The organism is Rothia koreensis (assembly GCF_004136575.1).
GTDB classification, from domain to species: domain Bacteria; phylum Actinomycetota; class Actinomycetes; order Actinomycetales; family Micrococcaceae; genus Rothia; species Rothia koreensis.
Genome location: NZ_NOIQ01000016.1, coordinates 1 through 54,466 on the forward strand (window position 1 = coordinate 1; position 54,466 = coordinate 54,466).

44 protein-coding genes, 3 tRNA genes, 1 pseudogene and 1 riboswitch are annotated in these 54,466 nt (G+C 65.2%); of the genes and pseudogenes, 19 read left to right on the top strand and 29 right to left on the bottom strand.

Annotated elements, in window-relative coordinates; genetic code table 11:
- Window positions 1–28: 28 nt before the first annotated feature.
- Both EWU68_RS10115 and EWU68_RS10120 read right to left on the bottom strand, forming a co-directional pair.
- A pseudogene (locus EWU68_RS10115) lies at window positions 29–610 on the bottom strand (ABC transporter ATP-binding protein); the annotation flags it as partial.
- A 173-nt stretch (window positions 611–783) separates the two neighbouring features.
- Complete coding sequence (locus EWU68_RS10120) at window positions 784–1,935, bottom strand: ABC transporter permease (protein ID WP_129316012.1); 1,152 nt, start codon at window positions 1,933–1,935, stop codon at window positions 784–786.
- 138 nt (window positions 1,936–2,073) lie between these two features.
- Here EWU68_RS10120 and EWU68_RS10125 point away from each other — a divergent pair, with 138 nt between their 5' ends.
- Both EWU68_RS10125 and EWU68_RS10130 read left to right on the top strand, forming a co-directional pair.
- The gene (locus EWU68_RS10125; RefSeq protein ID WP_202976713.1) at window positions 2,074–3,474 is read left to right on the top strand and encodes a sensor histidine kinase; all 1,401 of its coding nucleotides are present in this window, start codon (window positions 2,074–2,076) and stop codon (window positions 3,472–3,474) included.
- Window positions 3,471–4,106, top strand: a complete 636-nt coding sequence (locus EWU68_RS10130) for a response regulator (RefSeq protein ID WP_129316013.1) — start codon at window positions 3,471–3,473, stop codon at window positions 4,104–4,106. Before EWU68_RS10125 ends, EWU68_RS10130 begins: the two co-directional genes overlap by 4 nt.
- Window positions 4,107–4,143: 37 nt before the next feature.
- On the opposite strand, the gene EWU68_RS10135 is transcribed toward EWU68_RS10130, so the two are convergent.
- A complete protein-coding gene (locus EWU68_RS10135; protein ID WP_129316014.1) occupies window positions 4,144–4,380 on the bottom strand; it encodes a hypothetical protein in 237 nt (78 codons plus the stop codon).
- Window positions 4,381–4,504: 124 nt separating this feature from the next.
- Between EWU68_RS10135 and EWU68_RS10140 the strand changes: the two genes are divergently transcribed.
- Entirely contained in the window at window positions 4,505–4,960 is a 456-nt protein-coding gene (locus tag EWU68_RS10140) for a MarR family winged helix-turn-helix transcriptional regulator (RefSeq protein WP_129316015.1), read from the top strand.
- Between the two features lie 149 nt (window positions 4,961–5,109).
- Here EWU68_RS10140 and EWU68_RS10145 read toward each other — a convergent pair whose 3' ends face one another.
- Together EWU68_RS10145 and EWU68_RS10150 are read right to left on the bottom strand one after the other, a co-directional pair.
- Window positions 5,110–6,099: a TPM domain-containing protein gene (locus EWU68_RS10145; RefSeq protein ID WP_129316016.1), complete on the bottom strand. Its 990-nt coding sequence runs from the start codon at window positions 6,097–6,099 to the stop codon at window positions 5,110–5,112.
- 96 nt (window positions 6,100–6,195) lie between these two features.
- Window positions 6,196–6,711, bottom strand: coding sequence for a dehydrogenase (locus EWU68_RS10150; protein WP_129316017.1), 516 nt, complete (start codon window positions 6,709–6,711; stop codon window positions 6,196–6,198).
- Between the two features lie 321 nt (window positions 6,712–7,032).
- Between EWU68_RS10150 and EWU68_RS10155 the strand changes: the two genes are divergently transcribed.
- From EWU68_RS10155 to EWU68_RS10170, 4 genes are read left to right on the top strand one after another with little or no spacing between them, the layout of a single operon-like run.
- The gene (locus EWU68_RS10155) at window positions 7,033–8,166 is read left to right on the top strand and encodes a trans-sulfuration enzyme family protein (protein ID WP_129316018.1); all 1,134 of its coding nucleotides are present in this window, start codon (window positions 7,033–7,035) and stop codon (window positions 8,164–8,166) included.
- A 16-nt stretch (window positions 8,167–8,182) separates the two neighbouring features.
- On the top strand, window positions 8,183–9,013 hold the full coding sequence (locus EWU68_RS10160) for a transporter substrate-binding domain-containing protein (RefSeq protein ID WP_129316019.1): 831 nt from the start codon (window positions 8,183–8,185) through the stop codon (window positions 9,011–9,013).
- Window positions 9,014–9,026: 13 nt separating this feature from the next.
- Window positions 9,027–9,701, top strand: a complete 675-nt coding sequence (locus tag EWU68_RS10165) for an amino acid ABC transporter permease (RefSeq protein WP_129316020.1) — start codon at window positions 9,027–9,029, stop codon at window positions 9,699–9,701.
- Window positions 9,694–10,431: an amino acid ABC transporter ATP-binding protein gene (locus EWU68_RS10170; protein WP_129316021.1), complete on the top strand. Its 738-nt coding sequence runs from the start codon at window positions 9,694–9,696 to the stop codon at window positions 10,429–10,431. The genes EWU68_RS10165 and EWU68_RS10170 overlap by 8 nt, the downstream gene beginning before the upstream one ends.
- A gap of 64 nt (window positions 10,432–10,495) precedes the next feature.
- On the opposite strand, the gene EWU68_RS10175 is transcribed toward EWU68_RS10170, so the two are convergent.
- The 3 genes from EWU68_RS10175 to EWU68_RS10185 form a co-directional block, all read right to left on the bottom strand.
- Window positions 10,496–10,702, bottom strand: coding sequence for a YbdD/YjiX family protein (locus EWU68_RS10175; RefSeq protein WP_129316022.1), 207 nt, complete (start codon window positions 10,700–10,702; stop codon window positions 10,496–10,498).
- A 22-nt stretch (window positions 10,703–10,724) separates the two neighbouring features.
- Window positions 10,725–13,010: a carbon starvation CstA family protein gene (locus EWU68_RS10180; protein ID WP_129316023.1), complete on the bottom strand. Its 2,286-nt coding sequence runs from the start codon at window positions 13,008–13,010 to the stop codon at window positions 10,725–10,727.
- Between the two features lie 85 nt (window positions 13,011–13,095).
- Window positions 13,096–14,160: an NAD(P)H-quinone oxidoreductase gene (locus tag EWU68_RS10185; RefSeq protein WP_129316054.1), complete on the bottom strand. Its 1,065-nt coding sequence runs from the start codon at window positions 14,158–14,160 to the stop codon at window positions 13,096–13,098.
- Between the two features lie 113 nt (window positions 14,161–14,273).
- Between EWU68_RS10185 and EWU68_RS10190 the strand changes: the two genes are divergently transcribed.
- Window positions 14,274–14,361 (top strand) — tRNA-Ser (locus EWU68_RS10190).
- 884 nt (window positions 14,362–15,245) lie between these two features.
- On the opposite strand, the gene EWU68_RS10195 is transcribed toward EWU68_RS10190, so the two are convergent.
- The 5 genes from EWU68_RS10195 to EWU68_RS10215 form a co-directional block, all read right to left on the bottom strand.
- A complete protein-coding gene (locus EWU68_RS10195) occupies window positions 15,246–16,574 on the bottom strand; it encodes an NAD(P)/FAD-dependent oxidoreductase (protein WP_129316024.1) in 1,329 nt (442 codons plus the stop codon).
- Window positions 16,571–18,079, bottom strand: coding sequence for an APC family permease (locus EWU68_RS10200; protein WP_129316025.1), 1,509 nt, complete (start codon window positions 18,077–18,079; stop codon window positions 16,571–16,573). The genes EWU68_RS10195 and EWU68_RS10200 overlap by 4 nt, the downstream gene beginning before the upstream one ends.
- A 130-nt stretch (window positions 18,080–18,209) precedes the next feature.
- The gene (locus EWU68_RS10205) at window positions 18,210–18,935 is read right to left on the bottom strand and encodes an MgtC/SapB family protein (protein WP_129316026.1); all 726 of its coding nucleotides are present in this window, start codon (window positions 18,933–18,935) and stop codon (window positions 18,210–18,212) included.
- 69 nt (window positions 18,936–19,004) lie between these two features.
- Entirely contained in the window at window positions 19,005–20,708 is a 1,704-nt protein-coding gene (gene ctaD / locus EWU68_RS10210; RefSeq protein ID WP_129316027.1) for an aa3-type cytochrome oxidase subunit I, read from the bottom strand.
- A 338-nt stretch (window positions 20,709–21,046) separates the two neighbouring features.
- Entirely contained in the window at window positions 21,047–23,026 is a 1,980-nt protein-coding gene (locus EWU68_RS10215; protein ID WP_129316028.1) for an FAD/NAD(P)-binding protein, read from the bottom strand.
- Between the two features lie 122 nt (window positions 23,027–23,148).
- Between EWU68_RS10215 and EWU68_RS10220 the strand changes: the two genes are divergently transcribed.
- Window positions 23,149–23,240, top strand: a tRNA-Ser gene (locus EWU68_RS10220).
- A gap of 269 nt (window positions 23,241–23,509) precedes the next feature.
- Here EWU68_RS10220 and EWU68_RS10225 read toward each other — a convergent pair.
- The 5 genes from EWU68_RS10225 to upp all read right to left on the bottom strand — a co-directional run bounded on the left by EWU68_RS10225 (window position 23,510) and on the right by upp (window position 27,030).
- Window positions 23,510–23,899 carry a DMT family transporter gene (locus EWU68_RS10225; RefSeq protein ID WP_129316029.1) on the bottom strand — a complete coding sequence of 130 codons (390 nt, stop codon included), beginning with the start codon at window positions 23,897–23,899 and terminating at the stop codon, window positions 23,510–23,512.
- A gap of 2 nt (window positions 23,900–23,901) precedes the next feature.
- Window positions 23,902–24,216, bottom strand: coding sequence for a DMT family transporter (locus EWU68_RS10230; RefSeq protein ID WP_129316030.1), 315 nt, complete (start codon window positions 24,214–24,216; stop codon window positions 23,902–23,904).
- A 14-nt stretch (window positions 24,217–24,230) separates the two neighbouring features.
- Window positions 24,231–24,296, bottom strand: a riboswitch (guanidine-III (ykkC-III) riboswitch).
- A 10-nt stretch (window positions 24,297–24,306) separates the two neighbouring features.
- Window positions 24,307–24,840 (bottom strand): SixA phosphatase family protein, encoded by a 534-nt coding sequence (locus EWU68_RS10235; protein WP_193554051.1) that lies wholly within the window; start codon window positions 24,838–24,840, stop codon window positions 24,307–24,309.
- Between the two features lie 107 nt (window positions 24,841–24,947).
- Entirely contained in the window at window positions 24,948–25,751 is an 804-nt protein-coding gene (locus EWU68_RS10240; RefSeq protein WP_129316031.1) for a winged helix-turn-helix domain-containing protein, read from the bottom strand.
- 640 nt (window positions 25,752–26,391) lie between these two features.
- Window positions 26,392–27,030 (bottom strand): uracil phosphoribosyltransferase, encoded by a 639-nt coding sequence (gene upp / locus EWU68_RS10245; RefSeq protein ID WP_129316032.1) that lies wholly within the window; start codon window positions 27,028–27,030, stop codon window positions 26,392–26,394.
- A 29-nt stretch (window positions 27,031–27,059) separates the two neighbouring features.
- Between upp and tadA the strand changes: the two genes are divergently transcribed.
- The 6 genes from tadA (at window position 27,060) to EWU68_RS13440 (ending at window position 35,625) form a co-directional block, all read left to right on the top strand.
- Complete coding sequence (gene tadA, locus EWU68_RS10250; RefSeq protein WP_129316033.1) at window positions 27,060–27,566, top strand: tRNA adenosine(34) deaminase TadA; 507 nt, start codon at window positions 27,060–27,062, stop codon at window positions 27,564–27,566.
- Between the two features lie 127 nt (window positions 27,567–27,693).
- Window positions 27,694–28,392 (top strand): P-loop NTPase family protein, encoded by a 699-nt coding sequence (locus EWU68_RS10255; RefSeq protein WP_129316034.1) that lies wholly within the window; start codon window positions 27,694–27,696, stop codon window positions 28,390–28,392.
- Window positions 28,389–30,851, top strand: a complete 2,463-nt coding sequence (locus EWU68_RS10260; RefSeq protein ID WP_129316035.1) for a YhgE/Pip domain-containing protein — start codon at window positions 28,389–28,391, stop codon at window positions 30,849–30,851. The genes EWU68_RS10255 and EWU68_RS10260 overlap by 4 nt, the downstream gene beginning before the upstream one ends.
- Entirely contained in the window at window positions 30,848–31,498 is a 651-nt protein-coding gene (locus EWU68_RS10265; RefSeq protein WP_129316036.1) for a TetR/AcrR family transcriptional regulator, read from the top strand. The genes EWU68_RS10260 and EWU68_RS10265 overlap by 4 nt, the downstream gene beginning before the upstream one ends.
- An 80-nt stretch (window positions 31,499–31,578) precedes the next feature.
- Window positions 31,579–31,666: transfer RNA gene (locus EWU68_RS10270), tRNA-Ser, on the top strand.
- Between the two features lie 932 nt (window positions 31,667–32,598).
- A complete protein-coding gene (locus EWU68_RS13440) occupies window positions 32,599–35,625 on the top strand; it encodes a choice-of-anchor M domain-containing protein (protein ID WP_162421440.1) in 3,027 nt (1,008 codons plus the stop codon).
- A gap of 69 nt (window positions 35,626–35,694) precedes the next feature.
- Here the strand turns inward: EWU68_RS13440 and EWU68_RS10280 are convergent, their stop codons facing one another.
- Genes EWU68_RS10280 through EWU68_RS10300 form a run of 5 tightly spaced genes read right to left on the bottom strand, consistent with a single transcriptional unit; the run spans window position 35,695 to window position 41,095 of the window.
- The gene (locus EWU68_RS10280) at window positions 35,695–36,594 is read right to left on the bottom strand and encodes an anchored repeat-type ABC transporter permease subunit (RefSeq protein WP_129316038.1); all 900 of its coding nucleotides are present in this window, start codon (window positions 36,592–36,594) and stop codon (window positions 35,695–35,697) included.
- The gene (locus tag EWU68_RS10285; RefSeq protein ID WP_129316039.1) at window positions 36,591–37,352 is read right to left on the bottom strand and encodes an anchored repeat-type ABC transporter ATP-binding subunit; all 762 of its coding nucleotides are present in this window, start codon (window positions 37,350–37,352) and stop codon (window positions 36,591–36,593) included. Before EWU68_RS10285 ends, EWU68_RS10280 begins: the two co-directional genes overlap by 4 nt.
- A complete protein-coding gene (locus EWU68_RS10290; protein ID WP_162421442.1) occupies window positions 37,349–38,353 on the bottom strand; it encodes a choice-of-anchor M domain-containing protein in 1,005 nt (334 codons plus the stop codon). Before EWU68_RS10290 ends, EWU68_RS10285 begins: the two co-directional genes overlap by 4 nt.
- Before the next feature lie 52 nt (window positions 38,354–38,405).
- Complete coding sequence (locus EWU68_RS10295) at window positions 38,406–40,013, bottom strand: anchored repeat ABC transporter, substrate-binding protein (protein ID WP_162421444.1); 1,608 nt, start codon at window positions 40,011–40,013, stop codon at window positions 38,406–38,408.
- Complete coding sequence (locus EWU68_RS10300) at window positions 40,010–41,095, bottom strand: TIGR03773 family transporter-associated surface protein (RefSeq protein WP_129316042.1); 1,086 nt, start codon at window positions 41,093–41,095, stop codon at window positions 40,010–40,012. Before EWU68_RS10300 ends, EWU68_RS10295 begins: the two co-directional genes overlap by 4 nt.
- A gap of 158 nt (window positions 41,096–41,253) precedes the next feature.
- On the opposite strand from EWU68_RS10300, the gene EWU68_RS10305 reads away from it, so the two are divergent.
- The 3 genes from EWU68_RS10305 to hrpB all read left to right on the top strand — a co-directional run bounded on the left by EWU68_RS10305 (window position 41,254) and on the right by hrpB (window position 46,380).
- Window positions 41,254–42,693 (top strand): choice-of-anchor M domain-containing protein, encoded by a 1,440-nt coding sequence (locus EWU68_RS10305; RefSeq protein ID WP_129316043.1) that lies wholly within the window; start codon window positions 41,254–41,256, stop codon window positions 42,691–42,693.
- Window positions 42,694–42,786: 93 nt separating this feature from the next.
- Entirely contained in the window at window positions 42,787–43,725 is a 939-nt protein-coding gene (locus EWU68_RS10310) for an ornithine cyclodeaminase family protein (protein ID WP_129316044.1), read from the top strand.
- A gap of 45 nt (window positions 43,726–43,770) precedes the next feature.
- A complete protein-coding gene (gene hrpB / locus EWU68_RS10315) occupies window positions 43,771–46,380 on the top strand; it encodes an ATP-dependent helicase HrpB (RefSeq protein ID WP_129316045.1) in 2,610 nt (869 codons plus the stop codon).
- Here hrpB and EWU68_RS10320 read toward each other — a convergent pair.
- Entirely contained in the window at window positions 46,371–48,542 is a 2,172-nt protein-coding gene (locus EWU68_RS10320) for a RecQ family ATP-dependent DNA helicase (protein ID WP_129316046.1), read from the bottom strand. The two genes, hrpB and EWU68_RS10320, sit on opposite strands and share 10 nt — an antisense overlap.
- A 153-nt stretch (window positions 48,543–48,695) precedes the next feature.
- Between EWU68_RS10320 and EWU68_RS10325 the strand changes: the two genes are divergently transcribed.
- Window positions 48,696–49,424: a VTT domain-containing protein gene (locus tag EWU68_RS10325; RefSeq protein WP_238692426.1), complete on the top strand. Its 729-nt coding sequence runs from the start codon at window positions 48,696–48,698 to the stop codon at window positions 49,422–49,424.
- Here the strand turns inward: EWU68_RS10325 and EWU68_RS10330 are convergent.
- The 5 genes from EWU68_RS10330 to EWU68_RS10350 all read right to left on the bottom strand — a co-directional run bounded on the left by EWU68_RS10330 (window position 49,421) and on the right by EWU68_RS10350 (window position 54,147).
- Window positions 49,421–50,695: a cytochrome P450 gene (locus EWU68_RS10330; protein ID WP_129316047.1), complete on the bottom strand. Its 1,275-nt coding sequence runs from the start codon at window positions 50,693–50,695 to the stop codon at window positions 49,421–49,423. The genes EWU68_RS10325 and EWU68_RS10330 overlap by 4 nt on opposite strands.
- Window positions 50,692–51,795, bottom strand: a complete 1,104-nt coding sequence (locus EWU68_RS10335) for a polyprenyl synthetase family protein (protein ID WP_162421446.1) — start codon at window positions 51,793–51,795, stop codon at window positions 50,692–50,694. The genes EWU68_RS10330 and EWU68_RS10335 overlap by 4 nt, the downstream gene beginning before the upstream one ends.
- Window positions 51,796–51,886: 91 nt before the next feature.
- A complete protein-coding gene (locus EWU68_RS10340) occupies window positions 51,887–53,455 on the bottom strand; it encodes an FAD-dependent oxidoreductase (RefSeq protein WP_129316049.1) in 1,569 nt (522 codons plus the stop codon).
- Window positions 53,436–53,798, bottom strand: a complete 363-nt coding sequence (locus tag EWU68_RS10345; RefSeq protein ID WP_129316050.1) for a lycopene cyclase domain-containing protein — start codon at window positions 53,796–53,798, stop codon at window positions 53,436–53,438. The genes EWU68_RS10340 and EWU68_RS10345 overlap by 20 nt, the downstream gene beginning before the upstream one ends.
- Window positions 53,791–54,147, bottom strand: coding sequence for a lycopene cyclase domain-containing protein (locus EWU68_RS10350; RefSeq protein ID WP_129316051.1), 357 nt, complete (start codon window positions 54,145–54,147; stop codon window positions 53,791–53,793). The genes EWU68_RS10345 and EWU68_RS10350 overlap by 8 nt, the downstream gene beginning before the upstream one ends.
- Between the last annotated feature and the right edge of the window lie 319 nt (window positions 54,148–54,466).

Genomic DNA, 54,466 nt, shown 5'->3' on the forward strand with positions numbered 1-54,466 from the left:
CCCCTATCCCCCCCCTCGCCCCAACCGTTCAGGAGAGTCGGCCGTCCCGCATCGTGGCCGTGGCGTCCACGGAGTCCAGCAGGTCGGTTTCGTGCGTGACCATCACGGTCGCGACGTCGAACTCCCGCGTGACCTCCCGCAAGAGATCGACGATTTCCCGGGAGCGCTCGTGGTCCAGGGCGGAGGTTGGTTCGTCGGCCAGGAGCAGGGCCGGATCTCCCATGAGCGCCCGGGCGATGTTGACGCGCTGCCGCTGACCGCCCGAGAGCTGGTGGGGTCGCCGGTCCCCCACGCCCTCCAGTCCCACACGCTCCAGGAGAGCGTCGGCGGCACGGGCCTTTTCCTTGAGCCGCGCGCCGCGCAGCCCGCGAACGTGCTCCGCGACCAGCAGCTGCTCCCGGGCAGTGAGCGAGGGGATGAGATTCGGCTGTTGGAAGACGACGCCGATCTGCTCCCGCCGCAACCCGGCCCGCGTCTTCTCCGACTGCCCCACGGCCTCGTTCCCGTTGATCCGGACCGAACCGCTGGTCGGTTCGACGAGGGCGCCGGCGACCGCCAGCAGCGACGACTTCCCGGATCCGGATTCCCCGACGAGCGCGGTCATGGTTCCGCGGTCCGCGCGGAAATCCACGGAATCCAGGGCGGTCACCGTCCGCGGCTTGCCCTCGGCGGTGGTGCCGTCCGGGTATTCGAGAACGACGTCGCGTATTTCGAGGGCCGGACCCGTGCCACGGCCTGAGCGGGTTGTTTTCGTTGCGTGTTCTGCGACGTGACCCATCATGATCAGTTGCCTCCTAGAGCAATGAGGGGATCGATTTTTGCGACCTTTCGAACGGCGACCAGCGAGCCGAGCATGCCCAGGACCCAGATTCCCGCCGCGGGAAGCAGGGTCGTTCCCGCGCTGAGCTGGAATGGGACTCCGTTCTGAGCCAACCAGCCGAGTCCGGCGCCGAGCCCGAGACCGAGCGCCGCACCGACCGCGAGCACGATGCCGGCCTGACCGACCGCGTCCTTGATCAGGTATCGTCCGCCGGCACCGAGGGCACGGAGGATCGCGATGTCACGCGTCCGCTGAATGGTCCACACCGTCAGGAACGACACGGTGACCAGGGCAGAGATGCCGTAGAGGAAGGCCTGCATGGTCAGCAACGACGAATGCTCCGACGAATAGGCAGGCAGACCCGAGAAGGAATCCTTGACCTTCGAGACCACGGTCCCGGACGTCTGGGCGGCGTCGTTCCAGGCATTCTTGTCCAGGTCTCCGTTGAGGGCCATAGCGGTTCCGACGACGGCGTCGTCGCCCGTGGAGGGGACGTGCGCGATACTCTGCCAGGCAGCGGTGTCGACCCAAGCCACCGGACTGTGGCTGTAGTACTCGTCGGGGACCACGCCGCTGACCGTGAACTTCTGGCCCGAGATGCTCACCTCGTCGCCGACACCGGCACCCTGGTCGTCGGCGATCGACTGGGACACGACGACGTCGCCCTGCCCGGGATCGGCCGAACCGTCGATGGCCTTGCCGGCAGCGTGTCCCACGAGGCCCGACTCGTCCGGGACGCCGACGACGGCCACGCCCGCGGTGCTGTCCGCGGAGAGCTGCGTCTGGGTGAATCCGACCGGGACGGCGGAATCGACGCCGTCGGTGTGCTTCCACCGGTCAGCCTGGGACTCGGTGATCTGCGAGGCGGAGAAATCAACTTTGGCGTCCTTGCCGGCGTCCCCGGAGCTCCCCGAGTTTCCGGAGCCCCCGGCGGCGGGCGCGCCGAAGGCGAACCGGTCGGGATTGATCGAGGTGAGGGCCGAGGTGTTCTGGGATGCCAGACCACCCGTGAGACCCGTGAGCATGACCAGGAGGAGCGTGATCAGGCCGACCACGGACCCGATCAGGGCGAACCTCCCCCTGGCGTAGAAAACGTCTCTGATACCGACGAACATCGCGGTTCCTTTCCTGTGGATTTCGTTGGTACCAACTCTTCCGGGCCGGCCTCGCGCGCACATCGCAAGGATGGACGAACCTTCGATCAACCATTCGGTTGATGCCCCCTCGACCGGCTCACCGCTAGGCTGAATCCTGTGAGTTCAGCCCAATCCCTCGAGCCTCGAGACGCCCCGAGTCGCGTTCTGCAGACTCTGCGCATCGCCTTGCACGTGATGTTCGCGTTCCTTCTGGGATTCGGCCTGATTCGCTATCTCGTCGGCAGCTCCGACACCCCGAATCCGGCCCCCAAGATCTGCGCGGTGGCCACCGTGCTGCTGATGGGGACGGTGTATCTCATCGGCACCGTGTGGGAGAACCGGTACGCCCGGGCACGGCGATCGGGACGCGTCACCACGGCGTCGACCCCCCGGCGGTTCGCGGGCTGGTGGCTGACCTGCGTGACGCTCGCCTGGATCGCTCTTCTCCTCATTTCGGCAAACTTCGTGTGGGTCGTCTTTCCCCTGATGTTCCTATACCTGCACTTGCTCCGGCTGTGGCATGGGGTGATTGCGGTCGGGATCCTGTGGGCGCTCTCCTCGCTCGTGCCCCTGTGGCAGCTCGCGAGCGCGGATCAGCTGGACCGGTTCTCTCCGGGGTCCTTCCTCGGCCCCCTCCTGGGTGCGGGTCTGGCCATCGTGATTTCGACGGCGTACCGCGCGCTGCACCACGAGGCGCTCCATCACCAGCGTGTCGCGGAGGCACTGCGCATGGCCCAGGCCGAACTCGCCGAGAAGGAGCACCAGGCCGGACGCATGGAGGAGCGGGACAGGCTCGCCCGGGAAATCCACGACACGGTGGCGCAGGGCCTGTCTTCGATCGTCCTCATGTCGCGGGCAGCCTCCGCGAGTCTCACCGGTGGGCGACTCGACGAGGTCGGCTCCCGGATCGGCACGATTCAGGACACCGCTTCCGACAACCTCGAGGAGGCGAGGCGGTTTGTGAGGGACCTGTCCTCTCCCGCGTTGGGGCAGTCCTTGGTCTCTGCGCTGGAATCCGCGTGCGAGCGGACGCAGGGACGGGCGGCGGCCGAAGGCGGAGAGCTGCATTGCACCCTGCGCACGGAGGGCGCCGATCCGTCCGGGCTTCCCGAGACGGTAGCCTCGGCCCTGTTGCGCGCGGCCCAGGAGGGCCTGGCCAACGTGGTCAAGCACGCCCGCGCGGACATTGCCGTGGTCACCCTGGCGGTGTGGGACGCCGACGTCGCCCTGGACGTCTACGACGATGGCCGCGGTTTCGACCCCGCAGCCTCCGCATCCTCCGCGACCTCCGCGTCCCGTGCGGAGGACGACGCCGCAACCGAGGGCGACGTCGCCGGCGGCTACGGCCTCCTGGGTCTGCGCCGTCGGCTCGAAACGCTGGGCGGAAGCCTCTCCGTCGACTCGGCGCCGGGAGAGGGAACCGTGGTGGGCGTGCGGATCCCGCTGACCTCGGCGCCAACCACCTCTGGCCCAACGACCTCGGCCCCAACCACCTCGCCCGAGGGAGGAGAACGATGACATCCCGGATCAAGGTTCTTCTGGTGGACGACCACCCCGTGGTCCGGGCCGGGTTGCGTGCTCTGCTGGACGGGTTCGAGGAAGTCGTGGTCGTGGCAGAGGCGGGCGACGGCGGTTCCGCGCTGCGAATCGCCGAATCCCACGCAGGGACCGAGAACTCGATCGACCTGGTGGTGATGGACATTCAGATGCCGGGCACGGACGGCATCACCGCCACGGCGAAATTCAAGGAGATGCAGGGGCCTCCGGTACTGATTCTGACCACGTACGACACTCAGGCCGATATCGTCGCGGCCGTCCGCGCCGGAGCACTGGGGTATCTCCTCAAGGATGCGCCGCCGGAGACCCTGCGACGCGCCGTCGTCGATACCGCGGCCGGCAAGAGCACCCTGGCCCCGGCGGTCAGCGCGGCCCTCCTCGCCAGCATGCAGAAGCCCGAGCAGAGGCTGTCCGATCGGGAGACCGAGATTCTGCGCCTGTTGGCCACGGGGTTGAGCAACCGAGAACTGTCCAAGAAGCTGTTCATCTCGGAGGCTACGGTCAAGACCCACTTGGTGCACATCTACGACAAGCTCGACGTCGAGAATCGCACCGCCGCAATTTCGAAGGCGCGGCAGAACAAACTGATCTAGACCCTCGCGGTTCTCTGCGGATCGACGCCCTGCGGGGCTATTCTCCCTCGTGGTTGCCGCCGCGCGTCTCGTTGCTCGGCGCACCATCCTGCCCGTCGTTCTCTCGCTGCTCGTGGAGGGCTTTCCTTCGTTCGTATTCCCTCTTGAGACGCTGACGCGGATCGCTCTGCGAGCTGCCCTGGGCCGGGCCGACGAAGATCAGGAGAGTCCTGACGGCCCGGTTCTTGAGACGGAACATGAACGTGAACTCGTCATCGCGCGACGCATCGGTCATCGGAACTCCTCCAATAGTTTGTACACAAATTCATTGTACGCAAACTATATGCTGGGGCGGAACCGCTTAGAATTTATTGCGGCCGGCAAGCAACCGGTCGTCATCAGAACAGGGAGCGCGAGGAATGGATCACGAAGAGTTTCCGTCCGAGGACCCGCTGGCCCTCGAAAGCCAGGTCTGCTTCGCCATTTCATTGGCGTCACGCAGCGTGATCGCGGCGTATCGCCCCGTGCTCGAACCGTTGAATCTGACTCACCCGCAGTATCTGGTCATGCTCGCCCTCTGGCAGCACTCCCCGGCGTCGGTCAAGGATTTGGGCGAGCGCTTGAGCATCGACTCGGGGACCCTGTCACCGCTGCTCAAACGCTTGCAGGCCCAGGGCTACATCACCCGCGAACGCAACGGAACGGACAACCGTTCGCTGGACATCGCGCTGACCCCGAGTGGGCGGAGCCTTCGCCGCGAAGCGGAGAAGATACCGGGCATCATGATGGAGAGACTCGGGATGGACAAGGAAGAGCTCCAGGCGCTGCACGCGTCGATGATGAAGGTCATCGACCACGTGCGACACCAGGAGTAACCCGCCCGGGCGCAACCCACCGGCTCGCCCCAGAACGGGCTCGCCCCCCCAGGACGACGACGCTTGGCCTCCGCGTGACGGCGACGCACCCGCTCGCATCGAGCTCCCCGCCCGCTCTCCACCGTGAACGCGAGCGACAACAGGCGCCCTCAAAAACTGCCCGTGGCTCCTCCGCCGCTGAATCCGGCGCCACCGCCGAAGGATGTCCCGCTCGACGCGCTCCCACTCGAGGGGTGCGTTCCTGAGCCCGAATACAGTGTCGGCGACGCCGCATAGAGCGGCAACCACGCGCCGAAGGTGGGCGCGTACTGGGTGAAGACCTGGGGGTCGTCCTTCGGGTCGAGCTCTTCTCCGTTCCGTCTCGCCTCTTCACGGCGACGCTCACGTTCATCCTCGTCCCCGGGCCGCCGCGGATGATTGAACCTGTACGTCCGGAACGCCTGACGGGTCTCCGGTTCGACCTCCGCCCCGGGATTCTCCCTCAGGTATTCGCTGATTTCGCGGTCGGCCTTCCGGTACATCCTGCGCTTGCGGTACTGATAGAGCAGGACGACGACGAGCAACAGGAACAGGATCGTTCCCAGGGCAAGGTATAACGCGTTCTTCTCCCAGAACCCTTGCTCCTTGCCCGGGGAAGAGATCCCCTGGACGTCGTCGTAGATGGCCCGGGTCGCGTCCGTCAGACCCTGGGCGTAGTGGTCGTCCTCGAGAGCAGGCTCCAGAACGTTTTCGGTGACGGCCGAGGCGTCGTCGTCCGTGAAGGTTTCGCGAGCGCCGTCGGCAACCTCGATCCGTGTGACCCTCTCATCCGTATCGACCGCAATGAGAATGCCGTTGTCCTTGCCCTTGTCCCCGATTCCCCAGCTTTCGGCGGCGTCTCTCGTCCAGTCCTCCCAGTCGCCGTCGACGCCGTCGATCGTCAGGATCGCAACACGGGCGCCGTCAGTATGCGCATTGCGTTCGTCGATCCGTTGGTTCAGAACCCGTTCGTCATCGTCGCTGAGCACGTCAGCCTGGTCGAGGACATTCCCGTGGGCGGGTGGCTCCGGTATCGCGGTCCTGCCCCCGCCGCAGGCGGACAGAAAAACGGTGGCGAGAAGCAGAAAGACGGCGCCGATGAGCGCACGAGACCTTGTCATGGTGGTTCCCTCGAGGTCGATGCGGAATGGGCGACACCAATTTTAGGCGATACCCCGCCCCACCTTGCCGTTGTTCACAGCAACCCGGAGGGATGACTAGGCTGCGGAGATGCCGTCGTCGTTCGACGATGTCTCCATCGGGGCACCCGGCCCCTGGGCGACTCGGAGGATCCTTGCGGCCTCGGCCACCTGTTCCTCGACCGTGACGACGCGCCGTTCGACGGACTCCGTCTTGGAGCAGCCGCCCGCGCACGCGCCGTCGCACCGCATCATGGCGAGCGCTTCCGCGCAGAGGGCGAGGGAATTTCCGGCCTTGGACAGGGCGCGGTGGAGGTCCGCGTAATGGCCGTCGGGCGAGGCGGGCACATCGGTCGACTCGCTCGGTGCAAGACGGTGCGCCCCGGCCGCCACGGCGCGGACCTCGGGGAGGAGATCGGCAAGCCTGTTGGCGGAAGGAATCAGGGATTCGAGCGAGGTCTCATCGTCCACGCGCTCGAGAATCTGATGGAAACGATCGAGGCCACGACGGAAACGATCATGGGCCCGGCGCCAGACGCCCTGCCCCATGTCGGCAGAATCGCGCCTTCCTTGGACAAAGTCCTTGAGTCCCACGATCCCTCCTCTCGCACGCCTCAGTCACCGGGTTAGGTGCACCTCACCAGAATACAGGACCGGCGACTTATTGACACCCTGTCACTTCAGCGTGCGATATCCAATCCCTCACCGCACTTGTCCAGAACATTCACAGACCACATCGCCGGAACGGGCACTGCCGCGGGATCCGTGCAGGTCGAGTGCGGGGGATTCCCAGTGAAACGCAACGCGGCGTCATACAGTCAACCCTCTTCATCCCTCAAGGAATTTTCCAGCACTGCCCGGCCGTTGAGCTGTCAGACCAATGGCTTTCCAGACCTCCGAAAGGTGTGCACGACTATGGCCGGTTTCACGACCCGCACCATTCATGCGCTCGAAGGCATCCACCAGGGTGCCGTGACGCCGCCGATCCACGCGGCGTCGACGTTCCTCCAGCCCACCGAGGGCGGCGAGGGAGAATACGAGTACCAGCGCGGCGGGAACCCCACGCGCGACGATGCCCAGCGCACGCTCGCGACCCTCGAGAACGCAGGGCACAGCTTCTTGTTCGCGACCGGTATGGCCGCGACCGCCGCTGCACTCGGAACCCTCCACGCGGGCGATACCGTCCTCATGTCCTTGCCGGTCTATGGCGGCAACTACCGTTTCGCGACCATCGAATTGCCCAAACGCGGCGTGGAGCACCGCTTCGTCCCGGATCCCAATGCGCTCACCGACGAGGACTTCGACGACTCTGTCGCGATGGTCTTCCTCGAGACGCCCGCGAACCCGACCCTGCGCGTGGCTGACATTCGTCGCGCGGCCGATCTGGCGCACCGGCACGGGGCCCTGCTGGTTGTCGACAACACGTTCCTGACCCCTTACCTGCAGCGCCCGCTCGAACACGGTGCCGACATCACGGTGCAGTCGGCCACCAAGTACCTGGCCGGGCACGGTGACCTGCTGGGCGGCGTCGCCTCGACCGACGACGACGCCCTGGCCGAGGAGCTGTTCAAGGCCCAGCTGATTTCGGGCGGGGTCCTCTCCCCGATCGATTCGTACCGCCTGATCCAGAACGTCAAGACCTTGGCGCTGCGCATGGATCGGCAACAGGACAATGCCCGTCGCGTCATTGATGCCCTGCGCGAGCACCCGGCCGTCTCCCGGATCCATACACCCGGTTCGTTCAGCACCGAAGAATCCGAGATCCAGGAGAAGCAGGCGGACGGCCCCGGCGCTGTTTTCTCGATGGAAATCGCGGAAGGCAAGGACATCCGCGCGTTCCTGGGCGCGCTCCGAGTTTTCGGCTTCGCCGTGAGCCTCGGCGGAATCGAATCCCTGCTGTGCCTCCCCGCGAGCATGACTCAGGGCGCATACTCGGAGGAAGACCTCGTGACGGCGGAGATACCGGACCATCTGGTTCGCGTTGCGGTGGGCATCGAGGACCCGGAGGACCTGGTCTCCGATCTCATCGGCGCACTGGATGCCGCGTGAGGCCGGAAGGAAGACGATGACAGCTCTACCCACTCGTCGCCACGCGCTGGGGCTCGTCGGCCTGGGCGCTTTCGGAGCGCTCGTGGCCGCGTGCTCCTCGGATGAGAAGAGCGACGACGCCGCGACGTCGGGAACCGGCCTCCAGAGCATTCGGGACAAGGGCAAGCTTCGGATCGGCATGGAAGGGACCTTCCGCCCGTACGGCTACCACGACGGCGGCAAGCTCGTCGGCTTCGAGAAGGAGATCGGGGACCTGATCGCCGCCGATCTCGGCGTCGAGCCACAGTACGTCGAGACGCAGTGGGACTCGCTCATCGCGGGCGTCGACGCCGGGCGCTACGACATCATCATCAACAACATCTCGGCGACGAGCGAGCGCAGGAAGAAGTTCGACTTCTCCGTCCCCTACGCCGAGAGCCGAGGCAAGGTCGGCGTCGCGAAGGACTCGAAACTGAAGTCCACCGACGAAATCCGGGGACACACCGCCGGACAGACGGAAACCTCCAATTTTGGTCAGCAAATGGCCGATGAGGGCGCAACCCTGGTACCCGTGACCAGTTTCGACGAAGCCGCCATGCTCGTCTCCTTCGGGCGCGTGGACATGACGGGGAACGATTTCGTGACCTTCCAGGCTTTCTTCGACCAGCGGCCGGACCACAACCTTCGACTCCTGGATGGCGACCTGGGCGAACCGTCCCAGGCCGCCGTCCTGATGGGCAAGGGCCAGACGCAGCTCAAGCAGGCGATCGATGATTCTCTGAACAAGCACATCGACGCCGGCGACCTCAAGAAGATCTACGAGAAGTACGTCCGAACCGACCTGACTCCCCAGTCCTCGACCTCGTGAGCGAAGCGAAATCATGAACGAAACTCTGAATCTCTGGGCACAGTCACTGCCCCAGTTGCTGATGGCGACGATCAAGGTCACCATCCCGCTGAGCATCATCGCCTTCGTCCTGGCCCTCGTCGTCGCCGTCATCGCGACCGCGATGCGCATGGGCCGGATCAGGATCCTGCAATGGATCTCTCGGTTCTACGTCTGGCTGTTCCGTGGAACGCCGATCCTCGTGCAACTGTTCATCATCTTCTACGGTCTGCCCGCTATCGGAATCACGCTCTCGGCATGGACCTCAGCGATCATTGCCTTCACCTTCAATACCGGGGCCTACGCGGCCGAGACGCTCCGAGCCTCGGTCCAGTCCATTCCACGGGGTCAGCTCGAGGCGGCCAAGACCTTGAACCTGACCAGCTGGCAGACCCTGCGCCACGTCGTCGCCCCACAGGCGATGAGGATCGCGCTCCCGCCCCTCGGCAACGACCTGATCGACCTGGTCAAGGGAACGTCGCTGGTCATGGTCATCACGCTGTCCGATGTTTTCCAGGTCGGCCGCCAGATCGCGGCAACGAATTTCCAGCCGCTGACGCTCTACATCGAGGTTGCGGTGATTTACCTCGTGATCTTCACGGTTCTGTCCTTGATCCAGGGCAGGGTCGAGAAGGCCTCGTCGCGCTACATCAGGAGCACCAATGCTTGAGTTGAAGAATGTGTCCAAGTCCTTCGGGGACAACACCGTACTGGACGACGTGGACCTCCAAGTCCGCGAAGGAGAGACGACCGTAATCCTTGGCCCTTCGGGATCGGGCAAATCGACCCTTCTGCGGGTCATGGACCTGCTCGAGGTGCCCGAATCGGGGTCGTTGCGCATCAATGAGGACGGGGTCGAGTTCGGATCGACGTTGTCGGATTCCCGCATCCGGTCGATCCGCAAGCATTCGGCCATGGTGTTCCAGGGCTACAACCTGTTCCCCAACCAGTCGGTGCTGAAGAATGTGTCCCTGCCACCGGTCCTGAACGGGAAACTCTCCGCCGCCGAGGCCGAGTCCCGGGCCAGGGAGCTGCTCGGCAAGGTCGGGTTGGGCGATCGGCTCAACGAGTACCCGGACAACCTCTCGGGCGGTCAGCAACAACGTGTCGCGATTGCCCGGGTGCTGGCCATCGCACCCGACTACCTCCTGTTCGACGAACCGACCTCGGCTCTCGACCCGGAACTGGAGGCGGAGGTCATCAAGGTGCTGGTCGATCTGGCGGAGGAAAAGCGCTCACTCGTGGTGGTCACGCACAACATCCAGTTCGCGAAGAAGGTCGCTGACCGCGTCCTGTTCCTCGACAACGGTTCCATCGGTTTCGACGGCTCCCCCGACGAATTCTTCGCGTCCTCCAACGAGCGGATCCGGCGGTACCTCACGACCTTCGAGGTTGCCTAGCCTCTCGAGGCGCCCGGCTGCCCGGACGCCCCGAGACCGCTCGGGCCGCCACCAACACAACTCCCTAGCAACACCGTGCGCCGGGGTTGGCCTCCTGGTGATCCGTCAAGGAACGCCAATATTCCTTCTCCGACATGGGCGGTTCCGAGCACCCGTGCCGGCGGTGGTAGTCGAGATAGCGCTCGTACTTGTCCGCTCCCAGGACGCCGGACGCGAACCGGACGAGCCCCGAGCGACGAATCCTCCTGACCAGGTGATGTGCTGCGGACATGGTGTTCGCTCCTTTCCGCGGGCTATCGCTCGGATGCCCCGGCCGATGCGGGCTCCTTGGCCCGGGACCGGTAATCCGACCATTCCTTCTCGAGCGCCCGTTCGGCCGGTGTCGCCACGAGCCCTGCCGGGGCGTAGAACGCCGATTCCACGAAGGGGTCTTCGTGGTCCCGGCCTCGTTTGCCGTTGATGGCCCGGATCGTGACGATCAGGGCGGCCACGACGACGATCAGCGTCAGCACCACGAACAGCACGGACAAGGTCCCCTGAACGAACGTGTTGCGGACGACCGCCTCGATCTCGGCGGGAGACTTGGCGGTGCCGAACTTCTCGGCCCCCGAGTCCAAGGCCTTCTTCGCCGCGGAGTAGTTGGCCCAGTAGCCGACCTTCGGGTCGCTCGAGAAGATCTTCATCCAGGAACCGGTCACGGTCACGACGACGTCGAAGGCCAACGGCAGGGCGATGATCCACAGGTATTTGATTCGGCCCTTCTGCGCCGCGATGGCCAGGCAGACGGCAAGACCGACCGCGGCCAGCAACTGGTTCGCGATGCCGAACAACGGGTAGAACGTGTTGATACCGCCCAGCGGGTCCGTGACACCGAGAATCAGGATCGAGCCCCAGCCTGCGACCATGATCGCCGTCGTCAACCAGGCGCCGACCCTCCAATGGGGGTCACGGAACTTCGGGATGAAGTTGCCCAGGGTGTCCGAGAGCATGAAACGCGAGACACGCGTGCCGGCGTCGACCGCGGTCAGAATGAACAGGGCCTCGAACATGATCGCGAAGTGGTACCAGAAGCTCATGAGGTTGAGCGATGGGACCATCGAGTGCATGATGCCGGCCATGCCGACCGCGAGCGTGGGGGCGCCGCCGGTTCGAGAAACGATCGTGTGCTCCCCCACCCCTTGGGCGGTCGCCGAAAGCTGATCCGGGGAAACATCCACACCGGTGAGACCCAACGAATTCACAAAGGCCGCCGCGCCTTCCACGGTTCCGCCGGTCGAGCCGGGGCCCGCGTTCATCGCGAAGTAGATCCCCCGGTCCACGGTGATGGCTGCCACGAGGGCCATGATCGCCACGAAGGACTCCATGCACATGCCGCCGTAGCCGATGAACCGGGTCTGACGTTCTTTCTCGACCATCTTCGGCGTCGTGCCGGATGCGATCAGGGCGTGGAAGCCGGAGAGTGCACCACAGGCGATCGTCACGAACAGGAACGGGAACAGCGACCCCGAGAACACCGGTCCGTCAGACCGGGAGGCGAACTCGCTGAAGGCCGGCACGGAGATCTCCGGACGGACCACGATGATTCCGACAGCGAGCAGAATGATCGTCCCGACCTTCATGAACGTCGAGAGGTAGTCGCGCGGTGCGAGCAACAACCAGACCGGCAGGACCGCTGCGATGAAACCGTAGACAATGACAAACCATGCCAGGCTCACCCGGTCCAGGGTGAACAGCTGGATGCCGAGCTCGGTGTGGCCGACCCAGCCACCGACGATGATTGAGGCGAGCAGCAGCACGAACCCGATCACGGAGACCTCCATGACCTTCCCCGGCCTGATGTAGCGCAGGTAGACGCCCATGAAAAGAGCGATGGGGATGGTCATTCCGACCGAGAACACGCCCCAGGGCGACTCGCCCAGGGCATTCACGACCACGAGCGCCAGGATCGCGGTAATGATGATCATGATGGCCAGAGTGGCCACGATCGCCGCATATCCGCCGACGACGCCGAGTTCCTCCCGGGCCATTTGGCCCAGGGACCGGCCGCCACGACGCATCGAGAAGAACAGCACCAGGTAGTCCTGGACGGCGCCGGCGAGAATCACGCCGGCAATGATCCAAATGGTTCCCGGCAGGTACCCCATCTGCGCTGCAAGGACCGGACCGACCAGGGGGCCGGCGCCCGCGATGGCCGCGAAGTGGTGCCCGTAGAGGACCCGGCGGTCGGTCGGCATGTAGTCCTTGCCGTCCTCGTTGTACTCCGCCGGGGTCGCGCGCCTGTCATTGGGTTTGAGGAGCTTGTTCTCGATGTACTTCGAGTAGAAGCGGTAGCCGATGAAATAGCTGCACACCGCGGCGAAGACGAACCAGATTCCGTTGACCGTCTCGCCCCTGACCAGAGCGACCATGACCCAGCTGAACCCGCCGACGAGGGCGATCAGCACCCACACCACGATCTTCTTCCACGTCCAGGTGGAATGTTCCTTCTCCAGGACGTCCGGGTCCACGTGGTTGGCCGGGTGTTCGTCGGCGGGTTCCGGGGGTCTTTCGACCGACCGGGCAGATGCGGTGCTACCCATCGTGAGCCTCCATTGCCTCGATGTCTGAGTGATGTTTGCGACTCAGATCATCATGGCACATGGCGGCAGTCACGATTTCTTTATTTCAATTCATCACCAATACGGTTTTGCCCAGCTGCTCGCCGGAATCGAAGTACTCGTGGGCGGCCTGGACGTCGTCGAGAGCGAAGCGGCGCTCGACGGCTGGATCGATGAGACCGTCCGCGATCATCCGCCACACCGTGCCGGCCATGTCGCGCAGGATCTCCCCCTTTCGCTCCGAGGTGCGGCCGCGCAACGTGGTCCCGCGAACCGTGGCCCGTTTCGACATGAGGGTCGCCAGGTTCAACTCGCCAGACGGTCCGCCCTGGACGGCGATCACGGTCAGCAGACCGTTGAGGCCGAGCGAGGCCACATTGTCCTCGAGGTACTTTCCGCCGACGACGTCGAGGATCGCCCGCACCCCTTCGCCGTCTGTTTCCTTCTCGATGATGTCCGCGAAATTCTGTTCGCGGTAGTTGATGATCTCGAGGTTTCCCAGTCGGCGGGGCTTGGTCTTCTGGGCGTTGGCTTCCTCCTGTCGGGAGGCCAGGTCGCGCACCCAGTCCGCCTTGGCCTGGCTCCCGACCGTGGTGAACACGTGGTAGCCGAGGGCGCGGCACAGTTGCACGGCATGGGCACCGATGCCGCCGGTTCCCCCGTGGACCAGCACCGACTGCTCGCCGTCCTTCTGCTCCGGACCGTTCGGCTTGAGACCTCCGGGCCCGAACAGGTTGGACCAGACGGTCGCGCCGACCTCCGGCAGGGCCGCGGCGTCGACCAGGTCGATTCCCGCGGGGGCAGGGAGAACCTGTGCCTGGTTGACCACGACCTGGGTCGCGTACCCTCCCCCGGCCAACAGCGCGACGACCTTGTGGCCTTCCTTGAGGAACGACGTTCGGGCGGCTTCCTCTCCGAGCTGGACGACCGTCCCGGACACCTCCAGTCCGTACACGTTCGAGGCGCCCTCTGGCGGCGGGTACTTGCCCTTCCGCTGCACGGTGTCCGCCCTGTTCAGCCCGGCACCGCTCACTTCGATCAACACATCGTCCGGGCCCACCTCTGGTGTCGGCTCCTCGGTGATGCGGAGCGCCTCCGGTCCACCGTGTTCGTTCTCGACAACGGCCTTCATCCTGTACCTGCCTTCCAACGGAGTCGAAACCTTGGACATGCCACAACGGCGATGTAATATTGGCAATCGCGTCGCGGATCGCTCGCCAGTCTAGGCGGGCAACCTGAACGCAGGGAAGCTTGTCCGAGCGGCCTAAGGAGCCGGTCTTGAAAACCGGTGTGCGGCAACCCCGCACCATGGGTTCAAATCCCATAGCTTCCGCAATATGAGAGCCCTCTGGTCATTGCAACAGCAACGACCCGGGGGCTTTCCTTCCCCTCATTCCGATGATCGACGGCGACCCCGTGTCGGGCCTCGATGCGAGGTAATGCCATCAGCGCTCGGACGACGTCCGCACCGGTCTCTCAAGAAGACATCCGGAAGTCAGATATCGTCCTCGGCTTTCCCCGAACCTCGTCCGCCCGGCCACTCGGTGGTGAAGCGCGGAAGAGAATGCCCATTGCCTGGAGGAAGCCGTCATGAGCCTGCTGACCCCCGACCGAATACTTGTCCTGGGCGTCTCTGGAAGTGGCAAGTCCACCGCGACGCGTCAACTTGCCACCGCCATTTCCGCAGAACCTTTCGATTTCGACGATCATGTCCTCTGGGCAGCTGCCAGTGAGGCGGCTTGGACCCATCGGAGCCCGAGAGAACAACGACGTCGGGCTGAATCCATCGTTTCCCACCGACGCTGGGTAATGGCCGGTTTGGGGAACGAATGCAAAGAGATAGTCCTCTCCCGAACGGACCTCATCGTTTATCTCGCCTACTCTCACCGAGTGACGCTGAGCCGTTTGCTCTCCCGTTCGCTCCGACGCGTGCTCTTGAGGGAGCAAGCCTGCAATGGAAATCGCGAGTCATGGCGGCAATTGTTTTCTCGGGACTCGATCATCTGGTGGTGGTGGCAATCCCGGAACAGGCCACGGACGGAGATCCCCCGGTTGGAGGCTGATCCGGCTTCGCCTGACATGATCGTGCTCCGTCGCCCCCAGGACTTGGTCCGATGGGCTGCGATCCTCGCTGAGGCCTCGGCGAAGTAGGGCACGCTTTTGCCGAGTCCTGGCTACGTGTGCAGGCGGCGACGCCCCCCCCTGGTTTGGGTGGGTTCACGAGAGTTCGCGGATCAAACGCCTCGACGTCGACAGCCCCATTTCGATGGCCCCGTCCACGACGACGCCGCGCCAGCCCTTGGCCCAGTCGGCCCCCGCGAAGCGCAGACGCGTCCCCGTCTCGTGGAACCGATGCCAACCGTTCGTGAATTGCCCTTTCTTGAGCGTCGCCCACGCCTGCCCGCTCCAGGTGTCTGCGACCCAGTCGTGCCCGGTGCAGTCGACGACCTCGAGATCCGGCCGCCATTGGTCGACGATCCTCTGACCTGATGCCGGGTCGTCCAGCTCGACCCGGTCGTGCTGGGACCCGAAGCACACGCAGATCGTGTCCCCGTCAGGCAGGAAGTATTCGCTGCGCAGGAGAGCTCCCGTCGAGGGCGTCGGAGCGTACCCGAAAATGTTGTGGTGGCCCTTGATCCTGATCCACATCTTGAATCCGGTCGAGTTCCACTCTTCTTCGATCACGGTCCTCATGCCGGCCGGAAGAGCGGGCTCGAAATCGATATTCCCCAGTGCTCCCACAGGCACGGTCACGATCACGGCATCGCACGAGATGGTCTCCCCGCCCTCCAGAGTTACCGTGGCCCCGGATTCGTCGTGGCGGATCGCGCTGACCGCCGTGTTCATTCGCACCGGGCAGGACAGGTCGTCGGCGATGTTCTGGTAGATGCCTTTCATCCCGTTCGTGAGCTTGAATCGGAGGGTCTGGTCGTCCATGAGGGACTGACGGTGGTCCGAGAGTGCGGCCCATTGCTTGGCCATGAGCGACGACCCCCGATTCGGATCACCGATGTACCCGGCCGACCAGTAGGAGTCGCACAGATCTATCTCTTCCTGGGTGAAGTCCCCGTCCCGAAGGATGTCCAGGACGCTGGTCCGATCTGCGGCGAGGAACCGTTCGCGGACCTCGTCGGGCCCGGCGAAGTCGTCGGACAGAACGTGCAGCGGATCGTGGGGATTGGGGAAGAATTCCCTGGAACCCTCGAAGATCGCGCTCATGGCTCGCGCCATCAGGCCATCGATCTGCTCCTCGGTACCCGTACGAACCTCGCCACCGGTGACCCAGTAGGCCTGGTCTGCGAACGGGCTCGGGTAGATGCCCTGGTCGTACCGCGTAATCTCGCTCCACACGTGCGGTTGCATCCAATGGACCCAGGTCGCGCCCATTTCGAGGGTGTGCCCCATGCGTTCGTCGGTCCAGGCTCGCCCGCCGACGCGGTCGCGTGCCTCCACGACGTCGACGTCGAACCCCACCGTTTGGAGCTCGCGGGCCGCCACCAAACCGGAGAATCCGGCCCCGACGACGACGATATGCGGGTTGCTCATGAGAGTGTCCTTTCCTGCGGTGCGTTGGTGTGAGAAGGATCGGGGTCAGCGGGACGCTTGGGGACGGCATCGATGCCCTTGGTCGCGAGCCCCGCGTCGGGGCGCCGGCGGAGGATGATTTCGCCCCAGACGAGGCCGAAGACACCCGACGCGATGATGATTCCCGGCATGACGAAGACCAGTGCCGAAGGCTGGTCCGAGCCGATCATCAGGTCGAAGTTCACCAGGATGAGCGCCGCCACCGTGCCGAGCCCGACGGCGGCAAGGGCAGGGGCAACCCAGCGCGTGATCACGCCGTGGCCCCTGGGGTGGCGCACGAACCAGACGAGAATCGCGACGGAGGTGACGGCCAGGAGGAATACGAGACCGAAAGCGGCCGCGTTGGTCAGCCAGGTGAAGAGCGTGACGATGGGGAACATCTTTCCTAGTGAAGATCCCGCGCCAACCGCGGCGAAGCCGACCACGACGATCAGCGCCAGAATCGATTGCGTCACGGACCCGGCCACTGGGGCACCGGTGGACCCGGAAAAGGCCAGTTTGTGCGGCAGGACCCCCGACCGGCCGAGCGCGAAGAAGTACCTTGCCGCGGCGTTGTGGAAAGCAATGAGAGCGGCCAAGAGGCTGGTGATGAACAGGAGGTTCGCGCATTCGGACAGCGCGGGCGAGATGCTCGCCAGCCACACGAACAACAGGTCGGGGCCGAGTTCCGATGACTGTTCGTTGATTGCACTGGGACCCACGCCCATGGCAAGAGTCCACGCAGAGAAGGCATAGAACACCGCGATCACGCCGACAGCAATGAAGGTTGCCCGCGAGACGGTGCGGCGCGGGTCCTTGGCCTCTTCCGAGTAGATCGCCCCGGATTCGAACCCCATGAAGGCGGCGACACCGAAGGCCAAAAGGACGCCGATTCCCTGGGTGAAGAAATCACCCGGACGCAGGGCCTCCAGGGAGACACCCTCCGGAGCCGTCCGGAGCCCGAGCACACCCACCACGATCACAATCAGGAATTCCAGGCTGACCAGCACACCCAGCACCTTGGCCGAAAGATCCACGCTGTGCGTGCCCAGCACCCCCACGAGGGCCCAGCCCAGGAGCGCGGCAACCCACCAAGGCACCGACACCCCGGTCCATGCGGTGAGAACGGTTGCCAGCGAGAATCCGAACAAACCGTACAAACCGATCTGCATCATGTTGTAGGCGACGAGGGCCAGGACGGCGGCGCCAATACCCTGCCGTCCGCCCAGGCCCTCGGTGATGTAGGCGTAGAACGCACCGGCGTTCTGAATATGTCCGCTCATGGCGCCGTAACCGATCGCGAAGAGCATCAGAAGGATTCCGAGCACCACGTAGGTCACCGGAACACCGAGCCGGCCGGACACGGCGAAGCTCGTCGGGACGCCGCCGGCCAGAACGGTCAGCGGCGCCGAGGCCGCGATGATCATGAAGACCAGTGAGCCGGTGGAGAGGTGACGGGTACTGAGCCCCGAGGTTTTCTCCGACATGAGAACCTTCCCAGGTGGTGAATGCTGCACCATCCACTGTGCTCCACAGCACACGCAGAAGATTGTGTGAGAGTGCTGGAAGGTTGGCCGTCAGCGCCTCTCGGCGAGAGGGCTCGGCCGGAGGAGAACGCTAGTCCTCGTCATCCTGTTCGTCGTCGGCGTCCTGCGACGTGCGCACGCTGACCACACCGGGCAATTCGGTCAAGGTCGCCACCAGGGACTGCAGGGGCGGACGGCCCCTGAACCGCGCACTGACCATGACCTTGTCCGCTGTCCTCTCGGTGGATTCGATCTGCGCGGTGTATCCCATCGACGTCGTCTCCGAGAGGATGTCCCGCAGGACGCCTTGCCCATCGACGTAGACGACCCGGAGCACTTTGCGGTCCGAGGCGCCCGGAAGGCGGGTGACAATGGGCGTGAGGACGGTCGTCGCGACCAGATAGAGAAGGGTTCCTTCGGCAGCGATCCACGGCATCCCGGCTCCCGCGGCCATGCCCACAGCGGCGGTGACCCAGATCGACGCCGCCGTGGTCAGCCCCCGCACCAGGTTCTTGCGCGTGAAGATCACCCCGGCGCCGAGAAAGCCGATCCCCGAGGCGATCTGGGCCGCGATGCGGGAGGGGTCCAGGTCCACATCGGATCCGAGGACCGTGGCAAATCCGTACCCGGAGACGATGGTGAACAGCCCGGATCCGGTGCCGACCAGCACGATCATCCGGAGACCAGCCTGCTTCTGCCTCACTTGGCGCTCCAGCCCGATGATGCTGGACAGGACGAAAGAGGTCAGGAGCAAACTCGATGTCACGCCGATATTGGCTTCCGTCCCGAAGCCCCAGATCTCCGACAGTGCGGCCATTGCGCCCAAACCCAGTCCTTCCCCCGAGACACGCTCGCCCTCATGCGGTGGCGTGTGCGGGTCGTCGTCCTAGTTGTTGATGGTAGCCGCTCTGCGGGCTGCCGAGGCCACGTCCTGGTTGGTGGACAGCTCCGGATGGTGCAGGTCCAGGGCCGGGCGCTCTGAACGGATTCTGGGCAGGGCCGTGAAATTGTGGCGAGGCGGCGGGCACGACGTCGCCCACTCGAGTCCGCTCCCGAAGCCCCACGGATCGTCGACCTCGACCTTCTTGCCATTGCGGGTGGTGATGTAGACGTTCCAGAAGAACGGCAACATCGACAGCGCCAGGATCATGGCGCCCACGGTCGAGAACTGGTTCATCCAGGTGAATCCGTCCTCCGGCATGTAGTCCGCGTAACGGCGAGGCATACCGTCCACGCCCAGCCAGTGCTGGATCAGGAAGGTGGTGTGGAATCCGATGAACAGCATCCAGAAGTGGATCTTGCCCAGACGCTCGTTGAGCATCTTGCCGGTGAATTTCGGCCACCAGTAATAGAGGCCGCCGAACATGCAGAACACGACCGTGCCGAAGACCGTGTAGTGGAAGTGGGCCACCACGAAGTAGGAGTCGGAGAGCTGAAAATCCAGTGGGGGAACCGCGAGGATGATCCCGGTGACGCCGCCGAACAGGAAGGTCAGCAGGAAGCCGAAGATCCACAACAGGGGCGTTTCGAAGGTGAGGGAACCTTGCCACATGGTGCCGATCCAGTTGAAGAACTTCACACCCGTGGGGACCGCAATCATCATGGACATGAAGGCGAAGAACGGGAGCATGACGGAGCCCGTGACGTACATGTGGTGGGCCCACACGGTGACGGACAGCGCCCCGATCGCGATGGTCGCGTAGACCAGGCCCTTGTACCCGAAGATCGGTTTCCGGGAAAAAGCGGGAATGATTTCGGAGGCGATGCCGAACATGGGCAGGGCCAGAATATAGACCTCGGGGTGTCCGAAGAACCAGAAGAGGTGCTGCCACAGGATCGCACCACCGTTGTCGGCGTCGAAAATGTGGCCGCCGAGCCTCCGGTCCATACCGAGGGCGAACAGCGCGGCCGCGAGCGGCGGGAAGGCCATGATGATCAGGATCGCCGTGACCAGGGCCGTCCAGGTGAATGGGGGAACACGCCACATCGTGAGCCCAGGGGCACGCATGCAAAGGATCGTGGTGATGAAGTTGAGACCGCCCATGATGGTTCCGAAGCCCTGGAGCGCGAGGCCGAATACCCACAGGTCACCACCGACGCTCGGAGAGTACGTGGCGGAACTCAGCGGTGAGTAGGCGAACCACCCGAAGGCCGCCGCGCCTTGTGGGGTGATGAATCCGGCGAGCGCAACCAGCGAGCCGAAGAGGAAGAACCAGAACGCCAGGGCGTTGAGCCGCGGGAAGGCGACGTCGGGGGCACCGATCTGCAGAGGCACGATGACATTGGCCATCCCCACGAACAGCGGTGTGCCGAACATCAGCAGCATGAGTGTGCCGTGCATGGTGAACAGCTGGTTGAACTGTTCCTTGGTCTCCAGGATCTGCATCCCGGGCTCGAACAGCTCCATGCGCATGATCAACGCCATGATTCCCGCCAGCAGGAAGAACGTGAAGGACGTGATGATGTACATGTAGCCGATGGTCTTGTGGTCCGTTGACGTGAGCCAACTGACCACGATCCGGCCCCGGGTGCGCGGGACCTCCCTCGTGGAGGACCGACTGTCGGATGCGCTGTATTCGAGAGTGGACATCACACAACCCTCCTGACGTTCGCGGAACCAATCACCCACGACGCACCATCGGGCCATGCCATGCTGCCGGAATCGGCGTTGATTGCGCTCCTTGGCGAGTCGGTTTTGACTCGCCCCGCGAGCCCTGCTGACTCGAGGAAATGCTGCTGTCGAATTGTGGTGCCCATGAAACGCCTCCTCGAAGGAACACGAGCGGGCTGACTCCGCGCCAGCCGGCGACCGCGGCCTGTCGGTCCGCCGCGGCTCACCCCCATGCTCTCACTCGCCGCACCTGCCCAAAAGGCCTGGTGAGAAACTGTTTTTCGTCCAGGGCCGGCGGGTGTGAGCCGGGGCTTATTTCAACCGAAGACAGCCCCGGCAACCCGGTTCGAGTCCGCGACAGTACTCGATCCGAGGCCGAGGTCGGCGTCGGCCTCGGCCGCGATCGCGGTGCCCCACTGCGCGGAGGACAGCTGCAACCCCAGCACGAAGATCCCGGGTTCGGTTTCCCCGTCCGCCCTGACGACCCGGTACGGCGGCGTCGTGACGTCCAGACCCTTCGCCGGCACCGGGGCCGGGGAATCCGCCAAGTGCATCTGCCACGGCCTGGCCAGTCCGTCTTCGAAAAGACGACCAAGAAGCGGAGAAGTGGTCACGCGAACATCGTTGGCAGGAGCGAGCGCTTCCACGAGCCACGACGAATGCACCGGCTCGTCCCGGACCCAGGGGGACGAAGCGATGAAGCACCCGGCATCCTCATCCGCAGTGAATACCGGATCGGGCCCCAGGAAACGCACGACGCCGGCCCTCACCAGGGCGGCCATCTGTTGGATGCGCAGCACGGGTGGACCGGACGCCAACCCCTCGACCAGGCCGCCGAATTTCCTTTCGAGGCCACGAATCCACGACTCGTCCGAAATGCCTCGATTCGCGACGGCGTATTTGACCAGCGCACGAGCCTGGTTCATGGAGCCGATGGCCATCTTGAGGGGGCTCTCCTCGCCGTCGAAGGAGGCGGCGACGTCGCGGTCCAGGAAGTGCACGACGGCGGCCGCATACTCTTCGTGCGATTGGAAACTCTCCCCGTCGAAGGGTCGCGACAACCGTTCCGGAGTGAACACGAATTTCCGTTCGACCCTGTCGGAAACGAGTCGATCCAGTTCGTTCCACCAGGCGGCGTGCGCGGTATCGGAAAGAATCGCGTCGACTCGGGTCAAGAACTCGTCAGTCTCGCCGGCGATCGCCTCGGGATTGGTCCTCGCGAGAGTCCGGTAATAGTTCCACTGGGCGTCACGACGGATCAGGGGCCAGTAATCGATCTCGAAGTCGATCTCACGCTCTTCGGACCTCGCGGACTGCTGGATTCGATCCACAGCCGCCTTGGTGAAGAACTTGTTGTCCGTGGACCGCGGGTAATAGGAATCCAGAACCGCTTTCGCACGGTACGGGGTGCCGCGTCGGGACCCCGCCCAAACCATCGGTTCACGACCACTCGGGGTGTAGAGCAACCGGTTCGGGTGGTGCTGGTCCCTGTCGAACCGGCCGCCACGCCCTTCGGTCAATTGGGCCAGGACGTCATGAAAATTCAGCCCCATCCCCCTGACCAGCACGTTCTCTCCCTCGGGAAGCGCGGACCAGTGGACGTCGGCCGGGACTGCAGGTGGCCAGTAGTGCAGCCGTCGTCTGGCCGCGAATTCCATGAGGTCTTGCTGGTCATCGCGCAATTTGGCGTCTGTGTGCCCGACGGCGAGAACGATGGAGTGCGCAGAGAGGATCACGCCGTCCCCCAATTCCACCAAGTAGGGGCGACCGGTGTTCTTCTCGCCATGACCGATGCGAACGGCTTCCTGGGCGTGATAGGTCAGTGCCATGGTTTTCGGCAGGTCGGCGCGGAGCCGGGCAAAAACGTCCGAGAGGTATGTGCCGTAGATCTTCCGGGACGGGAATCCTTCTCGGCCCAGGTTTCGGGCTTCTCGCACGTCGTCGTCCGAGAGCCCGATCAACGGGAATGAGGCGTCGTCGGCGACCTGGCGGCGCCACTGCTCGAATGTCAGCCCGCGAACTGCCGGTAACGGCCGAGGGCACGACCCGTCCGCGGCGGCCACGGACAACGTCGCATCGGAGGGCACGACGGTCGGGAAGAAGGAGGGCGTGTTCATGAGAAACAGGCGCGATTGATCACTGCGCCATACGTGCCCCGCCCCCGGAGGGAAAGGGTCGACCAGGTGAACGTCAAGGTTCTTCTCGGGACGGACCGCCGCGTGGGCTGCCAGCCTCTCCACCACAGAGAGCCCGCGCGGTCCGGCGCCGATGATCACGATGCGTTGAGTTCTTGCCATGATCTCCAGGGTACTGCCACGCACGATGCCCCTTTTGACCGGCACCCGCTGTTGTCGGTACGCTGTTAAGGCTGTTCCGTGGTTACTTCGTCTGTGACGTCGACGTATCCCGCGAACATCGTGGAGACGTGCCAGAGCGGCCGAATGGACTTCACTGCTAATGAAGGGTCGGGGTTAAACCCGACCGGGGGTTCAAATCCCCCCGTCTCCGCCAAGGGGAAACCCCCTGGGTCACCGGAACACCGGCGACCCAGGGGGTTTCTTTGTGGTCGAGGTGCTTGGTCACTCTGATTACCGAGCGGGTTGGACACGAGTACGATCCATCAGAACCACCGAGGTGGCAACCTCGTGCAAGCGCGTGGCCGAGGTGGCAACCTCGTGCACAATTCACGGGGTTTTCGTCCCGAATCTGCCACCTCGCGCCGAAAATCGCACAACATTGCCGCCTCGGCCCCGAGCACAGTAGCTCACCGTTGACGATCGTCAGGGAGCGCCACGACTCCGGGATGTTTCGGCAACCTCTGTGGTACTTGGTCGATCCGCGGATTTGGACCGTCCGGACGGAACCAACTTCAGCCCGACCGTTGCCCCGACGATCCCGACGATGCAGAGCACCTTGAGAGCCGACACCGACTCATCGCCGGTCGCCATCCCGTAGATCACGGTGAGTGCCGCTCCGATGCCTGTCCAGATGGCGTAGGCCGTGCCGATGGGAATGCTCTTGAGCGCTGTTCCAAGACCGGCCATGCTCCCGACAATGGCGACAATGAAGACCAGAGTCGGTCCCAGCTCACTGAACCCGTGCGACCGCCCGAGGGCGGTGGCCCAGACGGCCTCCAAGACGGCGCTGGCCAAAAGAATGATCCATGCCATGATCAGCTCGCCACCTTCAGACCGACGAGGGAAACGATGAGCAGCCCGAGCAGGCCGATACGGCCCCAACTGGCTTTTTCCTGGCGCGTGACCAAGCCCCAAATCAGGGTGAGCGTCGCGCCGATGCCGACCCAGACGGCATAAGCGGTACCCACGGGAATCGATGTCATCGCGTAGGACAGGCCGGCCAGACTCACGACCATCGCGACGACGAACAGAACGGCGGGCTTCCACCGGCGCAGGCCATGGGACGCAGAGAGCGCCGCCGCCCACACCATCTCCAGTCCGCCTGAGACAACAAGCACTAGCCATGCCACGACAATCTTCCTCCTTCGAGTCAGTCTTGTCGTGGTGCGGGTACTGCTCCCTCGTCCGCAGGCCCGTTGGAGGCCTCAGTACGGAAGGTATCAACGATCAATGAAGAACCGCAATACCGCGTCCGCACCGTCCAGTGCCGCCCAGGGTTTGTCCGTGCTCAGCACCGCAAGCCCCGCGGGAGGAAAACCGGAAGAAATCCCCATCGTCGCCTCATAGTCCGAGTCCGAGGACGCGAGCGAAAGGACGGCGTCCTGGACCGCCGGATAATGTGCGATGACAAGGAGGGAGTGGACGGTCTCCGGGGTCCGGCCGATCACCGACAGCAACTCACGCGTCGGGGCGTTGTAGAGCCGGTCCTCCAGACTCGCGGTCGGTGCCTTCTCCCCCAGCTCGTCGCAAACCCAGGTGCAGGTCTGACGGGTCCGGAGAGCCGACGAGGAGACGATCATTTCCGGGACCACCCCATGCTCGAGCATCCAGCGACCGACTCGTGGCGCGTCCCTGTGCCCGCTCGGCGTGAGGGGCCTGTCGAAGTCGCTCGTGCCCCAGGGCATGTCGGCCTCCGCGTGACGCATGATCATCAAGGTCTTGGCCTGGGAACGGGGGTCGGTCAGCGCACTCATGGGCCAAGTCTACAAACCAGGCGACTCGGAACGGCGTCGTCCTGGGACACACCAGGGGCCGGGAGGCACCGTGTGGCACTTCCCGGCCCCTGCCGATTGTTCGAAGGCTAGATCGAATACTCGGGGGCCGCCCAGACGACGACCTCCGGGTGCTCGTAGAAGCGGTAGCCCTGTCCGCGCACGGTACGAACGGTATTGGACAAGCGTCCCAACTTGGAACGCAACCGCCGAATGTGGACGTCGATCGTCCGCTCATTCGGCGTTTCGTCCGCGTCGCGCCACAGGGCGTCAAGCAATTCCTCGCGACCGGCGGTGCGATTCGAATTCTCGACCAAGTAGTTCAGCAGCTCGAATTCCTTGTACGTGAGGTTGAGGAAATCACCGTCCAGGAAGACCTCGCGCCTCGACAGATCGATCAGGACGCCGGCGGGCTGGCTGGGCTTCGACTCCGGGGCGGGAGCGTGGCCCGCCGGAACGGCTTCGGCCTGGCTCTTCGGCGCGGTGGGGTCACCCAAGGCGTCACGAACGACGTCGAGGTCGGATCCTTCGGCACCCGCCGGGGCAATCGCGACGGCGGCGTAGGACTCGGCCTGAGGGACCAGGGTCTGAGCGTAGGCCCGGATGTCCTGGACCATGCGGACCAAGGACGTGCCGTTCTGTGCAGCGACGTCTTCGTTGAGACCGACGTACAGGACGAACCCTCGCGCCTCGTTGTCGGCCGCCGTGGGGCGGATCGACGAGCTGGCCTCGGGCTGTGCGATAGGCGTGGAAGGGTTCATGGCACGCAAGGAGCGGTAGTCGGAAGGTTCGCCGACCGCTCCACGGCCGGTCATGCCGCTGGCTCGCATGGCAGCGGCACCGTTGGCACGGTTGCGCTGGGAAATGTGCACGTATCCGGGTGCGCCTGACATTCGATCGCCGTCCTTCTGCAATTCGGGCCTCATACGGCCGGAGCCGCACGGATGATTGATGGCGGCCGCGGAAGGCACCACGACCTGACGGCCGACACTGCCGCACAGATCCTGACGGAACCTTCTGGGAGTGATCAGACCTTTCTTCCATGCTCTACCCGTTACTCGGTTCCTGCAAGTAACAATTGGTTCACGCGTCCGAATCATGAGATAGTTCGTCTCAAATATGCAAGATATCATTCAAATCATGCATATCATGCGTCCGGCCGAGCTCATCGAGCCAGGTTGTATATGCAGGAAATCCGCTCATTGCGGGCAACGGTCACATGAGGCGCTAGAACATCCACGAAACTGGCCGTTTGTCAAGCGGCATCGGGCGCATAATTTTCGATCCCCGGCGGCCTTCCCAGGATTCCCCCAGGACCGCGCCGAATTGTCCGAACAAAACCCGTGAGTACAGAAAGTGAGTCGAGACACTCGGGCCTCGCACAGCCCATCCGCCGTTCGCCATGCGAACGTTTCCGACGAAGACCAAACGGAGCGCGCGACGTCGTGAGCGGACTTCACGACCAGGCAACCGCCACCTCGGGCCGTCCAAAAAATCTATGGAGCGTGGCTTTGGTCACATCCGAGATGTCGTTCAGTCGGCGAGTCCGTACAAGCGGTCGCCGGCGTCGCCGAGGCCGGGGACGATATAGGCCTTCTCATTGAGGCGTTCATCCTGGGCGGCCAGGAACAAATCGACGTTCTTCATCCCTTCGACACCCTCGGAGAGGGCTTTCATGCCCTCGGGCGCCGCAAGAATGCACAGGCAGGTGATGTGGTCGGCGCCGCGCTCGCGCAGAAATTTGATGGACTCGATGAGCGTGCCACCGGTTGCGAGCATCGGGTCCAGAACATAGACCTGGCGACCCGTCAGGTCATCGGGAAGCCGCTCAGCGTAGGTGACGATATCGAGAGTTTCCTCGTGGCGAGCCATTCCCAGGAAGCCGACTTCCGCCGTCGGAATCAGCCGGGTCATGCCTTCCAGCATGCCCAAGCCGGCGCGAAGAATCGGCACCACGAGGGGGCGCGGCCTGGCCATCACCACACCCTCGGTCTCGGTCACCGGAGTCCGGACGGTCTTGGGCTCCACGCGGATATTGCGTGTGGCCTCGTAGGCCAGGAGAGTCACGAGTTCGTCCACGAGCTGCCGGAACTGTGGCGAAGGGGTCTCCCGATCCCTGAGAACGGTGACCTTGTGGCTGACCAAGGGGTGGTCCAGAATCTTGACTCGCATGGGTCCAAACTACAGCAGACAATGGACCCATGACGCACTTTTCGGAGCTCCACAAGGAGTGGATGGGCCTCGCCCTGGCCGAGGCGGAGCAGACGCGCCAGAGCGGCGATGTGCCGATCGGCGCCGTCGTCCTCGATGCGACCGGCCGGGTGGTCGGGCGCGGACGGAATCGGAGGGAAGCCGACGCCGACCCCACGGGCCATGCGGAAGTGCTCGCCATCCGCGAGGCCGCCCGGCACCTCGGGCGTTGGCGCCTGGATGATTGCACGCTCGTCGTGACCCTCGAACCATGCCCCATGTGCGCGGGTGCCATCGTCCTGGCTCGCATCCCACGGTTGGTGATCGGCGCCTGGGACGAGAAGGCCGGCGCCGTCGGATCTGTCTTCGACATCCTCCGGGAGCGCCGCCTCAATCACTGGGTAGAGGTCTTCCCCGAGGTCAGAACGCAAGAATGCGCCCTGCTCCTGCGGGACTTCTTCGCTGCGAAACGCCCGCAATGCGACTCGACGGAAGACAATTCGGGGCCGAGTGCATAGCATCACCCTATAAGTTTGCCGTGAATGACTAGAACTGACCGGTCAGTACAATTAGGCTAGCAGTGTCACGATTCCTCCACCCCGGGATCGCCTCCGCCAATCACTCACCCATCGAGGAGACACGCCTGTGCTCGAAGTCGAGGCAGTCCAAGCCAAGGGGCGTCACGCGCCCCTGATCGAACGCACCTCCTTCACCGTGGAAGTCGGTGAGCTGATCCTTGTCCAGGGCAACAGCCAGTTGCAGCGCTCAGGCTTGTCACTCGCCCTGACCGGGCGGTTGCGTCCCGACAAGGGCACGATTTCCTGGGACGGCAGTGACAAGCGCAAGACCCTGCGCCGGCGGTCCTCTCTGATCGATTCCCCGCGCGTGAACCAGATGGAGGAGCACATGCGGGTTCGGGACTACGCCGCGGAAATGCTGTCCTACATGCCGCACAAGATGCTGAAACGCCCGTCAACCGAGCAATGGCTCCGCGATCACGGACTCGAGGATCTCGACAACCTCTGGGAAGAACAGTTGACCCCCGATCAGCGGATTCGCCTCGTTGTCGCCCTGGCCGGCCAGGAGAAACGGTCGGATCTTCTGGTCTTCGACACCCCCTCGCGTCACGCGAACCACACCGCGACCTGGCTCCCCCGCCTCCATCGACTGGCCAGGAACGAGGAGCATCCGCGCGCCGTCGTCGCCGTCGTCCCTCGAATCAGCACCTCGTGGCACGGGCTGACCGCGCGCATCGGTGAAACCGCCCCCAAGCCCTACGTGCCGTCCGGATTGCCCCTCGACGAACTCTTCACACCTCGCACCGCCCAGGAGGACCTCTCGTGACTTCCCTTCGCCTCGCTCTCACGGAGCTCAAGCGCATGACCGGTGGCGTCTTTCCGAAACTGGTCATGGTCGCCCTCGCCTGCATCCCCCTCCTCTACGGCGGCATCTACCTGTATTCCAACTGGGACCCGTACGGGAAGATCGATCACGTCACCGGTGCCATTGCGATGGAGGACGCCGGGGCCAACAAGCCGGACGGTTCCCCGATCAACACCGGGCAGAGCGTGACGGACAAGCTCCACGACTCCAAGAATTTCGACTGGCACGATGCTTCCTCGCGCGATGAGGCGGTCAAGGAGGTCAAGGACGGCAAGACCGACTTCGCCATCGTGATCCCGAGCGACTTCTCCGAACGGCTCCTCTCGACGTCCGAATTCGCCCCGGACAAGGACGGCACTCCGGGTACCGTCGATCCCCAAAAGGCGGGGCTCGAGATCGTGACCAACGACGCCAACAACTACCTCCTGACGAATATCGTCTCGAAGGCGGGAACCACTATCCGCGATCAGGTGGCCCAAGAGGTGGGAAACGAAACCGCCCAGCAGATGTTGGCCAGCTTCACGGACATTCACGGTCAGCTCTCCAATGCGGCCGACGGTTCGAGGAAGCTCTCTGACGGTGCGGTCAACCTCTCCACGGCGGTCGACCAGCTCAAGCACGGAACCTCCACGCTGGCCGACGGTGCCGTGCAACTCAACAGCGGCTCGCATTCTCTGCTCGACGGGGAGAATCAGCTGGTCGACGGCAATGCACAGGCCATCGACGGCGCCCAGAAACTCGACGGCGGTGCCCAGCAGCTCAACCAGGGCGCCAAGACATTGACCGGAGGAACCTCCCAACTGGCCGACGGCTCGGCGCAGCTCAAGGACGGAACCTCCCAACTGTCCTCGGGCTCCTCGCAGCTGGCCGACGGAACCTCGAAGCTTTCGGGAGGCGCGGCGCAGCTCTCGCAAGGGGCGGCGACCCTGGACCAGAAGGTCAAGGAATCCGGTATCGGCCAGGTCGGCAACGACCTGAACGCCGTGTGCCAGGATCTCTCCGCGGCCAACACGTCCGCGCCTTCCGGCAGGCTCTCGGAGGATGTATCGAACTCCGTGGTCTCGGAAGTCGGTGCCGCCACCTCTGAGCAGGTCCAGCAACTGGTCGATCAGGGCGTCCTGAATCAGGAGCAGGCACAGAAAATCGTCTCCTCGGTCTCCAACGACGAGACAAAGTCACGGATCGCCCAGGCAACCAGTCAGAACCTCGACTCCGTAGAGAACACCGATTCCGGTGCGTCGTTGCAGAAGTTGCGGGATTCCTCGTGCGCCGCCGACGGGTCGTCGTCGGTCGCGGCCAAGATTTCGGAGCTGACCACCGGCATCTCGCAATTGAATGACGGCGCCTCCGGGGTGGCCGACGGTGCCAAGAGCGCCGACGACGCCGCGCAGCAGCTCGCCGGCGGCGCCTCGACCGTCGACCAGAAGACCGGCGAGCTCTCCTCCGGAGCCCAACAGGTCAACGGCGGAGCCCAACAGCTTGCGGAAGGCATCGGCAGCCTCGCAGGGTCCACCGGAAGCCTGGTGGACGGATCGCAGACTCTGTACGACAACCAGGTCAAGGCCCGCGACGGCGCTCAGCAACTCGCCGACGGGACGAGCCAGGCGGTCGACGGATCGAACCAGCTGGATCAGGGGGCCGACCAGCTCAAGGGCGGGTCCGGGGACCTGACCAAGGGCTCGCAGGACCTGCAGAAGGGCCTCGAGGACGGCCGGAACCAGGTGCCGGATCTGGACAAGGACCAACAGTCCTCCTTGGCCTCTGTGATGTCGGATCCGGTCTCCGACAACCACAATTCACTGGCCTCCGCCCGGAACTACGGCGAGGGCATGGGCCCGTTCTTCATAGTCCTGGCACTGTGGATCGGGATACTCATGGCGGGCCAGTTCCTGCGGGCCAACAACGACCGCGCCCTGGCCTCGCACACCTCGAGCTTCAGGATCGCGATCGGCTCGTGGATTCCGTTCCTGGTGGTCGGAATCGCCCAGGCGGTCGTTCTGTTCGCGGTAGTGAAGTTCGCCCTCGGTTTCCAGATGGAGCATCCATGGCTGGTGTTCTGGTTCTTGCTCCTGACGTCCGTCGCCTTCAGCGCCCTGGGGCAAGGACTGATCTCGCTCTTCGGGGCCCCGGGCAAGCTCCTGGTCCTCGTTCTGCTCATCGTCCAATTGGTGACATCGGGTGGCATGATGCCCTACGAGACGCTGCCCCAATCCTTGCGATGGCTGCACCATGCTCTGCCCATGGGCTACGCCATCACCGGAGTGCGTCGTCTCGCCTACGGCATCAATGAGGGCTCCGTGCCCTGGCTGGTTCTGATCCTGGTGGCCAGCCTACTGATCGGGCTACTCTTCGGATTCTTGGGATCGATCAAGGACCGAACCTGGACCCTCAAGAAACTCAGCCCGGAGGTGGAACTGTGACGCCGGCAAAGAACCGTGGCACGACCGGCGAGTCGGGCGGCATCCGTCGTCGACCCGGTCGCACCAATCGGACCCAGCTTCGCCTGTTCGAGTCGGCCATGGTGATCATGAGCGAGAAGGGTCCGACGGCGACGACGGTCGAGGAAGTCGCCGCCAAGGCCGGCGTCTCGAAGGGCACCGTCTACTACAACTTCGGGTCCAAGAAGTCGATGGTGGACGGGCTCCTCCGCTACGGCGTCCAACTGGTCGTGGAAACCATCGAGGATGCAGGCGAGGGCGTCAGAGATCCCCGGGAGCGGATTTCTCGCGGTGTGATCGCTTCGTTGAGATTCCTCGAAGGGCAACCCGGTTTCGCACGCCTCGCCGTGGCGGAAATGTGGAGGCCAGACGGTGGCACGTCGGAAGTCCTGGCCCAGCAGCGCTCCGTGGTCATCGACAAGGTCACCGAGCTGATCGATGACCTCGAGGAGTTCTACGAAACCGCTGAGCACCCGGACAACCGGTCGATCGCCGTCGCAGTGTTCGGAGCGACCTTCATGCTCGCGATGGAACGGGAGATGAATTCGTCGTCCCGCACCACGCAGGACGCCGCCCGTGCAGTACTGAAAATCATCGACGGTTACATCGTCGGCCCCCGCTACACGTGACGAAGCCAATATGATCCGCCCGGTTTTCGACGGCGCCCAAGTTGAGTCGCCCCCTTCGAGCCGGTAAAGTTGCCGAAGTTGGTGACGTGTCCGAGCGGCCGAAGGTGCGACACTCGAAATGTCGTGTACGGTAACCCCGTACCGAGGGTTCAAATCCCTCCGTCACCGCTCAGCGAGAAGCCCTCGCATCCCTGACACTCCGGGGATGCGGGGGCTTTTTCTTTGTCTTGGGGGTGGCGGGAGGGCTTGGGCGGGGGGGTGGCGCGGGCGTCGGCGAGTGCGAAGTCGGCGGGTGCGAAGTCGGCGGGTATGGGCACGTGACTAGGGCTGACGCCGAGGTCGGCTGCGCTGCCCACGCAGCGCCGATGGGCGGGGTGGCGTTTTCGTGCGTGAATCCCCGCGAGGTGGCAATTTCGTGCGAGATTCCCCTCGAGGTGGCAGATCTGTGCACGAATTCGGTGGATTTTGTCCCAAAATTGCCACCTCGGCGCGCGAGACGCACGAGATTGCCACCTCGGCGGTGGGAACGCCCAATAGTGCCACCTCGCGGGCCGCGCGACGTCGGCAGCTCCTCAGTTACGTGGCGGTTACCCAATTTCGTGGCAAATTCCGCCGTTAGGTGGTCGCGAAACCCCCACCTCACGGCGGCAACTTCCTCTCAATCGGGCAACCGCCTCCGAATGGCGTCAGGAGGCTGCACAGGCCGCGACGAATTCGCACGGACGACGACCCAAAAAGCGCGCCAAGGTCTCAATCGTGCATCAGGCCTCACCATCGGCTCCTACTCACGCACAAAATTGCCACCTCGCCGCCCGCGCACGCCCCGGAGCGCTTCGCCCCACCTCGCCTGGCCGAACCGTCCGAGCCTCGCCTCGCCGAACCCTCCGACCTCCACCTCACCCTGGCCGAACCCTCCGGTCCTCGCCCCTCGCCGACCCTCAGACCGACCCTCAGATGCTAATAATTCTCATTACGGTGTATGCTTCTCCTGTCACTCACCTCGCGCACCGTCCCGGAACGCCGGGTTTCTTCCTCATGCCCCGGAGGTTGTACCGAGGCTGGGCAGGCCAAGCGACCGGACGCTGATGAGAAAGGACAGCATGTCCCGGTTGCACGCCAGAGGCCACCGCACTTCTCCGCCGTCGTCGTCCGTGGCGTCGGACGGCACCGAACGACGCCGCCTCACTCGCCCACGCTGGATCCGCACCGTCGCTTCGCTCGCCTGCGCCGCGATGCTCGCCTTCGGTTCAACTCCAGCCATCGCCGGGCCCGATGACGGCCTCCGGGTCGCCACTCGGGCTCACATCGACTCGCCGAAAACGTTCTGGGAGAACGGCGGCTTCTCTCTCAAGAGCGAGGATCACGGTGCGTCGTACCCGCTCGACGACGTCGTCGCCTGGGTGGGCAAGGGTTGGGGAACCAACGACCAGAACCAGTACCAGTTCCAGGTGCCCGACAATCCACGTCTCACTTTCTTGGGCACGCCCGGAGACACCTGGTACATGGCCCCTGCAAACCCGTGGGGCAATCACGACCCGATCTGGTGGGGCTTCGGCGCGGACACCGACATCCCCGTGGACACCTTCCGGGACGGCTCCTTCTTCCTCGACCTGCTGTCTGTGGACGGCCCGGGACGCGTGGAGATGCTCAACTACATGCCCCACGAAGAGGGCGACGCCGAAGATCCGATGGATGTGAGTCGGATTCTCAGTTCCTCCGTCGACGGACGCCGTTCCGGCCGCCTCACCGCCGGCCAGCACACCCACAATCAGACGCTGTTCTCCCGTCCTGGTCGCTACGCACTCACCTACCGAGCGGTGGCCCGCGGGACGGATGGCCGCACCATCGAATCCACACCGACCACGATGAGAATCCAGGTCGGCGGCCAGCGACCCAAGGCGAAACCGCAACCCTCGACCAAGGAACGCTTCGACGCCGCACCGGACGGAGATATCGGGAAAACCTCATACGAGCTGTCGGTCGCGCCACGAGCGTCGAAGGAAATGGACGGGGATGAGAACCTCAGCACCATCTCCTTCGACGCCGGCACGGACACCGAGGGCACGCTCACGCTCTACGACCAGGGGTACTTCCTGACCGACGTCGACGTCCACCACGGAAAAGCCGCGTGGGACGAACTTCTGGGGTCGCAGCGATCCGTCCTGCAAGGAGTATTCACCCCCAACGACGGATCCTCCCCACGCTGGATCAGCCCGACCCTGCCGTATGTTCCGGGCGAATCGGCGAAAGTCACGTCGCCCCAAGGCCACGGGACGTGGCCGACGGCGGAGCCGGACCCCGCGAACACGCCATTGCCCACCGAGCGTTACACGCCGGAGTCGGGCGACTACACTCTCCAGGTCGAACCTGCGGAAGCCTCCGGATTCACCAAGGTGACGACCCGCTTCCGCGACCCGAAGATTCGAGGCCTGGTGACGGGCGGAATCTACAAGACCCCCGAGGCCCGGTACCCCACATCGGTGTTCTCCGACTACATCGAGAACGGCGTCGCCGTCGCCTACTACGAGACCGACTTCCTGGCTCCGACCAGCCAATTCCGCATGTCCGTCTACCCCCACCCGGATATAGACGCTTTCAAGGGGACCGTGACGCTCGAGGAGCCGGTCACGGCCGACCTCAAGGTCACCAGGCCAGGAACGCTGACCATCGACGCCGCGGGCGGCTCCACGGAGAAGCCCGAACCGACGCCCGGACCATCGCCGGAGCCGTCGCCCATTCCTTCCCCAGAGCCGTCGGCCACGCCGACGGAACGACCGACGTCGACGCCAAGTCAGAGCCCATCCCCCACCGAGGATCCCGGACCGACCCCATCGACTCCGACTCCGACATCGCCCTCCGCCAGCCCGGAGCCAACGACGCCGAGCACGGACGGCACCCAGAAGTGCGAGGACCCCGGTCTCGCCCGGCGGCTACCGATCGACAACGGCCACGTGGACATCGTCGGCAAGACTTCCGACGGCGGCCTCAACATCGCACTCAAGGATGAAACCCGGCAGCACAGCACCACGACGGTCGAGAGGGAAATCGACGACGTGAAATTCGTCGTGGGCGAGAATGCACGACACAAGCGTCACGGCGCAGGAATGATGTCCCACGAACTGGACTTCTTGGGACCGGAGAACTCCGTGTTCTACGGGATGCCCCAGACCCAGCAAGAAGGGGTGCTTTGGCCGGGATACAACACCCAGGACGTCGATTTCGGCGCCCTGACCGAGGACGGCGTCCGTCTGTCGATCGAGCCGAAGCGCATGCCCCGCGGGGCCAATTTCGGTCTCTTCACGACCGATTACATTGGTCGCCCCTCGGTGCTGATCGGTTCGACACAGCAGAAACACGCGCTGAGATCGACCTTCGCGACGCATGTCCACGCGAACTGGGCCTTCACCAAGCCGGGAACGTATGCCTTCGACGTCGCCTACTCAGCAACCCTGAAGGACGGAACACCGATTTCTTCGAAGAAGCAATCGCTCATTGTGGTCGTGGGAGAACCCGAGACCGACGATTGCGCCTCCGCACCTGACGACGGGCACGCCCACCAAGAAGGCATGGGCCCCGGAACTGGTGGACACGACAATTCCGGACGTGGTCGCACCCAGCACGACGACGCCGGGCGGGAGCCTCCTGGACGGGTCGGCTCCCCAGAGGGCGACGTCGCCGACAAGGAGCCGGCCGTCGGCCAGGGGAACGCCCCGGCCAACGGCCAGGGGAACGCCCCGGCCGACGGCCAGGGGAACGCCGGTCAGGGTGCGGACGCGAAGAATGGGGCCGTTGCCGAGGTGGGCCACCGTGAGGACCATGGGTTCGCGACAAGCAACGCAGCCCGCGGCTCTTCCGCGTCGAATCCGTTTGGACCCGGAACCGCTGCGGCTCAGGCTCAGAATTTCGGGTCCCCGGAAAGGACCGTTCAGTCATCGGGGTCTGGGACCAATGAATCCTCAGGGCGCCGCCCTGGAACAGGAACTCTCGCGGCGACCGGGTTGCGAGGCCAATTGATCTCGGCGCTTGCTCTCTGTGCAATAGCAGGCGGTATGGCACTGATCGTCATGACCAGATACCGCCGTGGCAAGACCTCCCGGAACACGTCGGCGCCCACGGCGGAGAACTGACCCCCGCCCCGGGGCGCGTACATGCCCAATAGGGAATGTACGCACCCTGGCCGGGGCAGTCATCCACGCTTATGAGGCATGGGAATCGCCGCCGGCCCCCAGCGTGGACGGAGCCGGCGATGCAGCGCGGGAAGAAGCAAGCCCACGCAACGCGGTGAGTGTCCAGCACACCAGGAAGGCCGCGACCATGGTCAGAACGATCGTGCCACCCACCGGCAGGTCGATCGACCAGGAGATATACAGACCCGTCGTCGCACACACCGCGGCAAAAACGGGAGAGACAACCATCATGGTGTGGAACCGCGTGCACATCAGACGCGACGCGGCGGCTGGGATGACGATCAGGGCGAGCACCAGGACGTTGCCGATGGTCTGCAAGGAAACCACCACGCTCACGGTCACGACGACCGAGAGCAGAATGTCCAGTGCCAAGACCGGAAGCCCCATGGCTCGTGCGGTCTCCCGGTCCACGCCGACCGCCACGATTTCCTTGTCGAACAGGGCCAGCACCACGATCAGCGCGGCCCCGGCCACGGCACCCCACAGAACGTCGCGCTCCGAAACCCCGACGATCGAGCCGAAGAGAAAGTCCTCGACCGACCCCGAATATCCGGGCGCGCGAGAGATGATCACGATCCCCAGAGCGAAGGCGCCCGCGAAGAATATGCCGATCACGGAATCTTCCGAGAGCTTGCGATTCTGGCTGAAAATTGCAACCAGCACGGCGGTGAGCACCCCCGCGATGATCCCTCCGAGCATCATGTTCCCGCCGACGACGAAAGCCACGGCCAATCCCGGGAAAACCGAGTGCGCCACGGCGTCCCCGATGAACACCATCCCGCGCATCACCACGTGACAACCCACCACGCCGCAGACCACGGACGAGATCACGACCGCGGCCAGGGCACGCAACAAAAATCCCAGGTTGGGATTGAAAAGGTCTTGCACGAATTCCCACGGGGCAATCATTCGGGTCTCGCTTTCGTCGTCTCTGCGGCCTGGCGGGGCACGGAATCTTCTCGGCCTCGCAACCAGGCGTTGAGGTACTCGGGACCGACGTCGGCGGGGTCGACGTCGAGGGCAATGCGGCCGCGCAGCCCACAGATGCGGGAACAACCGTCCAAGGCACCCAAGACGTCGTGCGTGCTCATGACGATCCCCAAGCCATCGGCGGCAAGCTGCCGATACAGTTCGACGAGCATGTCCTGAGTCGGCACGTCGACGCCGGTGAACGGCTCGTCCAGCAGCAGTACCTTGGGCTCGTTGGCCAAGACCCTGGCCAGGAGGACGCGTTGCCGCTGCCCTCCCGAGAGTTCGCCGATGGGACGACGTCGCAATCGCCCCAGGTCGGCACGTTCGATGGCCTGGTTGACCCGGCGCCAGTCGGCGACACGGGGCCTGCGCAACCACCCCATGCTGCGTGTCCGGCCACTCATCACGGCGTCCTCGACCGTCAGCGGAAAATCCCAGGCGAAGTGGTGTTTCTGCGGAACGTACCCGAGGACGCCTCGCACCCTCGAGGCGTGTTCTCCGTCCACGGTGATGTTCCCGCCCGCCCGAGGAATCAGCCCGAGGATCGACCGGAGCAACGTGGTTTTTCCGACCCCGTTGGGGCCGATCAACGCCACGAATTCGCCCGACCGCACGGTCCAGTCGAGATGGGTGATGATGTGCCGGCCCGCGAGTCGGACGGTGAGGTCATCGACGGAAAGCCGTGGAGCCGTCATGGCCGACGCTCCTCGACCGATGCGGCCTCTTTCGCTCGTCGGCCGCGCGCACTCACCCAGAACGCGATTCCTCCGCCGAGCAGAATCACGGATCCGGCGCCCACCATGATCATGGTCGCGGTATCGGTGCCCTTGTCCGCCCCCGAGGACGGTCCCGCGGATGCGCCCGAGGACGCGTCGGCCTGGCTCGCGGGCTTCGGTTCACCAAGAGCCTTGGCCCGGGCGAAAACGGATTCGACATCCGTGGAGTCCCCGACGGCGAATTGCAGGCGCTGCGTGTCGGAGACCTCGGTACCATCAGCGAGTTTGGTATGTGCACGAACAGTCACGAAGTAGACCCCAGGACGGGTGAACACCCAGTTCGCATGGGTGTGGCTGTTCTTGGGGACCCAGATGTCCTGGCCGGCGTCGTCCGCCGAATTCCACAGCACCTGGGGGCCGGCAAAGTTGCCGTTCTCCAGATAGAGGCTGAACTGGCCCGGCCCTTCCACGCCCTCCATGGACAGGGTCGCGCCCGTGCCGAGTCGGCGCTCGGTTTCTGGGTCCTGGGTGTTCCACCCCGGCCACACGACGCCCGACTTCTCGGTCTGCGGCACCACGTAGACCTCGTCCCCCGGGTTGGCTTGCACGAAGTCGTAGGCGGCGTCCTCCGGCTTGGGAAGCAGCGCGGCGTCTCCGGATTTCAGGACGACGTCTTCCGGCGACCGCCAGACAGGCTCGGCGTCGTGGTCGTCATGAATCATGAGCTTCCACTGTCCGTCGACGAATTTGGGGCCGATATCCACATGTCCCTGGTCGATCGCGACGTGGCCGTGGGCGATCTGCTCCTGGTCGGATATCTGTTGTTCGAGAGCCTTTTCCTCGACGGTCTTCTCGGCCGGCCCCGTCGGTCCGGTCGACGACGGCGGTTCGGCGAACGCCGAGGATGGGCCACCGAGGGTCAGGGCAAGGGCCAGGGCAAAGGAGGGAAGGATGCGGATGTGCTGGTTTCGAAAAGTCACTGTATTCCTCTGGGTGCAGTGCATGGTGGGTCGGGTTCGGTCGATCGGGAAGCTATTCCCGGAGGTGATCCGTGATCGTGCGGGCGTTGTGGCGCATCATGTCCTCGTAGTTCGGGGCCTCGGCGTCCAAGGTGTCGGAATAGAGCTGCGCGACGCGCACGCCGGCGTCGTCAGCAACCTGTTGCAGAACATTGCCGCGGCCTGTCGTCCCCTTGTCCACGAAGACCGCCGGGATGTGCAGATCCCGGATGGCCCGCGCGAGCCGTTGCCGCTGTTGGAGACCCGGCTCGGTCCCGGGGACGGGGGCGACGAAGCCTTCGACCTTGAGACCGTAGTGTTCGGCCAGGTAGCCGTAGCCGTCGTGAGCGGTAATGAGACCGCGCCTGGATTTCGGGAGCGAGCCGTACGCTGCGCGCAGCTCCTGCTCGAGCCGGTCCAGGCGCTCCGAGTAGTCATGGGCGTTCGCTTGGAACGCGGAAGCGTACTCGGAAAATACCTTCGCCATGTGGTCACGCATCACCTGCGCGGCTGCCTTGACGTTGGGGACGGCGTGCCAGAAGTGGGGGTCAATGTCTCCGTGGACGTGTTTGCCCAATACGGCCTGGGCCAGGAGATACATCTGGTCTCCGGGTCGCCCCAGAAACCTGTACTGACTGCCTCCCGGGAGCTCTTGGAGCGCTTTGGCCGGCACGACGACGACCGTCGACGCGGGGTCGTACTCCCGAGGCCCGTTCTCCGCATCCGCCCGGAGCACGATGACGCGCCGGGCGACGTCGGCCGTGATGTCCGCGTGTCCGCCGTCCAGAACCTGCGCATCCGGTCCCAGAGCCAAGGCGGCCCGATTGGCGTCAATGCCGACCGCAAAGTGCACGACGCCGGTCGCGATCGTCTCGCCGCGGAAGACCGCCCGCAGCTCCATGGAGTAGCGTCCGGGCTCCGTGAAAGCCCAGGACAGGTGCGTATGGGCCTGTTGTGGCAACTCCATCGCGCCGAGCTGCCCGACAGTGGGCTCTCCCTCTGCGAAGACTTTCGCCGAGCCACAACTCCCATGTGTGCCGCCGCCACGTCGGGCGCCCTCGGCCGCGGAGTCGGCGACTCGCGTCACGCGGCCGAAGGTTTCGGTGACGAAAGCGGCCGTTCTGCCCGGTCCCGTGATCGCGGTGGTTTCGAGCGTCACGAATCCGTCCTGGTCGCCCACGCTTCCTTCGACGCGCATTCCGAGCCACACGGTGTCCAGCGACAAGTCTTCGGTCATCGGCCGGAGCACCCCGCCATACTTCTCGATGTTCTCGGCGACCGGGATGGGAGCGCCTGCCCCGTCCGGAAGATTCGCGCTCACGGTCCGCAGCAGTTTTTGCTGTTCGAGCAACATTCCGTTGGTGAAAGCGAGATCCGCGTACGCCAGATCGCGAATATTCCGCAGGCTCGGTTCGTGGGAGTGAGGATCCGCGCCCGAGGGAACCAAGGACGTGACGGATACGTGGTCACCCCCGACGCGACGTGCCACATCGGCGAGGATCGGCGTCGTGACGACGACGTTGACGCGTCCCGACTCGGAGCGCCGCACATGTGCCGCGGACCCACGGGCGCCGCCGGAGCAACTCGTCGTCGCGAGCAACCCGAGGGCGCCGAAGGCCTTCAGTGCGCTCCTGCGCTTCACACGGAGCGGCGGGCACGACGGATCGTTCGGACCACGAGGGCACCGCACACGGTGAACGTGATTCCGAACAGGGCACAGACGATCATCGCGTCCTCGCGCGGACCTGTTTCGGCCAGCTGCCCAGGGTTCTGCCCGGCGGCGTCGGCATGACCTCCAGCCGCACCCTTCGATCCGCCTCCCGTGGCGACGCCGTCAGCCGTCGTGCCCTGCGACTGGTCCCCGGCCCCGTGCTGGGCGGCCTGGTGCCCTGGACCGGAGCCGGCAGGACCGCCGTGTTCGGCGCTTACTCCCCCGGTGTCCTCACAATTCTGCGTGGCGGAAGCGACGGTTCCGGGGTTGGCCCTGGCTTCCTCGACTGCCTGATCACCGACGGCGAACCGCAACATGCCCGTGGCCTTCACCTGCCGACCGTCCTTGAGGTTCACCGAATACGAGACCGTGGCCGTGTAATGACCGGGCTGCGTAAAGACCCAGTTGCCGTGCTGGTGTGTATGGAGGGGCACGCGGTAGGACTTCTGGCCCTTGGTGGAGAAGACATCGGTACCGGGCGAACCGAAATTTCCGGACAGGAATACGCTCATGTCACCGGGCCCGTCGAACGAGTCCAGGGTCATGGTCACGTCCCCATCGGCGTGCTCGGCCAGACCCTGGTCCTGGGTGTTCCACCCGAGCCAGGGAACGCCGGCAACCTGGGTGGCCCCGATCATGAACACGTCGGAACCCGCCGGGGCGATCTTTTCCATGCCCGCCGGCATCTTCTGCTTGGCGGACGCGTCGCTCAGGGCGAAGATCAGGCTCTCATTGCTCTTCCACGAGCCGGGTGAGGATCGGTCGTCCTTGACCACCGCATCCAAGGCATCGCCCTTGAGCCGAGCACCGAAGTCGAAGTGTCCGTCATCGACGACCTCGGCCGATGCGGTCGCCGCGGGACCCGATACGCATGGGGCGCCCTGGCTCGCGTCGTCGGCCTGAGCAGGAACAACGAACGAGGATCCGGCCACGGCCAGCCCGAGGACACCCGCCGCGAGAGCGAGGGACAGGGACTTCGGCGCTCGAGCAGAACGCCTGTTCTGACAGGTCATGCTTCTTCCTTCTCATGGGAGGTGCGAGTGGGGTGCCGATCGGCGCGATACCGGGGCTACTCAGCAGTAAATCTTAACTGACTATCATTCTCAAATGTAGCTGTGCTCGGATGTGCATCCCATCAAGCCGAGCACTCGGAACCACCGGAAAGGACCCCATGACGCCGATCTCCCACCCGGTCCACCGACCCGGACAGCGACGTCGTGCCTCAGGAAAGCGCACCGGAGTGTGTACGGCGGCACTGAGCCTGGTGCTGGCCCTGGGGCTCGTTCTCGGACCGGGCACGCTTCCGTCTTCGGCCCAAGTCAGGACGGAGACCGGTCAGGACAAAGCCGTACGGGATGGGACAGCACCCACCAGACAGCAGATACTTCGCGGCTCCGTCGACGTGCGCGCGAGTCTTCGCAATGACGCGGCCGAGCTCTCCCTGCGACACAGCGATTCGCCCCACGACGCCGCATTGGACCGGGAGGTCTTCCGGCCCGAGGACGTGTGTCTCGGAGTCCCTGACCGCGCACGCCGCGAGCGCACCGGCCCGCTCATGTCCTCGGAGACCGAGTTCCTGGGAACGGAGGGCGAGAAATTCTACGAACTGCCGCAGGAACCCGACCAGGACCTGGTCAGTCTCACCCTCGACACGTCCGATGTGGACTATTCCGAGCTCTCCCAAGAGGGAGGCCACTTCTCATTGGTCCCGGTATCGATGCCGCAAGGCTCGAGGTTCGGCGTCCATACCCAACAGGTGAACAATCCTCCGAACGTGCTCGTGGACTCGACCCGTGGGAAATGGTCGATCGCTTCCACGGGGCCGTCACGAACCCCGGTCCGCTGGGCATTCACCGAGCCCGGAACCTATGCTTTCGACCTCCAGTTCACCGCGGAAACGCCACGTGGCGGGAAGCTGACATCCGGCAAGCACCGTCTGACGTTCGCCGTCGGAGACCAAGCCATCAACGCCTGCGCGACCAGCCACGCGGAGAAGCAGTCCCCCGCGCCCAGCGGCCACGGCGCGACGCCCCCATCACGACCCAGGGCTCACCCCTCGGCGACCGCGCCGCGCGCAGAGACCCCGACCGCGGCCGCCGATTCCGTCCGCAGCTCACCAGCTTCCGACTCGCCGTCATCCGGTTCCCAGTCTTCCAGCTCCTCGGCACCCAGCTCCTCGACCCCATCCTCAGCCCCCAGTTCGCCAGCTCCCGGCGGCCCGGCCCCTGTCGCAACGCCCGCCACGACGCCGTCGAAGGTCTCACCGTCGCCCTCGGCGCCACCCCCTGCCTCGGGCACGGGTCATGGTGGTGCTCCCGGGGACGGATCGAACCACAATCACGAAATCGTCGGTCCGCAACCCGCTGCGATGACCGAACCGACGCCGTTGCCGACCGGCATTTCACCCGTCGCCCAGGGCCCGGTTCGGGGCTCCGACGGGTCGTCCCGCGCGGAACCGTCCCCGCGAGCCGCCCCGCACCCCCAGACCGCCGCGAACAAGGCCGTCGTGCCCCGAGCGGCGGCCGTGTGCGCGGCCATGCTCGGGCTGACTCTTGCCGGCTGCGCCCTCTATCGGCGTCGTCTGTCGGCGACCGGCGCGAGCGAGGAATGAGTGACGAGCAGGACATCTCGAAGGCCGGTAGACTCGCGTGTGCAGTCAGACGCGCTAATGGGCCCGCGCACCAGCGTGAGCCGTGGAGGATCAATGTCCGAGTTGGCATCGCCCGAAGTCAGAAACATCAATGCAGAGCAGGTCCTGGCCCACCTGCCGATGAGAGCCGCAGTGGATGCTCTGAAACAGGCGTTGCTCCAAGGCTACGACCCCGCCCTCGCCCACCCCCGGGCCTCGGCCGCGGTCGAGCACGGCGAATTCCTCATGATGCCGAGCGAGTTCGGTGACTACGCGGGCATCAAGATTTTGACCTTGGGACCGGACAACCCTCGCAAAGGCGCACCCCTGATCCAGGGCAGCTACTTCCTCTTCGACGCGGACACCCTCAGCCCTCTGGCCGTGATCGACGGACCGGCCCTGACGGCCATCCGCACCCCGGCCGTCTCCGCCTTGGGCATCGAGATGCTCGCTGCGCCCGACGCGAGCCGCCTCGTGGTCTTCGGGACCGGCCCGCAGGCCGAGTACCACGTCAGGGCGGCCGCTGCGGTCCGCGAGATCTCGAGCGTGCGGATCGTCGGCCGGAGTTCCAACAAGACCGCACGGTTGGTGGAAACGCTGATCTCGGAAGGCTTCAATGCAAAAGCGGGCGAGGCCGACGACGTCGAGAACGCAGACATCATTGCCTGTTGCACCAGCTCCCAGGAACCGCTCTTCGACGGCGACAAGGTGCAGAACGGTGCCGTCGTCGTCGCCATGGGTTCGCACTCACCGGACGCCCGGGAAACCGACGACGCCCTGGCCCGTCGCGCAGCCTTCTACGTGGAGGACGTGGATACGGCCCTGCGGGAAGCCGGCGACGCCGTGATCGCCGTCCAACGACACCTGCTCCGCCGCGAGGACCTCGTCGGTCTCTCATCCCTCGTCCTCGACGGCAAGCGCGATCCGTCCCGCCCGGCCCTCTTCAAAACCGTGGGGATGGGCTGGCAGGATCTCGTGACCGCGAAGGCCCTGTTCGAGAATCTCCCCGGCTGAGCCTCCTGCACGAACCGCGGTGTGCACAGCTGACAGGCTGAAACGATGACTGTTTTCGACGTCGACTCCATGGGCCGTTCCCTGCCCGCTGCGGAACTCCTTCCTCGCCTGGCGGCGGCGGGCGACGACGCCGCAGCCCTTCGCGCTGTCGTCGAGGCCCCACCCGGCACGGGCAAGACGACGCTCGTCCCTCCCTTCCTCGCGAACTGGATCTCACAGCACGCCGCCCGCCGCCCCAACGAGAGCACCAATGAGCCGCACCTCGGGGGCACCGTCGAGCGGCCGCGCCGCATCGTGGTGACCCAGCCGCGACGCATTGCCGCACGCTCGGCGGCCCATCGCCTGTCGGCGCTCTCGGGAGAGCGAGTCGGAGGTCTCGTCGGATTCACGGTCAGGGGAGAACACAAGGTATCCGCCGAGACGCTCATCGAGTTCGTGACCACGGGGGTCCTCCTTCAGCGCCTGATCCGTGACCCCGAGCTCGCCGATACCGCGGGCGTCATTCTCGACGAGGTCCACGAACGGCACCTCGACTCCGATCTGGCTTTCGGGATGCTCCGGCAACTCGCGGAGTTGCGCGATGACCTGTCCTTGGTCGTCATGTCCGCGACCCTGGACGCGCACAGGTGGGCGGAACTGTTGGGCGACGACGCCCGACCGGCCGCGGTGGCCAGCGCTTCCAGCGCCTCGTTCGACTTGTCCGAGACGTGGGCCGCGCCGCAGGCCGCTGCTCTGGATGCGCGTGGGGTCACCCCTGCTTTCCTGCACCACGTGGCGACAACGATCACCGAGCACCGGGCCACGACCGACGGTGACGTCCTCGTATTCCTCCCCGGCGCCCGGGAGATCGAACGCGTCGCCGGAGAGACGAGACGCTTGATCCGTGACGAAGCGGAGGTCTTGACCCTGATGGGGCGGACTCCCCCGCGCGAACAGGATCGGGTCCTGCGAGGTTCCACGACCGGCCGGCAGCGCATCATCCTCGCGACCAACGTCGCGGAGTCCGCGCTCACCGTCCCGGGGGTTCGCCTGGTCGTCGACGCCGGTCTGGACCGACAGCAGCGGGTGGATGCCATGCGTGGAATGAGCGGCCTCGTGACCGTGGGTGCGTCCAAGGCGGCCATGGTCCAGCGGGCCGGGCGCGCGGCCCGAGAGGCCCCGGGCGAGGTCGTTCGGTGCATGTCGCCGTCGGACTACGCCGCCCGGCCCGCCGTCACACCGCCAGAAATCGAGACCAGCGACCTGACGAGCGCGGTTCTCGACCTCGCCTGTTGGGGTGCACCGGGCGGGGAAGGGCTCCGGCTCCCCACCCGGTTGCCGGAACGCGCTCACGCCAGCGCCCGGAAGACCTTGACGGCTCTCGGAGCGATCGACGACGGGGAACGGGCCACTCCGCTGGGACAACGCCTTGCAACGGTGCCCGCCGATCCCAGGCTGGCCCGGGCCCTGTTCGATGGTGCCGATCTGGTCGGCACGCGCGCGGCCGCGGAGACGGTCGCGGCGCTGGAATCCGACCAGCGCGCCCCGGGGGCAGACGTCTGGGCACTGATCCGCCAGTTGCGACGTTCGGGCGACGACCGGTGGAAGCACGAGGTCCGGCGCCTGGAACATGAGGTGGGCACGCCCTCGACGTCGCCGCCTGCCACGGAGCAGGACGCCGCCCTCGTCACCGCACTCGCTTTCCCCGACGGAATCGCCCGGGTCAGAGGCTCGGGGAGCTCCGACTACCTGATGGCCTCCGGCACGGGTGCGTCGTTGCCCAGGGACTCGGGCTTGTCAGGCCAACCATGGCTTGCCGTGGCCGAGGCCGGTTTGGTTCAGGGGACACCGCTGATCCGGACCGCCGCGGTTCTGGACGCCGACACCGCCCAGCTTGCGGGCGCCGAAATGCTGCGTGAGGAAGAGGTCGCGACCTTCGACCCGTTCCACGGCGACGGCAAGGTCAGTGCACGCCGGGTACGGAGCCTCGGCGCGATCGAGCTCAGTGCTGCCCCCTGCCGTCCGTCGGCCGAGGCAGGTCGCCGCGCCGTGGCCAGCGCTCTGGCCGACGTCGGTCTCCGTGACGTCCTTCGACCCGCCGAGTCCTTCGAGGTTCTCCGCGCCCGCCTGGGTCTGGTGCGGGCCGTCTTCGGAGATCCCTGGCCGGATGTCCGATGGGGCGAGCTCACTCGCACGGCGGAGACATGGTTGGGGCCCGAGCTGGAAGCCATCGCCCAGGGGGCATCGCCGCGACGCGTGGATACGACCTCGGCGCTGAGAAGGCTCCTGCCCTGGCCCGAGGCCTCCCGTTTCGACGAGATCGCACCCGAACGCATCCGGGTGCCCAGCGGCTCGGCCGTCCGCCTGGAGTGGCCCGCCGCCGAAGACCACGAGAACCAGGTGACTCCACCCGTGCTCGCCGTGAAATTACAAGAATGCTTCGGCTGGTCGACCGGACCGACCGTGTGCGACGGCCGAGTGCCCGTGACCCTGCACCTGCTGTCGCCGGCGCGCCGGCCGCTCGCGGTCACGCAGGATCTCGCGAACTTCTGGGAGAACGTGTATCCGCAAGTGCGCGCCGAAAACCGGGGCCGCTACGTCAAGCATCCGTGGCCCGAGGACCCGTGGAACGCCACGGCCACGGCCAGGACCAAGAGCAGGACTTCTCACCCCTGAAGGGCCAACGCGAAGGGAAGCACGCCGCCTGCCCCGGCCAGACGCAGCTCCCTGGCGGCGAGCGTCATGGTCCACCGGGAATCGACGAGATCGTCGACCAGCAGGACCGGCCCCTTGGCGTGACCGATTCGTTCGGCCAGCTCATCCCCCACCCGAAATCTTCCCCAGACGCCAGCGACGGCGAACGCACTGTTTCCCCCACGCTGGCCGACGCCGGCCGGAGCGTCCGGTGAGACCTCGAGTTCGCCCCAATACGGCAGTTTGCCGGCCGAGGCCAGCCCTTGCGCCAGAGATCGTGTCAGCAGAGGGCGGCCGGCTGACGGTATGGACACCACTCCGACGGGCCGTTCCGACCAGTCCCATTCGGCCAGAACCGCGATGCACGCTTTGCCGAGATCCGAGGGAACCTCGCGATCGATCGGCGCGCCGGCGTCGTCGTTCACGAAGACCTCCCGGAGCCTGTTGCCCCACCCGAGGTCGGTGAGCCGGGCCAGGACCCTTCCTCGCTCGAAGCGTTCCTCTGCGGGGATCTTGCCCTTCATCTCGATACCGAGTTTGGGCAACCCGCTCGGCCACTGGGCCCTGGGCTCGATCGGGACTCCCACACGGACCAGTCCGTGTTTGGCCCTGCGCGAGGCCTCGTCGTCGACGTCCTGCGGGTACCAGGGCCCCGCACACACGTCGCAGCGACCACACGGGCGAGCCGTTCGGTCATCGAGCTGATCCGCCAGGAACTGCATGCGGCACATCTGTCCTGCTTCGTAGTCCAGCATCGCCGTTTGTTCCCGTCGTCTGGCCTCTGCGATGCGCTCGTACCGTTCGGCGTCGTAGGTCCACGGATTGCCCGTGGCCGCCCAGCCGCCCTGAGTGCGTTCCACGGCGTCCTCGACCGCCAGGACCTTGAGGAGAAGCTCCAAGGACGTGCGCTTGATATTGACCGCGGATTCGAGCGCCGCAACCGACATTGCGGTCGACGACCGAGCGAGCGTGTCGAGCACGGCCTCGGCGTTCTCACGGGTAGGCATGGAGGCGGTCGCAAAGTACTTCCAGATCTCGGCGTCCTCCCGACCGGGCAGGAGCAGGACGTCGGCGCTGTCGGTGGCGCGTCCGGCACGGCCGACCTGCTGGTAGTACGCCACGGGTGACGACGGCGCCCCCAAGTGGACCACGAACCTCAAATCCGGTTTGTCGAAGCCCATCCCCAGCGCACTGGTGGCGATCAACGCCTTGACGCGGTTGTTCTTGAGATCGTCCTCGGCCGACTCACGGTCGGCGGGGTCGGTCCGCCCCGTGTAGGGCCGGACGCTGTACCCGGACTCGGTCAGGATCCGTGCGGTGTCCTCGGCCGCAGAAACCGTCAGGGCATAGACGATCCCGCTGCCCGGAAGGTCCTTCAGATGTTCGATCAGCCAAGCGATCCGGGATGCATTGTCGCGCAATTCCAGGACCCCCAAGCGGAGGCTGTCCCTCGCGAGCGGCCCCCGGAGGGTGAACACGTCTCCCGCACCCTCGACGTCCGACGCCGGCTCGCTACGGACCCCCAGTTGTTCCTGGACGTCTGTGACCACCCGTTCGTTGGCTGTGGCCGTAGTCGCGAGAACAGGCACCCCGCCCGGCAACCGCCCGATGATGTCCTTGATGCGCCGGTAGTCCGGACGGAAGTCATGGCCCCAGTCGGAGATGCAGTGGGCCTCGTCGATGACCACGAGCGAACAGGTGCTCATGAGCGTGGGCATCCATTCGTCACGGAATCGCGGGTTGTTCAGCCGTTCGGGACTGATCAGAAGAACGTCGAGCTCACCGGCGCGGATGCTCTCGCGGATCTCGTTCCACTCGGTCGCGTTGGCCGAATTCACGGCGGCGGCCCGGACCCCGGCACGCTCGGCGGCGGCAACCTGGTCCCGCATCAGGGCCAGCAACGGCGAGATAATCAGGGCCGGCCCGCCCCCGAGCTCCCGCATGAGCAACGAAGAGATGAAGTAGACGGCGGATTTGCCCCACCCCGTCCTCTGGACGACCAGCGCTCGGGCCCTGTCCTCGACGAGGGCTCGGATCGATTCGAACTGCCCGGCGTGGAAATCGGCGTCCGGGTTGCCCGTCAGGGCGCGCAGGTGGTGGAGGGCACGGTCTCGGAAGTCTGAGGCAGGATCGGCAACGGTCATGAGTCCAGTCTGGCAGGTCGGGTGGCTCCGCACCTGGGGCCTGTGGACAACCCGGGATCACCGGCTTTTCGGTCCTCGCCCACAGCCGGCACCCAGGTTCTCTGCAGTAGAATATTCAGGGCGTTCCCCTTCCCATCGATACAAGGTAGCTTCATGTCAGCCATTGCGGACCTCGGCCTCCAGATGCCCCAGCACCTCACGACGCTGAGTGCGCTGCCGACCCCGAGCCTCGGGCTCCTGGGATTCGACCTGGAGGAGGTTCTGGCACACGCGGGCCCCTGGGTTCTGGGGCTCGTATCGTTGATCGTTTTCATCGAGTCGGGGGTCCTCTTCCCTTTCCTGCCGGGGGACTCCCTGCTCTTCACCACCGGCCTTCTCCACCATCAGCTCGGGCTGAACCTCTGGGTTCTGCTGATCTGCGTGAGCGTCGCGGCCGTGCTGGGTGACCAAGTCGGGTACATGCTCGGCCACTATTTCGGTCGCAAACTGTTTTCTGAGCACGGGCGCGTGCTCAACTACGCGAATCTCGATCGCGCCCACACCTTCTTCAACAAGTACGGCGGCAAAGCACTGGTTCTCGCCCGCTTTGTGCCGATCGTGCGCACCTACGTCCCCCTGACGGCCGGCATCGCCAAGTACCGGTATGCCGACTTCGCGAAGTGGAATATTTTCGGGGCGCTGCTGTGGTGCATCCTCCTGACCTTTGCCGGGGTCTGGCTGGGCAACGTGACCTGGATCCGCGAGAACGTGGATCTGATCGTCGTCGTCCTGGTCCTGGTCTCGGTGATACCGATTGGGCTCGAGGTCATGAGGGAACGCAAGAAGGCACAGAAGCGCGAGGCGGCCGCCAAGGACGATTCCGCGGGCGGACCTGCGGCCTAGCTGCTCTTCGGCGGAGGACCCGTCCCGTCGACGTCGAGCACGAATCCCCGGAGCCGATACCCGGCGATGACCGAGTCCCACTCGATCTCGGGCTCGCTCACGATTCGCGGGTTCAAGGCCAGAAGCCGCGTCAGCAGGGCATCGGTTTCCCGGATCGCGAGGTTCTCCCCGGGGCACTTGTGCGGGCCGGCACCGAAGCTCAGTCCCGCAGCCCGGGCGCGACCAGCTTTTCTGTCCGGGTCCAGCCGCATCGGGCATGTACCGGTGAGCTCAGGGTCCGTATTGACCGCTCGGACGTCGACGTCGATCAGGTCCCCAGGCTCAAATTCCGAGGAGTTCGCCTCCGCGTCCCCCACGCGTCGGTACACATGACCGACCACCGGTTCCAGGCGGATGATCTCGCGAAGGATGCCCTCACGGTCCGGTCGTTCCGCGGCGCGGTACCGGCTGCACAGCTCAGGGTCCCGCATCAGACGCCAACATGCCATGCCCATGAATTCGCGCGTGGTGACCATGCCCGCGGTCCCGTAGGTCATGCATTCGACCAGAATGTCCACGCGGCTGGCGCCCGAGTCCATGAGGTATCCCATGACGTCGGATTCGGGGTCCCGCCGATGTTTCCGCATGGCCGGGGCAACGTCGCACACGTAGAGTGCTGCCACGGCGCGGAGCCCACGGAACGCGGCCAGGGCCCAGTCCGTCCGACTGCGACCGAGGTCGGGCCGTGAATAGTCGGCGTGTGGCTGGTCAAAGAACAATTCGAGCCGCCGAGCCAACCCCCGGGTCGAAGAAGCCGTCAGACCTACAATTCGGGCCGCGATGTCGACCGAGAACAGAAGGCTCTCCTCGTCGAGCCGGATTCGCCCGCGCTCGGACAGGCCCTTCGCGAGCTCTTCCGCCCGGGCATCGATGGTCGCCGTGTACTCCGAGTCGATGGTCGACGGTGCGAAGAACCTCGCGAGCTCTCGGCGCTGCCGGTCATGCAGTTCCCCGTCCGATATCAGCAGAGGACGACGCCGGAACAACCGGTCCGGGATCCGCTCGGCGGTGAACCCCGCCTGGGTCGACGCCCGGCCCAGCCGGAGGAACCGCCGTGCCGCCTCGTACGACCCGACGACCACGCGGTGCTTCTCCCGCCGTATCCCATGGACTGGGCACCGGGGCTCGTCCGCGGGCTGCGCCCACCGCTGGTCGGGGCCGGTCTCTTCACGGTCGGAGCCGTCGGCGCGGGCGGCGTCGGCGCGGGCGGCGTCGTCCTCCTCGCGTGTCATGAAATCCTCGATGCGCTGTATCGAATCATCCCGGTGAGGGTCTCGCGAAGACAGCCGGGCAGGCCGGAGTCGGCCAGTCGTACCTCCAGCGAGCGGCCGGAGTCCTCGATGAGTTTTTCGACGCGGTCACGCGCCCCCGAAGAGTTCAGCACCGCACGGATCCGCTCGGCGTCTTCGGGCCGCAGCCCCGGATCGCCGAAGTATTCTTCGACGTCGCTCCAGCCCGCATGGCTCCGGGCATAGGCCACGAGGAGGGTCTGCTTGCCTTCCCGCAGGTCCGAGACCACGGACTTCCCCGTCCGCGATTCGTCACCGAACACGCCGAGTAGGTCATCGCGCAACTGGTAGATCGCGCCCAGATCGCCTCCTATATGCGCGAGGGACGCGGCGAGTTCGCTCTCCGCGCCCGCCAGGACCGCGCCGATGCGAACCGGCAGCTCGAAGGAGTAGGCGGCCGTCTTGTCCTTCATCATCTCCAGGATCGTGGAGGTGGTGTTCTCCTTGGCGTCGAGGGTCAACCAGACGTCGGTGTGCTCACCCGAGGCGCTGCGCAGGATCGCTTCGTCGTAAATGTCCAGCACGGCCCGGCGCCGGTCCTCCGGAACGTCCAATCGGGCCAGGAGGCCTTGTGCTGCCGACAACAGGATGTCACCTGCAAGAATCGCCGAGGCCTTCCCCCAGGTCTCCGCCTGCTGGGGCGTGCCGCCGCGGTCCAACGCATCCGTGTGGAAGCGGCCGTAGATGTTCGGGGCGCCGCGCCGGTACAGGTCGCCGTCGATGACGTCGTCGTGCGCGAGCAGCGCGAGATGCAGCAGCTCGGAAGCGCACGCGGCCTCGACCGCCGAGGCCACGTCGACTCCGCCCAGGTCGCGGAAGGTCCTCATCAGCAACAGCGGACGCACCTTCTTGCCGTCGAGGGCCATCGCTTCCAGACCGTCGAAGAGATCGACGAGGGGCCGAGTCATGGTCGGCAAGCGGTGCGCGGTGGCCGCGAGAACTTCCTTGAGTCGCTGGTCAATGGCTTCGACGTCGCCATCGGTCACGGGTATGCCGCTTCTGTGCGCCTCGGGCGGTCCGGTGGTCGGTGATACTGCGCTCATTGGTGCTCCGTGTGGTTCGTGGTTCGTGGTTCGTGGTGGCCGGTCGGCGTCTGGATGAGACGTGGACCGTGCCGGTTCCGGTGCAAGGTCCTCAGCGATGGTGGACCCTGCCGGCCCGCGTGGGATGGCGCCATCGCTCCCCTGCCCCCAACAGGGTACGGAGGGCTCTCGGGTAGGCATGTCGGGACGTCAGCGGCGGCGTCCTGAGCTCGTGGCCGCGCACGGACCATTGGCGCAGGAGCTCGTTCGCGGCCTGCCACCCCGTGGTCGCGGCACGTTCCATCAACGCCACGGGGTATTCGCACCGGATCGTGTCGCCCGCGAGCACCAAGCCGGGATGCGGTGTGGTCACGCTCGGTCTCTCGTCCCACGGTTCCAGCCCGACGAGAGGGCAGTCCCGTTCGATCAGCAAGTGGTCTTCGAGGACTCCCGAGAGTCGGGTTTCCGGGTAGACCCTCGCGAGTTCGTCACGCAGACGACGCTGGAGCGATTCCCTGTTCACGGGCTCGTCGAGGGCATACGCGTGGAGTTCGACGACGCTGCCACCGTGCGACTCGCTCCACCGAGCGGCACCTTCCTCGAACCGCTCGAGCACACTGACGTTGTCGAGCGGGCCGAATCCCGCGGTACCGAGGAAAGCAGGGCGCGACGCGTTGACCTTTCGGTCCATCCACAGCCTCCAGACCGCGAAGGGCGGCGCCTGCCGGATCGAGGACATGCGTTCGGTCCACGGGGAATCGTCCACCCCCGTCGCCTCCGACCCCAGACGCCGGGTCTCCCCCGGTCCTGCGGCCAGCACGACGGCGTCGTACTCGTGAGCCGTACCGTCCTCCATGCGGGCCGTCGCGCCCCCGGACTTCATGGCCAACGATTCGACTCGCGTTCGCAGACGCCGCACGCCCAGCCCGGAAAGATAGTCCCCGAGGGGCTTCCACAGGGCGGTATCGAAGTCGTCGGACGCCGTGTCGAACAACAGGCCCTCGGACGATCCCAGGAAATAGGTGTGGAACATCGCGAGCATCTCGCCGGCAGAGAAGTCGGTCGGGTTCGCGAAGAAGCTGCGGGCGAAGACCTCGAGGGCCAAGTGCCTGGCCCGTTCCGGGAAGCCCAGACGGTCCAGGAATTCCTGGGCGCTCTGTCCGTCGTGGCGTCGAAAGGTGTCCGGGAAGTCGACGTCGAGCAGGGACAGGGCCGTATCGAGATCGACTCCGGGCAGGTCACGCAGGCGAAAACTCGGGCTCTGGAGCACGAACCCGATGAAGCTCCACGGCGGGGTCCGAGGGATACGGGCGAAGGAATCCGCGAGCCCGTCGGAGGACCTGAGCGGGTAGTCGGGCACGGCGCGCAGAGGTTCGGACGAAGGGATCCGGCCCAACAACGCGCGAAGGTTGTAGTACTGGCGGAAGAACGCGTGGAAGCCACGGCTCATCGTCACCGGGCCCGCCGCGCCATCGACGCGCCACGACCGGACCCGCCCGCCGAGTTGCTGTTCCGGCTCGACCACGGTGACGTCGACGCCGCGTTCCGCGAGGCCGGTCGCCGCGGACAGGCCGGCGATCCCGCCCCCGACCACCAGGACGGAGCGTGCTTCGGCGACCCTTTCAGCACCCTCGGGCGCTGGGATTCTCCGCGCCTTGTCGTCACGAATGTGTGGGCTCATGAGGACCTCCCTCGTGCTTCGACTCCTGGCCGGGTTCTCGCCGTGATCGGCGCAAGGCGGTCCACAGCATCAGAGTCAACGTCATCATCGCGAACCCGAATCCGAAGTCTTCGATCGGGATATCGAGGGGCCAGCGAATGCCGAGGAACTGGTCCGGGTTGTACCGAACGATCGGGTTCGACAAACGGGTGAGAAAACCGTCCATGGGTATCTGGAATGCAAACATCACGGCCATGGCCAGCCAGTAATTGAGCGAACGGAAGATGCCGGTTTTCAGCCAGAAGAGTTCGACGCCGATCACCGCGATCATAGTCAGGATCGTCCCGATGGTGTATTCAGGCATCCTTGTCCCCGCCCTCCGACCGCGACAGTATTCTGCGCACCAGAGCGATGACGCGCTCCACGGATTCGTAAGTCAGCACGGCGCAAATCGGGATGGCCACGAAGAAGAGGACCTCCTCGAGGGGCAGCCCACCCGGGAGCTCCACCGCAAGGGTCTGCAAGGGGTCGTAGGTCCAGTAGTCGCGCCCGACGGCGATGGTGTCCCACACGGAGAAGATCAGGACCACCGGCACCAAGACCATGAGCAATCTCAGCGGATTGCGATAAACCCGCAGGCGGAAAACGAACTCGAGTGGCAGCGTCAGGGCAAGGCAGATGCCCAGAACAATCACGTACGTCCAGGGCTGCATCACATGCACCGCGATCCGTCGGTCCGGATACTCAGCGCAGTGCTCAATGCACCGATGTCTGCGGTTGTTTTCGACCGCCGTGTGGCGTCAAACATAGCACCACGGTAGCAAAGAGCGCCTGGTCAGAATCATGTTTCGGCCTTCCTGGTTCCTTATCGGGCCTGGACGGGACGACGCCGCCGGGCGACATCCCACGCGCACAATTATATCGTGTACCACCTTTTTCGGCGCGGTGACGGGCCGACAGTTTCGGTGTTTCGTGGTCACGCTCCGGACGGACCGGCGATTCGGGGTTGGGGGGGTGGATGGGGGGCGATGA

Excerpts from the sequence above, each read along its gene's own strand:
- EWU68_RS10345 (WP_129316050.1), bottom strand. The coding sequence starts at position 53,798 with ATGCCTGAATACACCATCGGGACGATCCTGACTATGATCGCGGTGATC.
- EWU68_RS10130 (WP_129316013.1), top strand. The coding sequence starts at position 3,471 with ATGACATCCCGGATCAAGGTTCTTCTGGTGGACGACCACCCCGTGGTC.
- EWU68_RS13440 (WP_162421440.1), top strand. The coding sequence starts at position 32,599 with ATGTCCCGGTTGCACGCCAGAGGCCACCGCACTTCTCCGCCGTCGTCG.
- EWU68_RS10175 (WP_129316022.1), bottom strand. The coding sequence starts at position 10,702 with ATGTCCGCAGCACATCACCTGGTCAGGAGGATTCGTCGCTCGGGGCTC.
- EWU68_RS10285 (WP_129316039.1), bottom strand. The coding sequence starts at position 37,352 with ATGACGGCTCCACGGCTTTCCGTCGATGACCTCACCGTCCGACTCGCG.
- EWU68_RS10135 (WP_129316014.1), bottom strand. The coding sequence starts at position 4,380 with ATGACCGATGCGTCGCGCGATGACGAGTTCACGTTCATGTTCCGTCTC.
- upp (WP_129316032.1), bottom strand. The coding sequence starts at position 27,030 with ATGCGAGTCAAGATTCTGGACCACCCCTTGGTCAGCCACAAGGTCACC.
- EWU68_RS10200 (WP_129316025.1), bottom strand. The coding sequence starts at position 18,079 with ATGTCGGAGAAAACCTCGGGGCTCAGTACCCGTCACCTCTCCACCGGC.
- EWU68_RS10300 (WP_129316042.1), bottom strand. The coding sequence starts at position 41,095 with ATGACCTGTCAGAACAGGCGTTCTGCTCGAGCGCCGAAGTCCCTGTCC.
- EWU68_RS10180 (WP_129316023.1), bottom strand. The coding sequence starts at position 13,010 with ATGGGTAGCACCGCATCTGCCCGGTCGGTCGAAAGACCCCCGGAACCC.
- EWU68_RS10280 (WP_129316038.1), bottom strand. The coding sequence starts at position 36,594 with ATGATTGCCCCGTGGGAATTCGTGCAAGACCTTTTCAATCCCAACCTG.
- EWU68_RS10155 (WP_129316018.1), top strand. The coding sequence starts at position 7,033 with ATGGCCGGTTTCACGACCCGCACCATTCATGCGCTCGAAGGCATCCAC.
- EWU68_RS10205 (WP_129316026.1), bottom strand. The coding sequence starts at position 18,935 with ATGGCCGCACTGTCGGAGATCTGGGGCTTCGGGACGGAAGCCAATATC.
- EWU68_RS10325 (WP_238692426.1), top strand. The coding sequence starts at position 48,696 with ATGTCAGCCATTGCGGACCTCGGCCTCCAGATGCCCCAGCACCTCACG.
- EWU68_RS10310 (WP_129316044.1), top strand. The coding sequence starts at position 42,787 with ATGTCCGAGTTGGCATCGCCCGAAGTCAGAAACATCAATGCAGAGCAG.
- EWU68_RS10170 (WP_129316021.1), top strand. The coding sequence starts at position 9,694 with ATGCTTGAGTTGAAGAATGTGTCCAAGTCCTTCGGGGACAACACCGTA.
- EWU68_RS10305 (WP_129316043.1), top strand. The coding sequence starts at position 41,254 with ATGACGCCGATCTCCCACCCGGTCCACCGACCCGGACAGCGACGTCGT.
- EWU68_RS10165 (WP_129316020.1), top strand. The coding sequence starts at position 9,027 with ATGAACGAAACTCTGAATCTCTGGGCACAGTCACTGCCCCAGTTGCTG.
- EWU68_RS10340 (WP_129316049.1), bottom strand. The coding sequence starts at position 53,455 with ATGAGCCCACACATTCGTGACGACAAGGCGCGGAGAATCCCAGCGCCC.
- EWU68_RS10120 (WP_129316012.1), bottom strand. The coding sequence starts at position 1,935 with ATGTTCGTCGGTATCAGAGACGTTTTCTACGCCAGGGGGAGGTTCGCC.
- EWU68_RS10320 (WP_129316046.1), bottom strand. The coding sequence starts at position 48,542 with ATGACCGTTGCCGATCCTGCCTCAGACTTCCGAGACCGTGCCCTCCAC.
- EWU68_RS10215 (WP_129316028.1), bottom strand. The coding sequence starts at position 23,026 with ATGGCAAGAACTCAACGCATCGTGATCATCGGCGCCGGACCGCGCGGG.
- EWU68_RS10240 (WP_129316031.1), bottom strand. The coding sequence starts at position 25,751 with ATGTCAGGCGCACCCGGATACGTGCACATTTCCCAGCGCAACCGTGCC.
- hrpB (WP_129316045.1), top strand. The coding sequence starts at position 43,771 with ATGACTGTTTTCGACGTCGACTCCATGGGCCGTTCCCTGCCCGCTGCG.
- EWU68_RS10140 (WP_129316015.1), top strand. The coding sequence starts at position 4,505 with ATGGATCACGAAGAGTTTCCGTCCGAGGACCCGCTGGCCCTCGAAAGC.
- EWU68_RS10185 (WP_129316054.1), bottom strand. The coding sequence starts at position 14,160 with ATGAAGGCCGTTGTCGAGAACGAACACGGTGGACCGGAGGCGCTCCGC.
- EWU68_RS10160 (WP_129316019.1), top strand. The coding sequence starts at position 8,183 with ATGACAGCTCTACCCACTCGTCGCCACGCGCTGGGGCTCGTCGGCCTG.
- EWU68_RS10330 (WP_129316047.1), bottom strand. The coding sequence starts at position 50,695 with ATGACACGCGAGGAGGACGACGCCGCCCGCGCCGACGCCGCCCGCGCC.
- tadA (WP_129316033.1), top strand. The coding sequence starts at position 27,060 with ATGACGCACTTTTCGGAGCTCCACAAGGAGTGGATGGGCCTCGCCCTG.
- EWU68_RS10145 (WP_129316016.1), bottom strand. The coding sequence starts at position 6,099 with ATGACAAGGTCTCGTGCGCTCATCGGCGCCGTCTTTCTGCTTCTCGCC.
- EWU68_RS10225 (WP_129316029.1), bottom strand. The coding sequence starts at position 23,899 with ATGGCATGGATCATTCTTTTGGCCAGCGCCGTCTTGGAGGCCGTCTGG.
- EWU68_RS10335 (WP_162421446.1), bottom strand. The coding sequence starts at position 51,795 with ATGAGCGCAGTATCACCGACCACCGGACCGCCCGAGGCGCACAGAAGC.
- ctaD (WP_129316027.1), bottom strand. The coding sequence starts at position 20,708 with ATGTCCACTCTCGAATACAGCGCATCCGACAGTCGGTCCTCCACGAGG.
- EWU68_RS10195 (WP_129316024.1), bottom strand. The coding sequence starts at position 16,574 with ATGAGCAACCCGCATATCGTCGTCGTCGGGGCCGGATTCTCCGGTTTG.
- EWU68_RS10235 (WP_193554051.1), bottom strand. The coding sequence starts at position 24,840 with ATGAGTGCGCTGACCGACCCCCGTTCCCAGGCCAAGACCTTGATGATC.
- EWU68_RS10350 (WP_129316051.1), bottom strand. The coding sequence starts at position 54,147 with ATGCAGCCCTGGACGTACGTGATTGTTCTGGGCATCTGCCTTGCCCTG.